This window comes from Microbacterium sp. cf332 (genome assembly GCF_900102175.1).
Taxonomy (GTDB): Bacteria; Actinomycetota; Actinomycetes; order Actinomycetales; family Microbacteriaceae; genus Microbacterium.
In genome coordinates, this window is sequence record NZ_FNKN01000002.1 from 448141 (window position 1) to 504885 (window position 56745).

Annotated in this window: 52 protein-coding genes and 1 tRNA gene (2 of these 53 cut by a window edge); 32 read left to right on the forward strand and 21 right to left on the reverse strand. The window is 70.9% G+C overall.

Annotated features, from left to right (window positions below; genetic code table 11):
• Together BLT21_RS09220 and BLT21_RS09225 are read right to left on the reverse strand one after the other, a co-directional pair.
• Positions 1-428, reverse strand: the 5' portion of a protein-coding gene (locus tag BLT21_RS09220) for an FHA domain-containing protein FhaB/FipA (RefSeq protein WP_091501294.1). Its footprint begins 130 nt before the window's first position; only the first 428 of its 558 coding nucleotides appear in the window; the start codon lies at positions 426-428; its stop codon lies beyond the left edge, outside the window.
• Positions 425-1165 (reverse strand): FhaA domain-containing protein, encoded by a 741-nt coding sequence (locus tag BLT21_RS09225; RefSeq protein WP_091501296.1) that lies wholly within the window; start codon positions 1163-1165, stop codon positions 425-427. The genes BLT21_RS09220 and BLT21_RS09225 overlap by 4 nt, the downstream gene beginning before the upstream one ends.
• A gap of 141 nt (positions 1166-1306) precedes the next feature.
• Here BLT21_RS09225 and BLT21_RS09230 point away from each other — a divergent pair.
• From BLT21_RS09230 to BLT21_RS15850, 5 genes are all read left to right on the forward strand, one after another.
• A tRNA-Leu gene (locus BLT21_RS09230) sits at positions 1307-1390 on the forward strand.
• A 61-nt stretch (positions 1391-1451) separates the two neighbouring features.
• Positions 1452-2738 (forward strand): sensor histidine kinase, encoded by a 1287-nt coding sequence (locus tag BLT21_RS09235; RefSeq protein ID WP_176786859.1) that lies wholly within the window; start codon positions 1452-1454, stop codon positions 2736-2738.
• 65 nt (positions 2739-2803) lie between these two features.
• Entirely contained in the window at positions 2804-3550 is a 747-nt protein-coding gene (locus tag BLT21_RS09240; protein ID WP_091501301.1) for a response regulator transcription factor, read from the forward strand.
• A 120-nt stretch (positions 3551-3670) separates the two neighbouring features.
• Positions 3671-6268, forward strand: a complete 2598-nt coding sequence (lanKC, locus tag BLT21_RS09245) for a class III lanthionine synthetase LanKC (protein ID WP_176786860.1) — start codon at positions 3671-3673, stop codon at positions 6266-6268.
• Between the two features lies 1 nt (position 6269).
• The gene (locus tag BLT21_RS15850) at positions 6270-6392 is read left to right on the forward strand and encodes a hypothetical protein (protein WP_256336007.1); all 123 of its coding nucleotides are present in this window, start codon (positions 6270-6272) and stop codon (positions 6390-6392) included.
• A gap of 61 nt (positions 6393-6453) precedes the next feature.
• Here BLT21_RS15850 and BLT21_RS09250 read toward each other — a convergent pair whose 3' ends face one another.
• Positions 6454-6945, reverse strand: coding sequence for a GNAT family N-acetyltransferase (locus BLT21_RS09250; protein WP_091501305.1), 492 nt, complete (start codon positions 6943-6945; stop codon positions 6454-6456).
• Positions 6946-7118: 173 nt separating this feature from the next.
• Positions 7119-7790: an HAD hydrolase-like protein gene (locus tag BLT21_RS09255; protein WP_091501308.1), complete on the reverse strand. Its 672-nt coding sequence runs from the start codon at positions 7788-7790 to the stop codon at positions 7119-7121.
• 63 nt (positions 7791-7853) lie between these two features.
• Between BLT21_RS09255 and BLT21_RS09260 the strand changes: the two genes are divergently transcribed.
• Positions 7854-8726: an aldo/keto reductase gene (locus BLT21_RS09260; RefSeq protein ID WP_091501310.1), complete on the forward strand. Its 873-nt coding sequence runs from the start codon at positions 7854-7856 to the stop codon at positions 8724-8726.
• A 19-nt stretch (positions 8727-8745) separates the two neighbouring features.
• On the opposite strand, the gene nucS is transcribed toward BLT21_RS09260, so the two are convergent.
• The 3 genes from nucS to BLT21_RS09275 are packed head-to-tail and all read right to left on the reverse strand — an operon-like array spanning position 8746 to position 10708.
• On the reverse strand, positions 8746-9444 hold the full coding sequence (gene nucS / locus BLT21_RS09265; RefSeq protein ID WP_091501312.1) for an endonuclease NucS: 699 nt from the start codon (positions 9442-9444) through the stop codon (positions 8746-8748).
• A 9-nt stretch (positions 9445-9453) separates the two neighbouring features.
• Complete coding sequence (locus BLT21_RS09270; RefSeq protein WP_091501314.1) at positions 9454-10053, reverse strand: GNAT family N-acetyltransferase; 600 nt, start codon at positions 10051-10053, stop codon at positions 9454-9456.
• 40 nt (positions 10054-10093) lie between these two features.
• Positions 10094-10708 (reverse strand): CPBP family intramembrane glutamic endopeptidase, encoded by a 615-nt coding sequence (locus tag BLT21_RS09275; RefSeq protein ID WP_091501317.1) that lies wholly within the window; start codon positions 10706-10708, stop codon positions 10094-10096.
• A gap of 246 nt (positions 10709-10954) precedes the next feature.
• Between BLT21_RS09275 and BLT21_RS15530 the strand changes: the two genes are divergently transcribed.
• Positions 10955-11539 (forward strand): TetR/AcrR family transcriptional regulator, encoded by a 585-nt coding sequence (locus BLT21_RS15530; RefSeq protein ID WP_143024964.1) that lies wholly within the window; start codon positions 10955-10957, stop codon positions 11537-11539.
• Between the two features lie 632 nt (positions 11540-12171).
• On the opposite strand, the gene BLT21_RS09285 is transcribed toward BLT21_RS15530, so the two are convergent.
• On the reverse strand, positions 12172-13452 hold the full coding sequence (locus BLT21_RS09285; RefSeq protein ID WP_091501319.1) for an MFS transporter: 1281 nt from the start codon (positions 13450-13452) through the stop codon (positions 12172-12174).
• Between the two features lie 56 nt (positions 13453-13508).
• Here BLT21_RS09285 and BLT21_RS09290 point away from each other — a divergent pair, with 56 nt between their 5' ends.
• From BLT21_RS09290 to mnhG, 7 genes are all read left to right on the forward strand, one after another.
• Positions 13509-14567 carry a LacI family DNA-binding transcriptional regulator gene (locus tag BLT21_RS09290; RefSeq protein WP_091501321.1) on the forward strand — a complete coding sequence of 353 codons (1059 nt, stop codon included), beginning with the start codon at positions 13509-13511 and terminating at the stop codon, positions 14565-14567.
• Between the two features lie 71 nt (positions 14568-14638).
• Positions 14639-17551: a Na+/H+ antiporter subunit A gene (locus tag BLT21_RS09295; protein WP_091501323.1), complete on the forward strand. Its 2913-nt coding sequence runs from the start codon at positions 14639-14641 to the stop codon at positions 17549-17551.
• Complete coding sequence (locus tag BLT21_RS09300) at positions 17548-18069, forward strand: Na(+)/H(+) antiporter subunit C (RefSeq protein ID WP_091501324.1); 522 nt, start codon at positions 17548-17550, stop codon at positions 18067-18069. The genes BLT21_RS09295 and BLT21_RS09300 overlap by 4 nt, the downstream gene beginning before the upstream one ends.
• Positions 18066-19634: a Na+/H+ antiporter subunit D gene (locus BLT21_RS09305; protein WP_091501326.1), complete on the forward strand. Its 1569-nt coding sequence runs from the start codon at positions 18066-18068 to the stop codon at positions 19632-19634. Before BLT21_RS09300 ends, BLT21_RS09305 begins: the two co-directional genes overlap by 4 nt.
• Positions 19631-20197, forward strand: coding sequence for a Na+/H+ antiporter subunit E (locus BLT21_RS09310; RefSeq protein ID WP_091501328.1), 567 nt, complete (start codon positions 19631-19633; stop codon positions 20195-20197). Before BLT21_RS09305 ends, BLT21_RS09310 begins: the two co-directional genes overlap by 4 nt.
• Complete coding sequence (locus tag BLT21_RS09315) at positions 20194-20463, forward strand: MrpF/PhaF family protein (RefSeq protein WP_091501330.1); 270 nt, start codon at positions 20194-20196, stop codon at positions 20461-20463. Before BLT21_RS09310 ends, BLT21_RS09315 begins: the two co-directional genes overlap by 4 nt.
• On the forward strand, positions 20460-20819 hold the full coding sequence (gene mnhG / locus BLT21_RS09320) for a monovalent cation/H(+) antiporter subunit G (RefSeq protein ID WP_091501332.1): 360 nt from the start codon (positions 20460-20462) through the stop codon (positions 20817-20819). Before BLT21_RS09315 ends, mnhG begins: the two co-directional genes overlap by 4 nt.
• Before the next feature lie 16 nt (positions 20820-20835).
• Here the strand turns inward: mnhG and BLT21_RS09325 are convergent, their stop codons facing one another.
• Together BLT21_RS09325 and BLT21_RS09330 are read right to left on the reverse strand one after the other, a co-directional pair.
• A complete protein-coding gene (locus BLT21_RS09325; protein ID WP_091501334.1) occupies positions 20836-21420 on the reverse strand; it encodes a TetR/AcrR family transcriptional regulator in 585 nt (194 codons plus the stop codon).
• Between the two features lie 4 nt (positions 21421-21424).
• Positions 21425-21967, reverse strand: coding sequence for a hypothetical protein (locus tag BLT21_RS09330; protein ID WP_091501337.1), 543 nt, complete (start codon positions 21965-21967; stop codon positions 21425-21427).
• A gap of 108 nt (positions 21968-22075) precedes the next feature.
• On the opposite strand from BLT21_RS09330, the gene BLT21_RS09335 reads away from it, so the two are divergent.
• Positions 22076-23374 (forward strand): PP2C family protein-serine/threonine phosphatase, encoded by a 1299-nt coding sequence (locus tag BLT21_RS09335; protein ID WP_091501339.1) that lies wholly within the window; start codon positions 22076-22078, stop codon positions 23372-23374.
• A gap of 15 nt (positions 23375-23389) precedes the next feature.
• On the opposite strand, the gene BLT21_RS09340 is transcribed toward BLT21_RS09335, so the two are convergent.
• The 3 genes from BLT21_RS09340 to BLT21_RS09350 form a co-directional block, all read right to left on the reverse strand.
• Positions 23390-24406, reverse strand: coding sequence for a glycoside hydrolase family 6 protein (locus BLT21_RS09340; protein ID WP_091501342.1), 1017 nt, complete (start codon positions 24404-24406; stop codon positions 23390-23392).
• Between the two features lie 114 nt (positions 24407-24520).
• The gene (locus BLT21_RS09345; RefSeq protein ID WP_091501344.1) at positions 24521-24871 is read right to left on the reverse strand and encodes a VOC family protein; all 351 of its coding nucleotides are present in this window, start codon (positions 24869-24871) and stop codon (positions 24521-24523) included.
• Between the two features lie 27 nt (positions 24872-24898).
• Complete coding sequence (locus tag BLT21_RS09350) at positions 24899-25315, reverse strand: DUF2000 domain-containing protein (RefSeq protein WP_176786861.1); 417 nt, start codon at positions 25313-25315, stop codon at positions 24899-24901.
• A gap of 48 nt (positions 25316-25363) precedes the next feature.
• Between BLT21_RS09350 and BLT21_RS09355 the strand changes: the two genes are divergently transcribed.
• Positions 25364-26158 carry a helix-turn-helix domain-containing protein gene (locus tag BLT21_RS09355; protein WP_091501349.1) on the forward strand — a complete coding sequence of 265 codons (795 nt, stop codon included), beginning with the start codon at positions 25364-25366 and terminating at the stop codon, positions 26156-26158.
• Positions 26159-26186: 28 nt separating this feature from the next.
• Entirely contained in the window at positions 26187-26492 is a 306-nt protein-coding gene (locus BLT21_RS09360) for a hypothetical protein (RefSeq protein ID WP_091501351.1), read from the forward strand.
• On the opposite strand, the gene BLT21_RS09365 is transcribed toward BLT21_RS09360, so the two are convergent.
• The 3 genes from BLT21_RS09365 to BLT21_RS09375 are packed head-to-tail and all read right to left on the reverse strand — an operon-like array spanning position 26489 to position 29729.
• Entirely contained in the window at positions 26489-28432 is a 1944-nt protein-coding gene (locus BLT21_RS09365) for a YhgE/Pip domain-containing protein (protein WP_091501353.1), read from the reverse strand. The two genes, BLT21_RS09360 and BLT21_RS09365, sit on opposite strands and share 4 nt — an antisense overlap.
• Positions 28429-29094 carry a hypothetical protein gene (locus BLT21_RS09370; RefSeq protein WP_091501355.1) on the reverse strand — a complete coding sequence of 222 codons (666 nt, stop codon included), beginning with the start codon at positions 29092-29094 and terminating at the stop codon, positions 28429-28431. The genes BLT21_RS09365 and BLT21_RS09370 overlap by 4 nt, the downstream gene beginning before the upstream one ends.
• Positions 29094-29729, reverse strand: coding sequence for a TetR/AcrR family transcriptional regulator (locus tag BLT21_RS09375; protein ID WP_091501357.1), 636 nt, complete (start codon positions 29727-29729; stop codon positions 29094-29096). The genes BLT21_RS09370 and BLT21_RS09375 overlap by 1 nt, the downstream gene beginning before the upstream one ends.
• Before the next feature lie 186 nt (positions 29730-29915).
• Between BLT21_RS09375 and iolC the strand changes: the two genes are divergently transcribed.
• Genes iolC through iolD form a run of 5 tightly spaced genes read left to right on the forward strand, consistent with a single transcriptional unit; the run spans position 29916 to position 36167 of the window.
• The gene (gene iolC, locus BLT21_RS09380; RefSeq protein WP_091502199.1) at positions 29916-30887 is read left to right on the forward strand and encodes a 5-dehydro-2-deoxygluconokinase; all 972 of its coding nucleotides are present in this window, start codon (positions 29916-29918) and stop codon (positions 30885-30887) included.
• Positions 30865-31773: a Cgl0159 family (beta/alpha)8-fold protein gene (locus BLT21_RS09385; protein ID WP_091501359.1), complete on the forward strand. Its 909-nt coding sequence runs from the start codon at positions 30865-30867 to the stop codon at positions 31771-31773. The genes iolC and BLT21_RS09385 overlap by 23 nt, the downstream gene beginning before the upstream one ends.
• A 19-nt stretch (positions 31774-31792) precedes the next feature.
• Complete coding sequence (locus BLT21_RS09390; protein ID WP_091501361.1) at positions 31793-33328, forward strand: CoA-acylating methylmalonate-semialdehyde dehydrogenase; 1536 nt, start codon at positions 31793-31795, stop codon at positions 33326-33328.
• Between the two features lie 20 nt (positions 33329-33348).
• The gene (gene iolB / locus BLT21_RS09395) at positions 33349-34236 is read left to right on the forward strand and encodes a 5-deoxy-glucuronate isomerase (protein WP_091501363.1); all 888 of its coding nucleotides are present in this window, start codon (positions 33349-33351) and stop codon (positions 34234-34236) included.
• Positions 34233-36167, forward strand: coding sequence for a 3D-(3,5/4)-trihydroxycyclohexane-1,2-dione acylhydrolase (decyclizing) (gene iolD, locus BLT21_RS09400; protein WP_256336008.1), 1935 nt, complete (start codon positions 34233-34235; stop codon positions 36165-36167). Before iolB ends, iolD begins: the two co-directional genes overlap by 4 nt.
• A 49-nt stretch (positions 36168-36216) precedes the next feature.
• Here iolD and BLT21_RS09405 read toward each other — a convergent pair whose 3' ends face one another.
• From BLT21_RS09405 to BLT21_RS09415, 3 genes are read right to left on the reverse strand one after another with little or no spacing between them, the layout of a single operon-like run.
• Complete coding sequence (locus BLT21_RS09405) at positions 36217-38034, reverse strand: glycoside hydrolase family 2 protein (RefSeq protein ID WP_091501368.1); 1818 nt, start codon at positions 38032-38034, stop codon at positions 36217-36219.
• Positions 38035-38071: 37 nt separating this feature from the next.
• The gene (locus BLT21_RS09410; RefSeq protein WP_091501370.1) at positions 38072-39076 is read right to left on the reverse strand and encodes a LacI family DNA-binding transcriptional regulator; all 1005 of its coding nucleotides are present in this window, start codon (positions 39074-39076) and stop codon (positions 38072-38074) included.
• A gap of 8 nt (positions 39077-39084) precedes the next feature.
• Positions 39085-39849: a GntR family transcriptional regulator gene (locus tag BLT21_RS09415; protein ID WP_091501373.1), complete on the reverse strand. Its 765-nt coding sequence runs from the start codon at positions 39847-39849 to the stop codon at positions 39085-39087.
• Between the two features lie 164 nt (positions 39850-40013).
• On the opposite strand from BLT21_RS09415, the gene BLT21_RS09420 reads away from it, so the two are divergent.
• From BLT21_RS09420 to BLT21_RS09465, 10 genes are all read left to right on the forward strand, one after another.
• The gene (locus tag BLT21_RS09420; RefSeq protein ID WP_091501375.1) at positions 40014-41369 is read left to right on the forward strand and encodes an ABC transporter substrate-binding protein; all 1356 of its coding nucleotides are present in this window, start codon (positions 40014-40016) and stop codon (positions 41367-41369) included.
• Positions 41366-42307 (forward strand): carbohydrate ABC transporter permease, encoded by a 942-nt coding sequence (locus BLT21_RS09425; RefSeq protein ID WP_091501378.1) that lies wholly within the window; start codon positions 41366-41368, stop codon positions 42305-42307. The genes BLT21_RS09420 and BLT21_RS09425 overlap by 4 nt, the downstream gene beginning before the upstream one ends.
• A gap of 1 nt (position 42308) precedes the next feature.
• Positions 42309-43196: a carbohydrate ABC transporter permease gene (locus BLT21_RS09430; protein WP_091501380.1), complete on the forward strand. Its 888-nt coding sequence runs from the start codon at positions 42309-42311 to the stop codon at positions 43194-43196.
• A gap of 5 nt (positions 43197-43201) precedes the next feature.
• Positions 43202-44338, forward strand: a complete 1137-nt coding sequence (locus tag BLT21_RS09435; protein ID WP_256336010.1) for a Gfo/Idh/MocA family protein — start codon at positions 43202-43204, stop codon at positions 44336-44338.
• Positions 44335-45168: a ThuA domain-containing protein gene (locus tag BLT21_RS09440; RefSeq protein ID WP_091501383.1), complete on the forward strand. Its 834-nt coding sequence runs from the start codon at positions 44335-44337 to the stop codon at positions 45166-45168. The genes BLT21_RS09435 and BLT21_RS09440 overlap by 4 nt, the downstream gene beginning before the upstream one ends.
• Positions 45165-48191: an alpha-mannosidase gene (locus BLT21_RS09445; RefSeq protein ID WP_091501384.1), complete on the forward strand. Its 3027-nt coding sequence runs from the start codon at positions 45165-45167 to the stop codon at positions 48189-48191. Before BLT21_RS09440 ends, BLT21_RS09445 begins: the two co-directional genes overlap by 4 nt.
• A 44-nt stretch (positions 48192-48235) precedes the next feature.
• Complete coding sequence (locus BLT21_RS09450) at positions 48236-50452, forward strand: alpha-galactosidase (RefSeq protein WP_091501386.1); 2217 nt, start codon at positions 48236-48238, stop codon at positions 50450-50452.
• Positions 50453-50601: 149 nt separating this feature from the next.
• Entirely contained in the window at positions 50602-51426 is an 825-nt protein-coding gene (locus BLT21_RS09455; RefSeq protein WP_091501388.1) for a PRD domain-containing protein, read from the forward strand.
• Between the two features lie 67 nt (positions 51427-51493).
• Positions 51494-53398 carry a glucose PTS transporter subunit IIA gene (locus BLT21_RS09460; RefSeq protein ID WP_091501390.1) on the forward strand — a complete coding sequence of 635 codons (1905 nt, stop codon included), beginning with the start codon at positions 51494-51496 and terminating at the stop codon, positions 53396-53398.
• On the forward strand, positions 53395-54861 hold the full coding sequence (locus BLT21_RS09465) for a glycoside hydrolase family 1 protein (RefSeq protein WP_091501392.1): 1467 nt from the start codon (positions 53395-53397) through the stop codon (positions 54859-54861). The genes BLT21_RS09460 and BLT21_RS09465 overlap by 4 nt, the downstream gene beginning before the upstream one ends.
• Positions 54862-54965: 104 nt before the next feature.
• On the opposite strand, the gene argG is transcribed toward BLT21_RS09465, so the two are convergent.
• Both argG and BLT21_RS09475 read right to left on the reverse strand, forming a co-directional pair.
• Entirely contained in the window at positions 54966-56399 is a 1434-nt protein-coding gene (gene argG, locus BLT21_RS09470) for an argininosuccinate synthase (RefSeq protein ID WP_091501395.1), read from the reverse strand.
• A 168-nt stretch (positions 56400-56567) separates the two neighbouring features.
• Positions 56568-56745 carry the final stretch of a MetQ/NlpA family ABC transporter substrate-binding protein gene (locus BLT21_RS09475; protein WP_091501397.1) on the reverse strand. It continues 656 nt past the right edge of the window, so the window shows 178 of its 834 coding nt (coding positions 657-834); the start codon falls outside the window, past its right edge; the stop codon is at positions 56568-56570.

Sequence of the window (56745 nt, forward strand, 5' to 3'; positions counted from 1 at the left end):
TGGTTGCCCCACAGGACGAGCCGGGCGTGATGGCTCGACGTGTAGTCGTCGCGGATGACGAGGCCGGACTCGCTGGAGCGGCCGATCGTGAGCGGCTCCGAACCCAGCGGAAGCTCGAGTCCCGCCTTCGGCCCGCTCGTGATGACGATGCGCGCGACGGCGTCGGTCGTCGCCTTGCCGCCCTTCCCGGGTGAAGCGGGAACGCCGACCGCGCCCACGGCAGCGGTCGCGGCATCCGGGGATGCCGTCGGCGGACGGGTCACGGCGGGGGCTGCCACGGGTGCCGCGCCGGCGGCGGCCGGCTCGGGGAGCTTCCGCACCTTGACGCCGAACAGGTCGGCGCGCAGCGAGTAGACGACGGCGAAGACGAAGAACCAGAGCAGGACCAGGAAGCCGATCTGCAGCAGCAGGAGGGTGAGCGGACTCATCGGGCGTCACCTCGGGTGTCGTACATACGGGTCGCGTCGGCCGCGGACATACGCGGGCGCACGGGAGCCTGAGCCTGGGGCACCACGCGGAAGACGATGTCGGTGCGTCCGATCCGCACCACGCCGTCGACGGGCAGGGCGGCCTCGCTGACGCGCGAGCCGTTGAGCTGGGTGCCGTTGGTCGAGCCGAGATCGCGCACCATCGCGCGCTCGCCGTCCCAGAGGATCTCGACGTGCTTCCGGCTCGTGCCGGCGTCGGGGATCGTGATGTCGGCGTCGCTGCCGCGCCCGATGACGGTGCGGGCGGCGACGACGGGATGCCGCGTGCCGTCGATGTCGAGGACCGCCTGCCACGAGACACGCGCACCGGCCTCGGAGTTCGAGTCGACCCGGACGGTGCCCGTCGACAGCTGCGGGTCGGCGTGGAGAGCGACGGTCACGGCGCCCGAGAACGAGTAGCCCTGAGCGCGCGCGTGCTTCTCGACCAGGCCGCGCAGCTCGTCGAGCAGTGCGGGTCCGATCGCCTGCATCCGCTCGGCGTCGTTGTCGGAGAGGCGCACGATGAACGAGTTCGGAACGAGGATGCGGTCGCGGCTCACGACGGCGGCCTTCTTGTCGAGCTCGCTGCGGAGCGCGGACGCGATCTCGACGGGCTGGACGCCGCTGCGGAAGGTCTTCGCGAAGGCGCCGTTGACGGCACGCTCGAGACCCTTCTCGAAGCTGTCAAGTAGTCCCACGGGGCTCCTCAGGCAGGCGGATGGTTGCTTCATCGTAGTCAGGCAGGCTGAACGGAGGATGCATTGGGGGCCGGATCCCGGCTGGGGAGCGGTCTCCGGCGTGATATCCTCGGGAAGTTGAGTTCGTGGAAACACTTTCTCGCGCGAGTGGCGGAATAGGTAGACGCGCTGGCTTCAGGTGCCAGTGCCCGCAAGGGCGTGGGGGTTCAAGTCCCCCCTCGCGCACAGCGAGATGAAGGCCTCCGAACGGGAAACCGTTCGGAGGCCTTCGCCGTATCCGGGGGAGATGAATGTGTACGAGAAGTCCAAGTCGGCGGGGCCGACACTGAAGCGCGACCCCGGCGAGCGGCTGCTCGGCTCCACGCGGAGCGGTGCCGTGTTCGTGATCACCGTGTTCCTCGTGACGGTGGTCCAGACGCTGATGGTCCCGCTCGTCGATCTCGCCACGGCCCAGCTCCCGTGGCCGCTCGTGGTGCCTGCGGTGGTCGGCATCCCGCTCCTACTGGCGGGATGCGCCGTCCAGGCGATGGTCTTCCTGCTCCTCGACCGTCGGCCCGAAATTCCTGTCGTCGTGACGACCGCCGTCTACCTCGCGCTCGTGGTCGGCCTCGAGGTGCCGAGCTGGCTGTCGGGCATGAAGCTCGTGATCGCGCTCAGCCTCTTCTTCCTGGCGACGCGGCGCCGGGCGTACGTCTCGCTGCTCTGGCTGGTGGGCGTCTCGCTCGTGACGGTCGCGACGGTGACCCTCTGGGTGCTGTCGGTCGCCGAGGACGTGCAGTTCTCGATCGCTTTCGCCCTGGGAGAGGCGATGACGTTCATCGCCCCCGCGGCGGGTGCGGTCGCCCTCGGCATCTGGTGGGGCGCACAGAAGCGTCGGACGGAGATCGCCCGTGAGCGCGCCGAGAGCGCCGAGCGCGAGCACGAGCACCGCGTCGAGCAGGCGCGCGACCGCGAACGGACCCGCATCGCCCAGGAGTTGCACGACGTCGCCGGTCAGCACATCGCCGGTCTCATCACCTTGACCGACGCCGCGCTGCAGCTGGCCGCCAGTCGCCCCGACGACGCGCGGGAGCTCATGGCCGATGTGCGCAGCGAGGGCCGCTTCGCTGCGGCGAGCCTCGCCGGGGCGCTCTCCGACCTCCGGGCGGTGGGCGCCGAGCTGCCCGAGGTGACCGCAGACCTGCGCCGCCTCGACGAGCTCATCTCTTACTGGCGCAAGCGGGGCGTGGAGATCGACCTGGTGACCGCGGGTGACTTCGCCGACCTGCCGGCCGTCGTGTCCACCTCCGTCTACCGGTGCGTTCAGGAGGCGCTGACCAACGCGGCGAAGCACGCGCCCGGTGCTCCGGTGACCGTGACGGTGCGTCATTCGTTCGATCGACTGTCGCTGGTCGTCGAGAACGGCCGTGCCGACGACGGCCGCGTCCCGGTGGCCGGCCTCGGCCTCGGCTGGGGTCTCGCCGGAGTCACCGAGCGTATCGAGCTCCTGCGCGGTTCGCTTCGGACGGGGCCCACGCCGGAGGGCGGATGGCGCCTCGACCTGAATGTGCCGGTTCCGCCCATCACCGACTGACGAGCGGTGCGAGCATGCGGGACCCGCACCCCATGCCCCCGGATCCCGGGTGAGCGGCGGCGCGGGTGGCGTCGCACAGGCAGCGCATCCGGGTCCTCATCGCCGACGACAACCGGCTCGTCCGCAAGGGACTGCGCGCGCAGCTCGAGGCGAGCGCCGGCATCCACGTCGTCGGTGAGGTCGCCAACGGCATCGACGCGGTGCGCGTGGCACTGGCCGAGCGGGTCGACGTGGTCCTCATGGATCTGCAGATGCCCGGCCAGACCGGCCTCGCGGCCACCCGCGAGTTGACGCGAGCGCGCTCCTCGCCCGCCGTAGCGGTCGTCGTCATGACGGCGTTCGCCCGCGACCAGTACGTCACGGAGGCGCTGGATGCGGGTGCCGCGGGCTACCTGCTCAAGAGCCATGACTCGGATCAGCTGCTCGCCGCCGTGCGCGGCGCCGCTCGTGGCGATGCGATGGTCTCGCCCCGGATGACCCGCCCTCTCGTCCGGGAGTTCGTCCGTCGCGGTGCGGCGCCCGTGACGGACGACCTCATCGGCAGCCTCACTCCGGCCGAGCGGCGGGTCACGGCGCTCCTCTCGTCGGGAGTCACCCGGAGCGCCGACATCGCACGGCGCCTGCACGTGTCGGTGACGACGGTGCGTTCGCACCTGCAGTCGGCGCTGCGCAAGACCGGGCTCCACGACCGGACGCAGCTCGCCCTCTGGGGAGTCCGCAACGGTCTGCACCGTCCGCCCCGTCTCATGCGTTTTGATGAACTTCTGATCGACGACGCCGAGCCGGGCGAACAGCCGACATCCCCGGAATGACGCGGATGTCGCCGGTCGGCGATGCCTTCCCGCGTGCGGCGACGCCCTGCGCCGGCGCACTCTCCCGCGCCGCCTCCCGAAACACACTGTCGACCGCAGACACGACCCGGGGGGCACGACTTGGACGACATCCACCTGCGCTACACGACAGCAGACCCGCTGTTCTACGACGAGCCGCACGTCGACAGCGGCGCTCCGACCTTCGCGGTCGCCGACGCAGCCGGCTGGTCGCGTTCCGACGACGCGGTGTGGATCCACCACCATCGCGCGGGCACGTCGCTGCCGGAACAGGGGTGGAAGATCCACGTCAGCACGATCCCCGCCGAGGCGCAGGCGGTGCTCGACGCGGTCGCCCACTTCTGCCGGGTGACGGGAACCGCGTTCAAGCATCTGCGAGACGCCAGCCAGCTCGACCGCGTTCTGAGCAAGGAGGCGGAGCGCGCTTCGTCGGGAAAGTTCATCACGATCTATCCGCCGAACGACGAGGCCGCCCATTCCGCCCTCCTCGCCCTGGACGCCGAGATCGGCGGACGGCCGGGCCCGTACATCCTGTCGGACCTCCGGTGGCGCCGAGGACCGCTCTATGTCCGCTACGGAGCCTTCCGTCGGCAGCTGATCTCGCACGAGGGCGTCGACACGCTCGCCGTCCGCGACCTCGCCACCGGCCGACTCGTGCCCGACGTCAGGACGCACGCGTTCCGTGTGCCCGCGTGGGTCACGATCCCCCCGTACCTCGTCGCGGAGCACGAGGCACTCACGCTGCCAGCACCGGCGGGCTTCCCGGCGGTGACGCGCGCCCTCCATCACTCCAATGCCGGCGGCGTCTACGAGGCCGTGATGGACGGGCGCCCGGTCGTGCTCAAAGAGGCGCGGCCGCACGCGGGGTTCACCGCCGACGGACGGGACGCCGTCGCCCGCCTCCGCGACGAGGCATCCGTGCTCCGGAAGCTCAGCGGACTGCCGGTGCCGCGTGTGCTGGCGACCTTCTCGGGCTTCGGGCACGAGTTCGTCGCGCTGGAGCGGGTCGACGGCATTCCGCTGTCGGAGGCGTTGGTGGCTCGGCATCCACTCATCCGCGACGGCGGTCGCGCGGCGCGGGAGGAGTACCGGACCTGGGCGCTCGGCGTGGGCCGGGCGGTGCGGGCGGCGCTCGACGCGCTGCACGCGCGCGGCCGCACGCACGGCGACCTGCATCCCCGTAACGTCCTCGTCGACGACGGCGGCGCCGTCACGCTCATCGACTTCGAGGCGTCGGCGACCGTCGGCGACGACGCACCGGCGTGGATCGGCGCACCGGGCTTCGTCCCGCGGACGCACCGAGACGCCGTTGCCCGCGACCGGTACGCGCTCGCGTGCATCGAGCTCTTTCTCTTCGTTCCCCTGACGACGCTGATCGGACTCGGCCCGGACAAGGCCCGCGACCTGCTCGATGCGGCGCGTACGGACTTCGACCTCGATGGACCGTGGGTCGCCGACCGGCTCGCGGTGATCTCGCACACGACGCCCGAGGATGGCGCGGGCGAGGCGGCGAAAAGGGCCCGGCACGGGGCCGCGGGGGAGGGGAGGCGCATCGACGCGACCGCCGTCGTCGCGGCGCTGCGCGTCGACGCGACGCCTCAGCGCGAGGACCGCCTGTGGCCGGGCGATCCTCGGCAGTTCGCCCAGCCCGCCTACGGGCTGGCGCACGGAGCCCTCGGCGTGCTCGCGGCGATGGGCGAGGCGGGCGAGCGGCCGAACGGCGACCATCGGCGCTGGGTGGCCGGTGCACTGCGGCGCGCGTCATTCCGCCCCGGCCTCATGGACGGAGTCGCGGGCGCCGTATGGGGGCTGCGCCGGCTCGGCGAGGACGCGGCAGCCGATCTGTTCCTGTCGCAGCTGCGCCGCACCGAGAAGGAGCACCTCCCGTCCGACCTCGCGACGGGTCTCGCCGGGATCGGCATCGGCCTGGTGAGCGAGATGGACCGCGCCCCCTCGGTCATCGACGACGCCGCCTCGATCGCCCGCATCCTCGCCGCGCGGCTCATGGCCGACGAACCCCGCACCTCGGTGCCCACCGGTCGCGGCGGACTGCTCGCGGGCGCCACCGGCACCGCCCTCTTCGCGCTGCGCCTCTACGAGCGCACGGGCGACGCCGCGCATCTCGCGCTCGCCCGACGTGCGATCGATCACGACATCGTCTCGCTCACCGACACGGGCGACGGCGCCCTCCAGATCGATGAGGGCTGGCGTTCGATGCCGTACCTCGCGCACGGGTCGGCGGGGATCGGCGCCGTGCTCGTCCAGCTCGCCCGCCATCTGCCCGGAGACGATCGGCACGGGGCCACGCTCGACGGCATCGCACGGGCCGCCGCCGTCCCCTTCGTCGTGCAGGGCGGGCTCTATGCCGGGAGGTCCGGGCTCATCGCCTTCCTCGCACTGCTCGAGGCCGCGGGACACGGATCGCCGGAGCTGCGCGCTGCTCGTGACGCGCACGTGCGCGCGCTCCGGCTGCACGCGATCCACCGGGACGACGGCACCCGGTTCGCGGGCGACGGCAACCTCCGGGCATCGTGCGACCTCGCGACGGGATCCGCCGGCGTGCTCGTCGCCCTCGAAAGCCACCGGGCCGCCTCGGCCGGAGAGCCGGTGGGTTTCGCCGGCATCCCGCTGCTGACGGCGCCCGGTTCCGACGCCGTGTCGATCCCGGCACGGCCGCCATCCGCGAGAGGAGGTGAATGAAATGGGCTACATCCTGTCACTGCAGGAGCTCGAACGTCGCGACGGTCAGCTCCGCGACGCGGAGCTCGTGAGCTACGCCAGCGCGTCGATCTGCCGCAGCAGCGCGTCGAGCACGGTCTGCTGAGCTCGGGCGGGATGGCGGGAGCACCCCGTCATCCCGTCTCGCTCGACCGTCGGATGCCGATTCAGATGCCGTCGAGGGTGGGCGGCAGGGCGAACACCAGCTCGTCGATCTCCTCGCCGCGGGCGGGCGCGTACGAGCGCTGCCGCCGGATCTCGCTGAATCCGTTCTTGCGGAGCACCGCGACGGATGCCGCGTTGTCGGCCGCCACACGCGCATACAGAGGACGCTCGCCCTCGCGCGTGACCAGCAGGCGCAAGGCGGCGGAGGCGACGCCCCGCCCCCGCGCGTGGCGGGCGATCCAGTACGTCACTTCGCGGTCGCCGTCGACCGTGAAGGCCGCCGCGGTTCCCGAGAAGCCGCCGTCCTCCGTCACCACCAGCATCGTGACGCGATCGTCGGAGCGATGGCGTTCCAGCCAGGCGTCGAAGGCCGAGCGGTCGGACGGGTCGTCCGCCGTGAACGCGGCCTGTCGCACGGCGTCGGGGTCTCGCATCATCTCGAACACGGCGTCCGCGTCGTCGTCATCGAAGGGTCGCAGGTCAACGTGAGCCACAGCGGCACGTTACGCGGATGAAACGCGTCTCATCTGCGGGTATCGGAGCGACGCGAAGATCAGTACAGTGGTCCCCGTCACGCACTGCGTGACGTATCCGGGGGGATCCGTCGACGCCCGGGCGCTGCATTCTGGCACGCAGCCCGGGCGTCGAATGGGGGAGGCCTCGACGTTCAGCCGGCGGGCAGCAGCAGTGCGCGGAGCGCGTCGATGTCGTCGGCGATCCCGATGGCGCCGCGGGCCTCGTCGGGGGTGCTGAAGCCCCACGAGACGAAGACCACGGGCACGCCGTGCTCGGCTGCGCCCTCGACATCGTGGTGACGGTCGCCGATGAGCACGGGACGCGACACGTCGACGCCGTCGGCGGTCAGGCGCCGCAGCGCCTCGCCCACGACATCCGCCTTCGAGCTCAACGTCTTCTCGTCACTCGTCGCGCCGACGATCTCACGCAGCCGCGGGGCGAGCCCGAAGTGCTCCATGAGCGCCCGTACCTGGACCTCGGGCTTCGAGCTCGCGGTGGACTGGGGGACATCCGCCTCGTCGAGCTCGACCATCAGGTCGGCGACGCCGGGGTAGAGGCGAGCACCGGTGGTGTAGCCGTCGGCCTTGCCGAGCACCCGGTAGAACGACACCGCCTCGGTGGCCTTCTCCGGCGTCATCCCGAGATTGTTCTGGAACGACTCGTGCATCGGGGGGCCGATCCAGTCGATCAGCTGGTCGCGCGTCGGGGCCGGGTGGCCGAAGTGCGCGAGCGTGATCGTCAGACGGCGCAGGATGCCGTCGGAGGCATCGACGACCGTGCCGTCGATGTCCCACAGCACGCAGGAGAACGGCGAACGGGTCATGTCTCCACCCTACGTTCCGCGCCGTGCGGGAATGTCTCGGCCGCTTCGCGCGCTGACCTCTCCATGACGACATCCAGCACGTCCTCAGCCCACGCTTCCGGCACCTTCCGCATCGGCGGCGACCTCGAGGTCAACCGCCTCGGCTACGGCACGATGCAGCTCACCGGCCCCGGCGTCTGGGGCCCGCCGAAGGACCACGACGAGGCGATCCGCGTGCTCAAGCGCGCCGTCGAGCTCGGCGTGAACTTCTTCGACACCGCCGACTCCTACGGCCCGTACGTCGCGGAGGAGCTCCTGAAGGAGGCCCTGCACCCCTACGGCGACGACGTCGTGATCGCGACAAAGGCGGGACTCACCCGCACGGGCCCGAACGAATGGCCGCCCGTCGGGCGCCCCGAGTACCTGCGTCAGGAGGCCGAGATGAGCCTGCGCCGCCTCGGTCTCGAGCGCATCGACCTGTTTCAGCTGCACCGCATCGACCCGCAGGTGCCCCTCGAAGACCAGGTCGGCGAGCTGAAGAAGCTGCAGGACGAAGGCAAGATCCGTCACATCGGTCTCTCGGAGGTCACAGTCGACGAGGTCCAGGCCGCGCAGCAGATCGCGACGATCGTCTCGGTGCAGAACCTCTACAACCTGCAGAAGCGGGATGCCGAAGAGCTGCTCGACTGGTCGACCGAGCAGGGCATCGCCTTCATCCCGTGGTTCCCGCTCGCGACCGGCGGCCTGACCGGATCGGACTCGCCGCTCAGCGAGCTCGCCGAACGCAAGGACGCCACGCCCGCGCAGATCGCGCTCGCCTGGCTGCTCAAGCGCTCGCCGGTGATGCTGCCGATCCCCGGCACCTCGAGCGTCGACCACCTCGAGGACAACCTGCGCGGCGCCGAGATCGAGCTCACCGACGACGAGTTCGCGGAGCTCTCGAAGCTCGGATCCTGACTGTCGCGGGCGCGCCGCGTCAGAACAGGCGCGGCGCGCCCGACTCGATGCCCTTCATGGCGTCGTAGTCGAGGGTGACGCAGCGGATACCGCGGTCGGTAGCGAGCACCTTGGCCTGAGGCTTGATCTCCTGCGCAGCGAAGACGCCCGTCACGGGCGCGAGGTGCGGGTCGCGCCCGAGCAGCTCGAGATAGCGGGTCAGCTGCTCGACGCCGTCGATGTCACCCCGGCGCTTGACCTCGACCGCGATCGTGCCGCCGGCGGGATCGCGCAGCAGCAGGTCGACCGGACCGATCGCGGTGGGGAACTCCCGACGGACGAGCGTGAGATCCTCACCGATCACCTCGACCTGCTCGGCGAGCAGGCGCTGGAGGTCGGCCTCGACGCCGTCCTTGATGAGACCGGGGTCGACGCCGAGCTCGTGCGACGAGTCATGGATCATCTCGTAGATGCGCACGACGAGGGTGTCGCCCGACTTCGCGTGGGTCACCCGCCACTGCTCGACGACCTGCTCCTCGACATCCGGATCGTCCTCCGGCGTCTCGACGGTGAGCGTGCAGGGCGGGCTCATCCAGTTCAGCGGTTTGTACGACCCGCCGTCGGAGTGCACGAGCAGGCTGCCGTCGCCCTTGTGCACCAGCAGCCGGGTAGCCAGCGGAAGGTGAGCATTGAGGCGCCCCGTGTACTGGACGGAGCAGCGGGCGATGACCAGACGCACCCGTCGAGCCTAAGCGTTCTCGCCCTCGGTGCGCGTCCGGGCACCGCCCGCGTGGGGTTCGACCTCGTCCGAGACGGGAAGTTCATAGATGATCTCGAGGCCGTCTTCCTCATCCCACTGCTCGCCCCGCTCGACGAAGCCGTAGCCGTCGATAAGCGCGCGAGACGCCGCGTTGTCCGGGCTGATGGTCGCTCGTACGGTGCTGACGCCGGGCTGGATGCGCGCGACGTGCAGGAGGATCTCGAGCGCCCGCCGCGCATAACCGCGGCGACGCAGCGCGGGATCGACGCGGTAGCCGACCTCGACCATGCCGGTCGCGTCCGGCGGCCCGTGGAAGCCGGCCACCCCGACGGGCGCGTCGAGATGGGTGTCGACGATCAGTCGGGTGATCCACGGGGCATCGCCGGGGGCATCTCCCACCTGAGCGCTGCGATGCCGCCAGAGCCCGGCGCAGTCCGGACCGGTGAGGAACGGAGTCGCGTAGCGGGCGGCGAGCTGCCGGCTGCGGCCGGACGCGAGCGCATGGAGCGCCTGTTCCGGGATCATCTCGAGGCGGACGGTCGAGATGCCGGGATCCGGATGATGCCAGGGCTGCGCGGAGATCGTCATCGCGGACGATCCTGGCAGAGCATCGGCCCCGCGAGCGCGTTCATCGCAGTTGCGCCGCGACGGTGGGGATGAGGATCGGCGCATTCACCGCCGCGTGGAGGAGCATGCAGGCGACGAGGTTGCGTCGCCAGAGATAGAGGACGTAGATCGCGACCGTGCCGCTCGCGTGGTACAGCAGCCATTCCGGGCCGAAGGTGACCAGGTGGGGCAGCACGAAGAACGGAAGCGTCGTGGCGACCGCGACCCAGCGTCGCCCGGTCAGCTCGATCAGTCGTTCGAGCGGGTAGCCGCGGAACAGGATCTCCTCGAAGATCGCGGCGCTCAGGATCATCGCGACGACCGTCAGGACCGGAAGTGCGGCGATGGTCGCGGAACCGGAGTCCGTCACCTCCTGCGGGCGGATCAGCTGCGCCAGCCAACTCCAGGTCATGGCGGCCCCGAAGAAGATGAGTGCCCATTCGAGGTCCTTGCCCGTCGGCCTCACGATGCGCAGCGACGACAGCCGGCGCCGCTCGACACCGAAGACCCACGCGAGGATCAGCGCCGCGGCGAGGGCGTTCCAGAACACGGCCGCCGCAGGCCCGTCCAGGCCGATCGCTGCGAGCGCGGGACGTGGGTCGACGCCGGCCCCGCGAAGGATCTGTGGCAGCCACATTGGCGACCACGCCAGAGCGATGCCGACGAGCGCGGTCGCCCACGCGGTCGCCCGGCGGCGGGGCTGGTGCGGTTGGTGCGGTTGATGCGTTCGGTGCGGCCGTTCGCCCGGTCGTCGCCGGGGCGCTCCTCGTCCCGACTGGGACACCGCCGGCTCCGGGGAGGGGTGCGCTTCTGACTCCACGGAATCAGAGTAGCGGCTCTAGAGTAAACGCTCTAGTAATCAGTAGCGGGCTATCGTGTTCCCGTGCCACGCCGTCGCGATCCCGAGCGCTTCGAGGAGCGACGCGCGGTGATCCTGGATGCCGCGGCGGCGGAGTTCGCGGCATCCGGCTACGTTGCTGCCACCACGGCATCGATCTACCGTCGCGCGGGGGTGTCATCGGGGACGCTGTTCCACTACTTCCCCACCAAACTCGACCTGGTTCTCGGAGTGCTGGAGTCGGGGCGCTCCGAGACGGCCCGGGTGCTCAGCCAGATCGGGGAAGCGACCGCGGGCGAGGATGCCGTCCTGGCCTACGCCGCCCACGTCGAAGCCGAGCTCGCCGATGAGCTGTACCCCGGTCTCGTCCGGGCGGTCGGCGACGTCGAGCGGCTCGAGCCGGTGCGCGCGGTGCTCGCGGCTGAGACGGCGGTGATCGACGAGTTCCTCGCGCATCACCTCGCCCGGCACCTCGAGGTCGATCCGTCGGCGTGCCGCTCCGATGCACGCGCCGTTCGCTGGCTGCTCGACGGAGCGTCGGGCGATGCCCTCGCCGAGCCGATCCCTCCGGGATCCCTCGTCGACGCCGTGCGGACTCTGCTGACCGGGATGTCCCGCCCTCCGCTGTAGACCCCGCCTCCGTTCCGGTGACCGGGTACCTGTGCCACGTGGCCGGCGCGAGGTCTCCGTGACCGGTGCGAGGTGTCCGTGGGCGATGTCTGCAGCCGGTGACCTGCCGTCGTTCGGAGGCGTGGCGGCGCGGCGAGTCGTGCCGTCCGCAGGCTCACTGCCGCTTCAGCAGCTTGAGCCGACACCAGGACCGAGCTCAGCCTGTCGACGGAACCCGCGGGCGCGGGACCACGTCCGGTCGCGGTCGGGCTCACGCGGAGATCCGGCGGGACCCCAAGCACGCCCGCGGTGCTGCGTGCGGCTCGGCCCCCGTGCCGCCGACAGGCTCAGCGATGTCGACGTCGCTAAAGCCGGGCGGAGGGCCGGGTTGAGCCTGTCGACGGGACGAGATCCGTCGGGTCGCGGGTTCGGTGCGCGCGCGGCGAGGTCGGTTGCGGAGGCCGGGTCGGGATGAACGGCCAGGCGCGGGGACCTGGCCGCGGTTGTGCCGTCGACAGGCCCCCTGCCCTCGGGGGAGCCGAGAACGGGTGGGCGGTGGGGTTGGGCCTGTGGACGGGACGGCTTCGGGTGGGACGATGGGCTGGGACGGCGGGCCGGGGCCGACCGGGACGGAAGGCGACCGCGGCCGGGGGTCAGTGGCGGCCGGCGCCGACCTTGGCTCCGGGCAGGGGTTTGGCGGCCGACGAGGCGAGGCCCGACGCCGCGACGAGCACGACCAGGATGAACAGCGTCGGCAGCAGGCCGATGTGGTCGCTGATGAAGCCGAGGATGGGCGGGCCGCACAGGAACGCGACGTAGCCGATCGTCGCCGCGGCGCTCACTCGCGCGGCGGCGTGGGCGGGGTCGTCGGCGGCGGCCGACATCCCGAGCGGGAACCCGAGCGACGCGCCGATGCCCCACAGGGCCGCGCCGACGAATACGAGCGGCAGGTTCGGAGCGAGGATGAACAGCAGGATGCCGGCGGTTGCGGCCACCGCGAGCACACGCAGCGTCGCGACCCGGCCGAACCGGTCGACGAGCGGACCGCCGAAGGTACGCACGACCGTCATCGAGACGCTGAACACGGTGAGGGCTGCAGCGCCCAGGGCCGCGGAACCGCCCTCGTGCTCAACGACGCCGAGGGCCAGCCAGTCGTTCGCGCCGCCCTCGGCGAACGCCATGCCGAGCATGATGATGCCGAGCGTGTACGTCCGCGGCTCGCGCCAGGCCGACAGCGACACCGCGAGACGCTCGCGCCAGCCCGGGCCGCGGCCGGACCCGGCCCCGGCCGCGGCGCCCGTCTCGTCGCCTGCGGCGGATGCACCATCGGCTGCTGCGGCATCCGTGACGGCGCGTCGGGGGACGCTCGCGATCGCGACGACCGCGAGCACGACGATGAGCGCCGCCATCGTGACGGCATGGATCGCGACGCTGATCCGCAGTCCGGCGGCGATCGCGCCCAGGCCCGCGCCGATGACGGTCCCGAAACTGAAGAAGGCGTGGAACAGCGGCAGGATGGTCTTGCCCGAGTGCGTCTCGATCGCGGCTCCGTCGACGTTCATCATCACGTCGAGACACCCGTTGCCGAACCCGAACAGGGCCAGCCCGACGACGAGCATCGCGTAGGAGTGGAAGAAGCCCGCCCCCAACCCGAGCACGGCCAGACCCACCGAGAGCGTCATCAGCATGCCGAACATCCCGGTTCGGGTGCCCAGGCGCGCGATGACGACCGAGCTCGCCGACAGCCCGAGGATCGACGCGATCCCCATCGCGAGCAGCGCCAGGCCGATCTCGCGGTTCTCGATGCCGAGGTCCGCCTTGATCGAGGGGACGCGTGCCGCCCACGTCGCGATGCTCAGGCCGCTCGCGGCGAAGATCGCGAAGACGGCGTTGCGCCAGCGCAGGTAGACGGAGCGGGAGAGCACATCGGTCACCGGGCCAGCGTACCGAATCGATTCGATTCATCGCGAGGGGCGGGTACGATCGGGGCGTGAACGCACGCCGGCCCACCATCTCGGACGTCGCGCACGCGGCCGGGGTGTCGCCCTCGACGGCGTCGGTCGTCTTCAGCGGCAAGACGCCGGTCAGCGAGGCGACCCGCGCGAAGGTCCTGGCGGCCGCCGCTGATCTCGGATACCTCGGCCCCGATCCGCGGGCGGCCTCGCTGCGCCGCGGACGCAGCGGCATCATCGGCGTCGTCAGCGGGGGGCGACTCGGCAGCGTGTTCGGCGACCCCGTGATGCGCACGACGATGGACGCGCTCGCCGACGCGGTCGCTCCGATCGGCGCGGGGCTGCTGCTGCTCCGTGAGGGCAGCGTCGTCGCGGGCGAGCCGACGCTCATGACCGCGCCGATCGACGCCGCGGTGCTGATCGGATGCAGCGCGCTGCTGCGCGATCATCTCGCGAGCGTCCGTGCCCGCGGCATCCCCGTCGTCGTGATCGAGGGCGACGGGGGAGAGGGCGTGCCCCGCATCGCGCTCGACAACCGCGAGGCGCAGCGCGTCGCGGCCGAGCACGTGCGCGATCTCGGCCACACGGACGTCGTGGCCGTCACGATGCCGGTGCGATGGGGCTCGGAGTCGGGCTGGCTGTCGCGGGACGACGAGAGCTCGACCTCGGTGGACGTGGTCGCCGACCGGCTCGCCGGTTTCCGCGACGTGTTCCCGGATGCCGCCGCCTACGCCGCCGTCGACAGCTCGATCGACTCGGGCGCCGCGGTCGGGCGAGCCCTGTTCTCCAGCGAGGGTCCGCGGCCGACCGCCGTGGTCGCGCAGAGCGACCTGCTCGCCGTCGGGGTGCTGCGCGCGGCCGAGGAGGCGGGACTGCGGGTGCCCGACGACGTCAGCATCACGGGCTTCGACGGCATCGTCGTCGATGGCCTCGCGCCGTACGAGCTGACGACCCTCGTGCAGCCCGCATGGGAGAAGGGTCGGGCGGCGGGTGAAGCGGTCGCTGCGCTGCTGCGGGACGACACGCCCGACTCGCGCTGGTTCACGAGTACGTTCCGTCTCGGGAACACGACGGGCCGAGTGCCAGCCGGGTCCTGATTCCGGGCCCAGAGCACGTCATCCTGTCGGTAGGATGGGTGACACGACCCCCCACGCCCAGAGGAGGCCTGTTGCTTATCTTCCTCGGTGCGTTCGCGGTTCTCCCGCTCGGCCTCCCGTGGTTGATCAAGCGGATCGGCGCCCGTGCGTTCCTCGTTGCGGCCCTGCTGCCGATCGCAGCATTCATCGATGCCGCGCGCCGCGGGCCGGAAGTGCTCGGCGGAGGCATTCCGTTCGAGTCATACGCCTGGATCCCCCAGCTCGACATCACCCTGTCGATGCGGATGGACACTCTCGCGTGGATCATGACCCTGATCGTCACGGGCGTCGGTGCGCTCGTGCTGATCTACTGCCGCTGGTACTTCGACGGCAAGAAGGTCGGAGTCGGGCAGTTCGCCGCGGTGCTGCTGGCGTTCGCGGGGGCGATGTACGGGCTCGTGCTGACCGACGACATCGTCGTCCTGGTCATGTTCTGGGAGATCACGAGCGTGCTCTCCTACCTGCTGATCGGGTTCTACAACGGCCGCGGAGCCAGCCGCCGCGCAGCCCTGCAGGCGCTGCTGGTCACGACCCTCGGCGGCCTCGTCATGCTCATCGGCGTCGTCATGCTCGTCGTGCTCTACGGCACGACGAGCCTCAGCGCGATCGTCGCCGCCCCGGCCCCCGAAGGCGCGCTGCTGAACGTCGCCATCGTGCTCGTTCTGGTCGGCGCACTGAGCAAGTCCGCCATCTTCCCCTTCCACTTCTGGCTTCCGGGTGCCATGGCCGCCCCGACCCCGGTGAGCGCCTACCTGCACGCCGCCGCGATGGTGAAGGCCGGCATCTACCTGATCGCGCGTCTCGCGCCGGCCTTCGCCCACGAGGACCCGTGGCGACCCCTGGTCATCGGACTCGGCGTCTTCACGATGCTGCTCGGCGGGCTGCAGGCTCTGCGCGAGTCCGACCTCAAGCGCATCCTCGCCTTCGGCACCGTCAGCCAGCTCGGCATGCTCACGGTCGTGCTCGGGTACGGGGAGCGCAACTCGGCCCTCGCCGGACTCGCCCTGCTCGTGGGCCACGCCCTGTTCAAGTCGTCGCTCTTCCTCGTCGTCGGCGTCATCGACCGACAGCTCTCGACGCGCGACATCCGCGAGCTGTCGGGTGTCGGCCGGCAGGCTCCGACCCTCGCGGTCTTCTCGATCATCGCCATCAGCTCGATGGTGGGCCTCGCGCCCACCGTGGGCTTCGTCGCGAAAGAGGCGGCGCTGTCGTCGCTGCTCGAGGGCGGTACGGCACCCGAGGCCCTCGCGCCGCTGATCGGCATCGTGCTGGGTTCGCTGCTGACCACGGCCTATGGGGCACGTTTCGTCTGGGGGGCGTTCTTCACGAAGAAGGATGCCGCAGGCGAGAACCTGCCGCGCACGGAGTGGCCCGACCCGCCCATCGGCTTCCTCGCGGCGCCCGTGCTGCTGAGCGGCCTGACGATCGTCGGCGGCGTCGCGGCACCGCTGCTCGACGCGGCGTTCTCGGGGTACGCCGACACGATGCCCGAGGTCGCCGGCTCCGACGGCTACGAGTACCACCTGGCGCTCTGGCACGGCCTCGAGCCCGCACTCTTCCTGTCGATCGGCAGCATCCTCGCGGGGCTCGTCCTGTTCTGGTTCGTCGGGCGCCGGGCCGGCACGCAGCGCCGCTGGCTGCCGTTCACCGCCGTCGACGCTTACAACGGCACCGTGCGCGCCGTCGTGAAGACCTCGGTCTGGACGACGTCGCTCACGCAGCGCGGATCGCTGCCCGTGTACGTCGGCACGATCTTCGTCGTGTTCGTCGCCGCCGAGGGAACAGCTCTCATCGCCCACGGCGGCTGGCAGGCCGACCTCGCCGCGTGGCACTCGCCGGTGCAGATCTTCGTCGCCCCGGTCATGATCATCGCCGGCATCATCGCCGTGCGCGCCCGCAAGCGCTACACCGGAGTCGTGCTGGTGTCCGTCACGGGCCTCGGGATGGTGGCCCTCTTCGCCTCGGCCGGCGCCCCCGATCTCGCGCTGACGCAGATCCTCGTCGAGACCGTCACGCTGATCGCGTTCGCGCTCGTGCTGCGCCGCATCCCGTCGCGGATGGGCGACCACAACGCGTCGGTCTGGCCCATCGGCCGGGCCCTGCTCGGCATCGGCGTCGGAGTCACCATGGCGCTCGTGGCCGTCGTCGCGACGAGCGCGCGGGTCGCCGAGCCCATCTCGACGGCCTTCCCTGAGCTCGCCTACGAGATCGGACACGGCAGGAACGTCGTGAATGTGACCCTCGTCGACCTGCGCGGCTGGGACACGATGGGCGAGCTGTCGGTGCTGATCCTCGCGGCGACGGGCGTCGCCTCGCTCGTCTTCGTCACCCACCGCTCCGACACGCTCTCGCGGGCGATCTCGTCGTTGCCGACGGGGGCGCTCCGCACCCGCCGGCCGCTGGTCGAGACCGCCGAGGGACCGCGTCCCCGCGCCGGATCGGGGTCGTCGCGTCAGGCGTGGCTCGTGGGCGGGCAGAAGCTGCGGCCCGAGACACGCTCGATCATGCTCGAGGTGATCGTCCGCATCCTGTTCCACACGATCATCGTCGTGTCGCTCTACCTGCTCTTCGCGGGCCACAATCTGCCGGGCGGTGGCTTCGCGGGAGGTCTCGTCGCGGGCATGGCGCTCGTCATGCGGTACGTCGCCGGCGGACCCTACGAGCTGGGCGCGGCGGCTCCGACCGACGCCGGTCGCCTGCTGGGCGTCGGGATGACGCTCGCCGTCGGCACCGCCATCGTGCCGCTCTTCTTCGGCGCCCCGGCGCTGACCAGCACATTCTGGGAGGCCGAGCTGCCGGTGCTCGGCCACGTCGAGTTCGTCACCTCGACGATCTTCGACGTCGGCGTCTACCTCGTGGTGATCGGGCTCGTGCTCGACGTGCTGCGATCTCTGGGCGCGGAAGTCGACCGTCAGCGCAAGGCAGGAGAGGAGCTCGCCCGATGAACGTCTCGCTGGTCCTCATCATCATCATGGGCGTGCTCTTCGCCGCCGGCGTCTACGCGATGCTCGAGCGCAGCCTGACGCGCGTGCTCATCGGGTTCCTGCTGCTCGGCAACGCGGCGAACCTGTTCCTGCTCGTCGTCATGGGCGTTCCCGGGGTCGCTCCCTTCTACGGCTCGGCGGACGACCCCGCCGACTACAGCGACCCGCTGCCGCAGGCGCTCACCTTGACGGCCATCGTCATCACCTTCGCCGTCTCGGCGTTCCTCCTCGCCCTCATCTACCGTTCGTGGCAGCTCGGCCAGGCCGACACCGTCGTGGACGACGAGGCCGACCTCGCCGTGCGCGACCGCGTCGCGGAGGACGACGAGGCGATGGAGCAGGAGATCACCGACGAGGACGACGACGCCACGACCGACTTCGTCGGCGTCCTGACCTCGCCCATCACCGTCCTGCACTCGCGCGACTTCGACGCGCTGCGCGATGACGCGCCCACCGATCGCCCCGGAGGAGACCGATGAGCGCCCTGGTTCCCCTCCTCGTGACACTGCCCCTGCTCGGGGCCGCGGTCGCGCTGATCTTCGGTCGTCGCCGCCGCATCCAGGTCGGCGTCTCGATCGTCACGCTGACCGCGACGCTCGTCATCGCGGCCGTGCTCCTGAACGCCATCAACGCGACCGGTGTACCGGTCGCCGTCTCGGTGGGCGGATGGCCGATCCCCTTCGGCATCGTCCTCTACGTCGACCGGCTCGCCGCACTGCTCGTCGTGGTGTCGAGCGTCGTGCTGCTCGCTGTCCTGCTGTTCTCCGTGGGCCAGGGCGCGGCCGACGGCGACGACGAGACGCCGGTGTCGATCTTCCACCCGTCGTACCTGATCCTGTCGGCGGGAATCTTCAACGCCTTCATCGCGGGCGACCTGTTCAACCTGTACGTCGGTTTCGAGATCCTGCTCGTGGCCTCGTACGTGCTGATCACCCTCGGCTCGACCGAGTCGCGCATCCGCACGGGCGTCGTCTACATCGTGGTGTCGCTGGTGTCGTCCATCCTGTTCCTCGCGGCCATCGCGGCGATCTACGGCGCCCTCGGCACGGTCAACATGGTGCAGCTGTCGCAGCGCATGACGGAACTGCCGCAGGAGACGCAGCTCGTGCTCCATCTGATGCTGCTGCTCGCGTTCAGCATCAAGGCCGCTGTCTTCCCGCTGTCGTTCTGGCTGCCCGACTCGTACCCCACCGCGCCGGCCCCCGTCACGGCCGTCTTCGCGGGCCTCCTGACCAAGGTCGGCGTCTACGCGATCATCCGAACCGAGACCGAGATCTTCCAGGACAACGACGTCAACACGCTGCTGTTGATCGTCGCCCTCGCGACGATGATCGTCGGGGTCCTGGGCGCGGTCGCGCAGGCCGAGCTCAAACGCATCCTGTCGTTCACCCTCGTGAGCCACATCGGATACATGATCTTCGGGCTCGCGATAGCGACGCCGGCGGCGGTGGGGGCGACGATCTACTACATCGTCCACCACATCGTCGTGCAGACGACCCTGTTCCTCGCCGTCGGTCTCGTGGAACGTCGGGCCGGGTCGACGTCGATCCTCAAGGTGAAGGGCCTCATGCGGGCCGCCCCGCTGCTCGCGGTGCTCTACTTCATCCCGGCGATCAACCTCGGCGGTCTGCCGCCCTTCTCGGGCTTCATCGGCAAGTACGCGCTCTTCGACGCCGCCGCGAACGAGGGCACGCCGCTCATGTACGTGCTCATCGTCGCGGGCATCATCACGTCGCTCCTCACGCTGTACGCGCTCATGCGCGCCTGGAACCTGTCGTTCTGGCGCGAGAAGGACGAGTCGGCCGAGGGTGAGAGCGAGACCGACTCGCGCATCGCCTACCTCGGCGACGCCGAGGGTGCCGACGTGCAGACCGAGAAGCGCGTCATCCCGCGCATCATGACGACCGCGACGGCGGGCATGGTCGCGGTCACGGTGGCGCTGACGGTGTTCGCCGGTCCCCTGTACGACCTGTGCAGCGCTATCGGAGAATCGCTCCTGCAGCCGGTGACGATCAGCCAGCTCGAGCAGGAGGTGCAGGGATGAGGGGTGAGGCCAAGCGCAACGCCGCGACCGCACTGTGGCGACAGCTGCCGTTCTTCGTGTGGCTCGTGGCCCTGTGGATGCTGCTGTGGGGACAGTTCACCGTGCTCGCCGCGCTGACCGGCATCGTCATCGCCCTGTTCGTGACGCGGATCTTCCGCCTGCCGCCGGTCGAGCTCTCGGGGAGGGTGAACCTCTGGTGGGGCGTGGTGTTCTTCCTCGAGTTCCTGCTCTCGCTCGTGAAGGGCTCGCTGCTGGTGGCCTGGCAGGTCGTCGACCCGCGGCGTCAGCCCGGTGCCGCGATCATCGCGGTGCCGCTGCGCACCGACGACGACCTGATCATGACGCACGTCGCAGTGACGGCGTCCCTCATCCCCGGCTCGCTCATCATCGACATCGACCGGGACCGCCGCATCCTCTACCTGCACGCGATCGGGGTGCGCAATCAGGAGCAGCTCGAAGAGCAGCGGCGTGAGATCCAGCACTGGGAGGAGCGCATCGTGCGCGCGGTCGGATCGAAGGAGCAGGCTCACCAGCTGTCGGACCTGCGGAGGGCGCGCTCGTGACCTGGCTCATCGTCGTCATCTCGGTGATCTTCGCCGTCTCGGCGCTGCTCACGCTGTGGCGGATCATCGTCGGCCCCTCCATCCTCGACCGCGCCGTCGCCTCCGACGTGCTGCTGACCCTCGTGATCTGCGCGCTCGGGGCCGAGATGGCGATCAACCACCACACGCGCACCCTGCCGGTCCTCCTGATCGTCGCGGCGGTCGGTGTGTTCGGGTCGATCTCGATCGCCCGCTTCGTCGCACGGAAGGACAACACGGACGTATGAGCATCACCGACGTCATCGCCCTCGTGCTCGTCCTCGTCGGCGCACTGCTGTGCCTCACGGCGGCGATCGGGCTGCTTCGGTTCCGCGATGTGCCGACCCGGCTGCACGCCGCCACGAAGCCGCAGGTGCTCGGCTTCATCCTCATCTGCATCGCCGTCGGGGTGTCGCTGCACTCATGGCCGGTGGTCGCCTTCCTCGTGCCCGTGGCGCTCATCCAGCTCGCGACGGCCCCGCTGTCGGCGCACATGGTCGGTCGGCAGGCCTACCGCAACAAGACGCTCGACCGCGACTCGCTCTTCGTCGACGAGTTCGCCGACGCGCCCGCGCCGAGCGACACCCGCGACACCCGCGACTGACCAGCGTACGCGCGCACTACCCCGCGAGCGTGTCGAGGTGGTGGGTGAGAAGACGGTCGGCGTCACGGGTCGGGTCGTCCGACGGAGTCCACAGCAGGTGCAGCGCGAGTCCGTCGAGGAGGGCGTGCAGCCGCACGGTCTCGAGCGACAGGTCGAGGTCGTCCGCCAGCAGCCGCGCCGCCGCCAGCTCGTGCAGCACCGCCGTGCATACGCGTCGAACGCCCTCGTGGAGTTCACGCGCGTTGTCGGAGAGCCCGACGTCGGTCAGAGCGAGCCGGCTGAGCTGGAGCTGAACGGTGAGCTCCGCGCGTCGGGTCGCATCGAGGGGCAGGAGTTCGCGCATCCACTGCATGGCACGCTCGCGGCCCGCCCCCGCCACGGCGCGGATGCGGTTCGCGACGGTGGTCTGCAGGCGCTCGAAGCAGAACCGACGCAGCGAGTCCTGCGTGGGGAACGCGCGACGCAGCGAGGCGGTCGCGATGCCGGCTTCGTCGGCCACTCTCCGGACCGACAGGGCGGCGAGGCCGTCGCGCGCGAGCACGCGGAAGGCGGCGGCCGCGATCTCGTCGTTCCGATCGTCGTGGTCGATGAGGCGGGGCATGACCTCATCCTGCCGCAGCGGCGGGCGGGCGTTTCGGCCACATCGTGTAGCTGACGGCCCAGAGCAGGTCGATACCGACGATCACCGCGAGAATGGGGAGGAAACCGACCAGCTCGCTCGTCCGGTCCGCGTCGTCGACGAGCAGGATGAGCCCGCCGAGGACGGCTGCGGCGATCGACGCCGCCGCTATGGTTCGGGGCACGTCCTTCCAGCACGCGACGGCGTACGCGGCTCCGTACAGCGGGGGGCGTGGCGCGGCCCCGCGGAAGCGGGCCGCGAACTTCGCGTCGGCCCAGGCGATCATGCGGTGTCCGTATGCGACCGACACGCCGATGTACAGCGCGGCGAGACCGTGGTGCCACGAGGCCGTGCCCCCGTGCAGCAGGTCGACGGCGACGAGGACGAGCAGCACGACGTCGATCAGCGGTGCTGCGAGGAGCAGCACCGCGCCCAGTCGGGGACGGCCGAAGATGTAACGCGTGGTGAGGCCGCCGATGATCGCGACCCAGAAGCCCAGCTCGCACGCGATGATCGCAGCCAGGATCATGCGGAACTCCTTCCCGATGTGGATGCCGCGATGTTAGCACGCGTGTGCTAATTAGCCGTTTCGCGCTTCGATGCCCCCGCTCCGCCCATCGTCCGATTGACTGGAGTCATGACATCCGCCCCTCCTGACACCCGGGCCGCGGTTCACGACACCGCACCGGTGATCCTGGCGTCGGCGCGCAAGTCGTGGGAGCCGTTCGCGCGGCAGGCGATCATCGCCGCCTTCGTGGTCGGCGCAGCCATCGCGAGTGCCGCGATGCCCTGGCTCGCCGTGACCGATGCGTCTCGGATGTGGCAGGGCGCTGCGCTCGCGGTCGCGCTGCTGCTCGTGGCCGGGCTCATGGTGAGGTCGCCGGGGCTCCGGCGCGCCGAGATCGTCATCCCGATCGGCGACTTCATCGCCGTCGGACTCCTGCGATTCGGCACGGGCGACACCCAGTCCGTGTTCCTCGCGATCATCGTGCTGCCCGTCATCTGGATCGCCGCCGGTCCCGGGCGGTGGCGGATCCTGGTCCCCCTCGCCGGAACGTGCGTGACGCTACTGCTGCCGATGGTGCTCGTCGCCGGGCACGGCATCACGGTGAGCGAGACGGTGCGACTGGTCATCGCCGTGCTGGTCTACGCTGCGGCGGGCGCGGTCGTGAACGAGCTCTCGCGGCGTTCGCTGCAGAAGCTGACGACGTCGCAGTGGCACCGGCGCCTCGCCGAGGCGGAGGTGTCGCAGGCGGCCGTCGTACAGCGTTCGCTGCAACCCGTCGACGGCTCGTCGCTGCCGGCCCGTTTCCGGGTGGCCGGTGCCTGCGTGCCCGCGCGAACGGTGGGCGGAGACTTCTACGACTGGTACGCCACGCCCGACGGCGGCACGGCGTTCACCCTCGGCGACGTCATGGGCAAGGGCGTCGGACCCGGGATGATCGCCGCGGCCGTCCGCACCGTCATCCGCAGCAGCGTCGACGAGCCCGACCCCGCCACCGCCCTGCGTCGCGCTGCCGTCGGCCTCGACACCGGTCCCACCGCCGCGATCGGAGCGCAGTTCACCACCTGCTTCCACGCCCGCATCAGCCTCGACGGCACATTGCGGTGGGTCGATGCCGGCCACGGGCTCACGGTCGTCCGCAGCACCGACGGCACGAGCGTCTTCCTCCGATCAGGACACCTCCCGATCGGAGTGGGCAGCAACTGGACGAGCTCCGAGGTCGCGCTCCAGCCGGGAGACAGCGTCATCAGCGTCAGCGACGGCGTGCTCGATCTGTTCGGCGGCTCACTCGACTCGATCGACCGCTACCGCGAGTTCATCGACGGCCAGGACGACATCGAGACCATCGTCGCCGAGCTCGTCGCGCGCGCCACCCGCACCGAGCAGGAGGATGATGTCACCGTCATCGCCATCACCTGGGGCGCCGCGTGAGGCACCCCGGCCCGCTCAACGGACGCGGTTGCGCACCAGCTCGAGCGCGGCTTTCTCGTACCAGCTGCCCGCGGCCGGCCCGCCGTTGCACACGCCGTCGCTCTCGCCGGGACGCTTGATCCACAGCAGCGCGTCGAGTGCCGAGCCCGATGCTCCGGCCCGCGGTGTCGTGCCGAGACCGACGCCGGAGGGGTTGCACCAGTCGCCCTGCCACCCGCGGCCGTTGCGCGAAGTGTCGATGACGTAGCGGGGCGTGCCGCCGAGGAGGGTGCGCAGCCGCTCGGCGTACTGCTGCTCCGTCGCGGTGCGCGAGAAGTTGGAGACGTTCGTCGCGAATCCGCGGCCGTTCAGCACGCCGGCGTCGCGCAGGCGCTGGGCCATCGTCTCGGGCGGCACCCAGTTGGCGTTCCCGGCGTCGATGTATGCGGCGACACCGGATGCGGTCAGCGCCGATACGGCATCCCGGATGAGTGTCGTGCGCGGGCCCTGGCCCGTGCAGTCGCCGAGCATCGCGAGCGCGTCGGGCTCGACGATCACGGCCGAGCCGGTGCCGCGCAGGGTGTCGGCGATGAGCTTCGTCCACGCTCGGTACCGCGTCGGGGTGAGGCCGCCCTGCGAATGGGCGGCGCAGTCGCGAGCCGGGATGGCGTACATGACGAAGGTCGCGACCTTCTTCTGCTTCTTCGCCGCGGCGGTCTCGGCCTTGAGCACGCGAACGAGCTCGGCGTCGCTGTACCACTCGCCGAGCCAGGTGGCGGTGGGCGTGCGCGCGATGACGTCGATGGCGTCGGCGACCGCGGCGCGACCCTTCGCGCGGGCATCCGCCGCTGCGACGGCCGCCGCCGAGTACGTCGGCAGGGCGGCGCCGCGGGCGAGCGGGTTCGGGCCGGGCGTCGGTGCGGCCGCGGACGCCGCAGCGCCTCGCGGCTCGGCGGCATGGGCGCTGCCGGTCACCGAGACGACCGCCCCGAGGGCGACCGCCATCGCGAGAAGAGCGGCCGCGGCGGGCGGCATCCGGAGATGGGTTCGCATGGGGTCCTCGTTCGAAACGTCAACCGAGGATAACCGTCCGGCCGGCCATATGGGCCCCCTGGCCAGGCTTTTCCTTCGCGATCAGGATCGGATGCGCGCGACATCGACCGCGCGTCAGGAGAGTTCGGTGACGAATCCGAGCTTGTTGCCGTCGGGATCGGTCAACTCGAAGAACTCCACGACGCCCTCGAAACGCTGGATGTCGGAGACGTCGAGACCGAGGCCGGCGAACCGGGCGTGCTCGGCCGCGGCGTCGGTGACGCTGAGGTTGACCGACACCCCGGCGCTGCCGGCGTGCTCGGGATCGCGGGCGAGCTGCAGCCAGACGCGGCCGAGGTCGAACTCGACGAGACCCTCCAGGGGCTCCAGGTCGGGTTCGTCGAGGTCGAGCGCCGCTCGGTACCAGGCTGTGGCGGCGATCAGGTCACGCACGGGGATGCCGACGGTGACGGCTGTGATGTCCATGCGGCGAATCTAGCGCTCGCTCGGCCGTCACCGGTGCCGCGGGATGCCTTTGAGGATGCGGTCCACGGCGTTCTTCGGGCCGTGGACGGCGACGCCGACGAGGTCGAGGTCGGCGCCGGTCGACGCCGCGACGACCTGCCGATTCGACGCATCGTCCCCGGTCGTGAACATCCCGCGGTCGTACACGGCCACCCGCAGTTCGCGTTCGACGGCTCGGCGCCGCACCTCGCCCAGCGTCGGCCGATCGCCCTGCAGCACGATGATCGGCTGGCCGAGCAGGGGCAGGTACTCGACCCCGTCTGCATCGGCGTAGGGCTCGCCCATGAGCTCGCGTGCCGCGATGCCGCTCGCGAGGAAGGCGGAGACGTTGCTCACCTGCCAGGGCTCCAGGTCCTCGCGCAGGACGAGGACGATACGGGTCGGGAAGCGCACGGGCTCGGTCATCACCCCAGCGTCGCGTCCGGCCGCCGCGGCGTCTTGTACGTTTCTTGCATGTCGAGCGCTCGCCCCGTCGCGGACCTCCGCGCGTGGCACCCCGTGGTTCCGGGGGTACGCGAGGTGCTTCACGCGCGGATGACCGATCACGCCTACCCCCCGCACGCGCACGGCGAGTGGGCGCTGATGCTCGTCGACGCGGGGGCCGTGGCATACGGTCTGGGGGGCCGGCCCCGTATCGCCGACGCCGCCGCCGTGACCCTGTTGCCGCCGGGAATCGCCCACGACGGCCGAGCGGCTCCGCGCAGTCCCGGGTTCCGCAAGCGCGTCGCCTATCTCGACGCCGGGTGGCTCGCCGGAGGGACGGCGGGTGCCGTCGTCGATCAGCCGACCCGACCCGACCTGTTGCGCATCACCCGCGCCGCCCACCGTGCGCTCGCGACCCCGGGCGATGAGCTCGCGGCCGAGTCGGCGCTGGTCGCCATCGCGCGCCTCGTGTCGTCACCCGGCGATGTCGGGTCGGTGCGGGACGGTCCGCTCGCGCACCGCCTCCGTGACCTGCTCGAGGCGCGCCTGGTCGAGGGCGTGACCCTGGCCGAGGCGGGTCGTCTGCTGAATGCGCATCCGAGCCACCTCTCTCGCGCCTTCGCCTCGTCCTACGGCATCCCTCCGCATCGGTACGCGGTCGCACGCCGGGTCGACGTCGCGCGTCGCCTGCTCGTCGACGGCTCCAGCGCCGCGACCGCGGCCGCCGCAGCGGGTTTCCACGACCAGGCGCATCTCACGCGGCACTTCCGACGCGTGCTCGGGACGACCCCGGCGCAGTTCGCCCGGCCCGGCAGATCGGCATAGGCCCGATGGGCGGAGCTAGGGTGGCGGCGTGGATGAGCTGAAGAACGCACTCGATCGCCGCGAGATCCTCGCCGCCTATGTCATCGTCCTCGGCCGTCTGCACGACCTGATCGACCTCTGCGAGGCGTCGTCGGGCGAATCGACCGATCTTCGGGTCGCGGTGCAGGAGGCGTTCGACCTGGGCCCGGTCGCCGCCGATGCCGTCCTCTCCCTGCAGGTGCGTCGCTTCAGCCCGGGCGAGCGACGCCGCGTCGAGGACGAGCTCGACGAACTCGACGCCCGCATCGCCCGACTCCGCACCCGACCCGGCGGCGGGACGGACGCGGCAGGCTAGCCGATGAGGCTCGGCTGCAGGTCGCGCAGGGTGCGGCGGTGGGTCATGCGGGCCACGCCGATCGCGGCGAGGATGAGCGCGCCGGCCATCCAGGTGAACAGCACGGCGAGGTCGAGGGTGACGCGGCTGAGGTCGCCGCCGTACATCCATTGGCGCATGCCGTCGACGACGTAGCCCATCGGCAGCACGTGATGGAGGGCCGCCAGCGGTGCCGGCAGCGTCTGCCACGGGAATGTGCCGCCCGCGGTCACGAGCTGCAGCACCATCAGCACGAGTCCGACGAACTGGCCGACCGATCCCAGCCACACGTTGAGCGCGAGGATGATCGCGGCGTAGGTGAACGACGCGGTGAGCAGCATCCCGAGCGTGCCGACGGGACTCGAGAAGTCGAACCCGAGCGCGAACGAGAGCACGCCGAACAGGACCACCATGCCGACGCTGCCGAGCATGGCCGGGGTCAGCCAGCCGGCGAGCGTCACCCGCACGGGCGATCGCAGCGCCGTGACCGCGCGGCGCGAGATCGGCTTGACGATGAGGAACAGCGCGTAGATGCCGATCCACCCCGCGAGGGCGGCGAAGAAAGGAGCGAGACCGGCTCCGTAGTCTCCGGCCTTGGCGAGATTGCCCGAGTCGACCGAGACCGGGTCGGCGATCGTCTGCGCCTGCTGATCGCGCAGCTCGGGCGTCGAATCGGGCAGCTGCGCGACTCCGGAGCTGAGCCCGTCGCGCAGCGTCACAAGTCCGCCGTCGAGGGTGCCGAGACCGGACGCGAGCTGATGGGCTCCGTCGTCGAGCTGTGCGGCGCCGTCGGCGGCATCACGGGTCGCCGTGGCGAGCTGCCCAGCGCCCGCCGACACGGATGCCGCGCCGTCGGCCGCCTGCGCCGCGCCCGTGGCGAGCTGCGCGGCGCCCGAACTGACCTGCGCCGCGCCCGCGGCGAGGCGATCGATCTGCCCCACGGCGTCGTCGACGCGCGTCGCGCCCGACTGCAGGCGATCGCCGATGGGATCGAGGCGTGCGAGCACGTCGTCGATCTCCGTCTGGTCGAGTCCGCGGTCGGCGAGCAAGGCGGCGATGTCCGAACGCACCTGGGGCAGCTGGCCTGCGGCCTCGTCGACGGCGGTGCGGGCGCGATCGGCGTATCCGGCGATCTCGGCGGTGCCGCCTGAGACCTGCGCCGCCCCCGCGGCGAGGTCCGACGACCCCTGTGCGAGGGTTCGCGTGCCGTCGGCGAGCTGCGACGCGCCGGAGGCGAGACTGCCGGCGCCGTCACGCAGCTGCGCCGCGCCGCTCGAGAGCCGACCGGTGCCGTCGGCCAGCTGGTTCGCGCCGTCGAGGGCCTGACCCGCGCCGTCGACGAGCTGGTTCGCGCCGTCGGTCGCGTCCTGCAGTTGCACGCGGATGTCGGCGATGCCGGTGAGCAGGCGCGACGCCGCCTCGCGACCGACGAGCTCGGCCACCGAGCTGCGGATGCGCTCCACGGCCTGCGTGCCGATCGAGGAGGCGAGGTAGTTGTTTGCGTCGTTCGTCGCGAGCACCAGCGTCGCCTGCCGGGGGTCGTCTCCGGCGGCACTGGTCAGCGCGAGGGAGAAGTCCTCGGGCAGCGTGACGGAGAAGTCGACGTCGCCCGTGCGCAGCGCCTCGCGTGCCTGTGCGGCATCCATCCGCTGCCAGCCGAAGGCTCCGCCGTCGGTCAGCTGATCGGCCACCTGCGAGCCGTAGTCGACGGTGCCCTCGCCGTCGCTCGCGGGCGCGCCCTGGTCGAGGTCGACGAGGGCCACCGGGATGTCGGCGAACTTGCCGTACGGGTCCTGGTTGGCCCACAGATAGAGGCCGCCGTAGAGCACGGGGACGAGCATGAGCGCGATGAGCGCGATCACCGACATGCGGGTGGCGGTCAGGCGGCGCAGCTCGGCGCTGATCAGGGCGGGGATCTTCATCGGGCGGCTTTCGAGCGGGTGCCCCGCAGCCGGATGCCGCTGGGCAGCGGCCGACGGTGCGGCGCGGAGGGGTCGGATTCGGTGAGGAGGTTCGCGGCCGCTTGGCCGGCGATCACGAGCACGGCGTAGCCGCGACCGGCGAACTCCTGGGCGAGCCCCCACCAGGCACGGGGGTCGCCGCCGTGCCGGTCGGGGGAGACGAGGACGAGACCGTCGACGCCGGGTCGCAGGACCGCGAGCTCGAGCAGCATCCGGATGCGGTCGGTCGCGGGCACGTCGCCGATCGGCACGCGCGAGAAGGCGCGGAGGTCGTGCTCGTCGAGCCAGCGTCGGGCGGAGATCGGATCGGCGGGGCGGCCGGCGAACATCAGCTCCTCACCGACGATCCCGACGGTCGAGATGTTCGGAGGCGCATCGCTGACGTCCGGCGCGTCGATGAGCGCGGCCCTGCGACGCAGGCTGCGGGTGGCGCGGGCGCCGTCGAGGGTCACGGTGCCGGCGTCGGGCCGCATCCGCCCGCTCGCGATGAGACCGAGCACCGTCGGGCGCTGCTCGGTCTCGGCGATGGCGAGGGTGGCCCGACCCGACCGGAACGCGAGCGTCGTGGGCGGCAGCGCGAGGTCGCGCCGGCCCTTCGCGACCGCGCGCAGTTCGACCCGCATCACGACGCCGCCACGACGTCGGGGTGGGCGGCGATGAGTGCGTCGGCCTCGCGCCACGAGAGTCCCGCGATCGAGAGCACGGCGCGGACGACGAGCGACCGCGCCTCGGGCGACGAGGCGTCGAGGCGCACGATGACCGTGCGCGCCGTCTCTTCGACGAGCCGGGCGAGCGTCGGCGCGGCGACGTCGGTGCGCAGGCTCTCCTCGTCCTGGCCGCGCCGGACGAGGTCCATGAGTGCCCGACGGAGGGGCGCGAGCGCCGCCGCGGAGTCTTCGACGTGGCGCTCGTCGAGCGCCACGGCCGCGGCGACCTGCACGTGGGATGCCTCGCCCCAGAGGCGCCCGGTGAGGCGGGCGAGGACGACGGGCGCCGGCTCGATCTCGAGCCGCAGGCCGGGATCGGTCGCGATGGCGTTGAATCGCTGCGCGCCGGACGCGACGAGTTCGCGGACCAGCGCGTCACGATCGTCGAAGTGTCCGTACAGTGCGCGGCGGCTGAGGCCGGCGGCGCGGGCGATGGTGTCGACGGACGCGCTCGGGTCGAGGGCGAGCGTGCGCGCCGCGGCGGAGAGCAGTCCGGCGCGGTTGGCGGCGGCATCCTTCCGGGGACGACGGGGGGAGACGGTGTCGGTCACCCGTCGATGATACAAAGCTGCACACTGGTGTGCAAGTTAGTTCGACCGATCTGAGCCGGGGCTGAGACGAATGATTGGAAAACAGACCGCCACCCCCTAGGCTGTCCATTTGTAAGTACAAAGTATGGAGCCGGGCCCGTGCTCGTCGCCCGCTCCGTCCTTCCGATCGAAGAGGATCGCCCTGACATGAGCTCCCCCGCAGTCACCGCACCGCTCGACGTCCTCGCCATCGGCCGAGCGGGTGTCGATCTGTATCCGCTTCAGGACGCGACGGCCTTGGAGGACGTCGCCACATTCGGTAAATACCTCGGCGGGTCCGCGGCCAACGTCGCCGTCGCCGCGGCGCGGTACGGCCGGAGCGCCGCTCTGATCACCCGCACCGGCGCCGACCCCTTCGGCCGCTATGTGCGTCGCGAGCTGCTGCGACTCGGCGTGTCCGATCGCTTCGTCGACGTCGTCCCGCAGCTGAACACCCCGGTGACGTTCTGCGAGATCTTCCCGCCCGACCACTTCCCCCTCTACTTCTACCGTGAGCCGATCGCGCCCGATCTCGTGGTCGAGCCCGGCGATGTCGACCTCGACGCGGTGCGCGACGCGCGCCTCTTCTGGTCCACCGTCACCGGCCTCAGCCGCGAGCCGAGTCGCGCCGCCCACTTCGCCGCCTGGCGGGCTCGCGAGCGGAGCCCGCTGACGGTCCTCGACCTCGACTACCGGCCCATGTTCTGGGAGGGAGCCGAGGCGGCCCGAGCCCAGGTCGCGCTCGCGCTCGAACACGTGACGGTCGCGGTCGGCAACCGCGAGGAGTGCGAGATCGCCGTCGGCGAGACCGACCCCGACCGCGCGGCCGACGCTCTTCTCGAGCGCGGCGTCCAGGTGGCGATCGTGAAGCAGGGACCCCGCGGTGTCATCGCCAAGACCCGCGACCAGCGGGTCGAGGTCGCGCCGTTCGCCGTCGACGTCGTCAACGGGCTCGGTGCCGGCGACGCGTTCGGCGGCGCCCTCTGCCACGGTCTGCTCGCGGGCTGGGATCTGGAGCAGACCATGAGATGGGCGAATGCGGCCGGCGCGATCGTCGCCGGCAAGCGGGAGTGCTCGACGGCGATGCCCGACGCGGCCGAGGTCGAGCGGCTCATGGATGAGGCGGCGGCGCGTGTTTGATCTCGACGAACTGCGCCGCATCCGCGCCGAGGAACCCGATCGCGTCGCCCAGGCGATGCGCACGCGTTCGCGGCGCTCGCTGCTCGACGGCGACGGGCGGCTGTTCATCGTCGCCGCGGACCACCCCGCGCGCGGTGCGCTCGGTGTCGGAGCGCGGAAGACGGCGATGGCGAGCCGGGTCGAGCTGCTCGAACGTCTCGTCGTCGCACTGCGGCGCCCCGGCGTCGACGGCGTGCTCGGCACTCCCGACATCATCGAGGACCTGGCCCTGCTCGGGGCGCTCGACGACAAGGTCGTCGTCGGGTCGATGAACCGGGGTGGGCTGCAGGGCGCCGCCTTCGAGATGGACGACCGCTTCACGGCCTACGACGTGCCGGGACTCGCGCGCGACGGCATCGATCTCGGCAAGCTCCTCGTTCGCATCAACCTCGACGACCCGGGCACGGCGCCGACGCTCGAGGCGAGCGCCGCCGCGGTGACCGCGTCCGCGCAGGCGCGGATCCCGATCATGCTCGAGCCGTTCATGAGCTTCCGCGATGGCGGCCGGGTCTGCAGCGATCTGACGGCCGACGCGGTCATCAAATCGGTCGCCATCGCCACCGGCCTGGGGAACACCTCGGCTTACAGCTGGCTCAAGCTGCCCGTCGTCGCCGAGATGGAACGGGTCGCCGAGGCATCCACTCTGCCGACCCTCCTGCTGGGGGGCGACCCGTCCACGGGTCCGGACGAGACGTTCGCCTCGTGGCAGGACGCCCTCGCCCTGCCCGGGATGCGGGGGCTCGTGGTCGGACGCACGCTGCTCTACCCCGACGACGACGACGTCTCCGCAGCCGTCGACATCGCCGCCGGCCTCGTCCACGCGGGCGCCATCGCCCGGCACCCGTGAAAGACCCCCAGGAGAGACCATGACGACCACGACCGAGCCGGCGGGCACCGCCACCGAGGCCGACACCCTGCCCGTCATCCCGCATTGGATCGCCGGGGCTGCCGTCACCGGGTCGTCGACGCGGTTCGGCGACGTCTTCGATCCCGCGCGCGGCATCGTCACGAAGAAGGTCGTGCTGGCCGACGACGCCGACGTCGAGGCGGCGGTCGCAGCGGCGAAGGCCGCCTATCCAGCGTGGCGCGACCTGTCGCTGGCCCGCAGGCAGGCGATCATGTTCCGCTTCCGCGACCTGCTCGACTCCCGCAAGGGCGAGCTCGCCGAGATCATCACCGCCGAGCACGGCAAGGTGCTGTCGGACGCGCTGGGCGAGATCAGCCGCGGCCAGGAGGTCGTCGAGTTCGCCACCGGTCTCGCGCACCACCTCAAGGGGGAGTTCTCGGAGAACGTGTCGACGGGCGTCGACGTCTACTCGCTGCGCCAGCCGCTCGGCGTCGTCGGCATCATCTCGCCGTTCAACTTCCCGGCGATGGTGCCGATGTGGTTCTTCCCGATCGCCATCGCAGCCGGGAACACCGTCGTCCTCAAGCCGAGCGAGAAGGATCCGTCGGCGGCGGTGTGGATCGCCGAGCTCTTCGCGGAGGCCGGACTGCCGGACGGGGTATTCACCGTGCTGCACGGCGATAAGGTCGCGGTCGACGGCCTGCTCGAGCACCCCGACGTGCGCTCCATCTCGTTCGTCGGCTCGACGCCGATCGCGCAGTACATCTACGAGACCGCGGCGAAGCACGGCAAGCGGGTGCAGGCCCTCGGCGGTGCGAAGAATCACATGCTCGTGCTGCCCGACGCCGATCTCGACCTCGTCGCGGACTCGGCCGTCAACGCCGGCTTCGGGTCGGCCGGGGAGCGGTGCATGGCGATCTCGGTCGTGGTCGCCGTGGAGCCCGTCGCCGACGCCCTCATCGCCCGGGTGGCGCAGCGCATCGCCGGACTCACCGTCGGCGACGGCCGCCGCTCGTGCGACATGGGGCCGCTGGTGACGAAGCAGCACCGCGACAAGGTCGCGTCGTACATCGACGTCGCCGTCGCCGACGGCGCGGATGTCGTGGTCGACGGCCGCGACGTGCGGCCCGACGGCGATGCGAACGGGTTCTGGCTCGGCCCGACTCTGATCGACCGGGTGCCGACCTCGTCGCGCGTCTACACCGAGGAGATCTTCGGTCCCGTGCTCTCGGTCGTGCGCGTCGCGTCGTACGACGAGGGGGTCGCCCTCATCAACGGGGGCGAGTTCGGCAACGGCACCGCGATCTTCACCAACGACGGCGGCGCGGCGCGGCGGTTCCAGAACGAGGTGCAGGTCGGCATGATCGGTATCAACGTGCCGATCCCGGTGCCGGTCGCGACCTTCTCGTTCGGCGGTTGGGGTCAGTCGCTGTTCGGCGACACGAAGGCGCACGGAGCCGAGGGCGTGAAGTTCTTCACGCAGCAGAAGGCCGTCACCGCGCGCTGGCTCGACCCCAGCCACGGCGGCGTCGACCTGGGCTTCCCCCAGAACTGACCGACGAGGACCCCGGCGACATGACCACGAACACCTGGCTGTTCCCCCGCGGCACGCTCGCCGACGGGCCGTGGCTGAGCGTCGTCGACGATGCCCTCCCCGGATGGACGCACACCGGGCTCCGGGTCGCGGAGCTCGACGGCGACGTCGTCCTGCCGGCCGGCGCGGTCGAGCGGATGGTGGTGCCGCTGGCGGGATCGTTCACCGTCAGCGCGGGGGCCGACCGGTGGGAGCTGTCGGGACGGGCCTCGGTCTTCGACGGTCCCACCGACGCCTGCTACGTCGGTGTCGACACGGCGGTCCGCATCGAGGGGATCGGGCGCGTGGCGGTCGCCGAGGCTCCCGCCACCGCATCCCTGCCGGGCGCGTACCTGGGCCGCGACGAGGTGCCCGTCGAGATCCGCGGCGCCGGCCGCTCGACGCGTCAGGTGCACAACTTCGGCGTGCCGGGGGCCCTCGCCGCGCAGAAGCTCATCGTCTGCGAGGTCATCACGCCCGCCGAGAACTGGTCGTCGTACCCGCCGCACAAGCACGACGCGCAGACGCCGCATGAGAGCGAGCTCGAGGAGATCTACTACTTCGAGTCCGCCGCAGCACGGGGTGCCGACGCCCCGCGCGGGGTGCGTCCGTTCGGGATGTTCGCGGCCTACGCGTCGGACGACCGGCCGATCGACACGGCGGCGCGCGTGCAGACGGGCGACATCGCCCTCGTGCCGTACGGCTACCACGGCCCGGCCGTGGCCGCCCCCGGCTACGACCTCTACTACCTCAACGTCATGGCGGGTCCGGGGGTCGAACGCGCCTGGCGCATCACCGACGACCCCGCGCACGGTTGGGTCCGCTCGTCGTGGGACGACCAGCGCCCCGACAGCCGCCTGCCCTTCTCGGCCCAGGAGACCCACGCATGATCCCCGACACCCCGACCCCCGCGTCCGACGCGTCGCGTACCCGCACGATGACGGTCGCGCAGGCGCTCATGACCTTCCTCGCGAACCAGTGGACTGTCGACGGCGACATCCGGGAGCGCACCATCGCGGGCACCTTCGGCATCTTCGGCCACGGCAACGTGGCCGGGATCGGGCAGGCGCTGCTGCAGCTGCACACGGACCAGCCGGGTCTGATGCCGTACCACCAGGCGCGCAACGAGCAGGCGATGGTGCACCAGGCCGTCGGCTACGCCCGGATGCACCGCCGGCGCGCCACCTACGCCGCCGCCGCGTCGGTCGGGCCCGGGGCCGCGAACATGCTGACGGGCGCCGCCCTCGCGACCGCGAACCGGTTGCCCGTCCTGCTCCTGCCGTCCGACACCTTCGCGACACGCGTCGCCGATCCGGTCCTGCAGCAGCTCGAGCACCCGCACGACACCGGCCTGCAGGTCACCGACGCCTTCCGGCCGGTGTCGCGCTTCTTCGATCGCGTGCAGCGGCCCGAGCAGCTCTTCTCGATCGCACTCGCCGCCCTCCGGGTGCTGACCGACCCGGCCGAGACGGGGGCCGTGACGATCGCGCTGCCGGAGGACGTGCAGGCCGAGACGATCGACGTGCCCGTCGAGTTCCTGCAGCCGCGCGAGTGGCACGTGCGCCGGCCGCTGCCCGAACCCGAGGAGCTGGCGCGCGCGGTGGCGGTGATCCGCGGTGCGCGGTCGCCGTTCATCGTGGCCGGCGGAGGAGTGCTCTACTCGGGCGCCGAGGACGCGCTCCGCACGCTCGTCGAGCAGACCGGCATCCCGGTGGGCGCGACGCAGGCGGGAGTCGGCTCCCTCGTGTCGGACCACCCTCGATACCTCGGCGGTGTGGGCGCGACCGGATCGACCGCGTCGAACCGTATCGCGGCAGATGCCGATGTCGTCATCGGCGTCGGCACCCGGTACAGCGACTTCACCACCGCCAGCCGCAGCGCCTTCCGACGGGCGGGCGTGCGCTTCGTCAACATCAACGTCGCCGCCTTCGACGCATACAAGCACGGCACGCAGCTGCCGATCGTCGCCGATGCGCGCCGCACGCTCGACGCGCTCTCCGACGCGCTCGCGGGGCACTCGGTCGACCCGGCGTACGCGCAGCGCATCGCGGCGGAGAAGGCCGAATGGGTGTCCGTGGTCGAGAGCGCGGTCGCCCCGACCGGCGCTCCCCTGCTCGCCCAGGCCGAGATCATCGGTGCGGTGAACGCCGCGAGCGACCCCACCGACGTGCTCGTCCAGGCGGCGGGATCGCTGCCGGGCGACCTCCACAAGCTGTGGCGGGTGCGTGACCCGCTCGGCTATCACGTCGAGTACGCGTTCTCGACGATGGGCTACGAGATCGCCGGCGGCCTCGGCGTCCGTCGGGGCGCCCCCGACCGCGACGTGCTGGTGATGGTCGGCGACGGCTCGTACCTGATGCTGCACACCGAGCTCGTCACCGCGGTGGCGGAGGGGCTCAAGATCATCGTCGTCCTGGTGCAGAACCACGGGTACGCCTCGATCGGGCACCTCTCCGAGACGGTGGGTTCCGACAGGTTCGGTACCGCCTACCGCATGGCCGACGGTGCACCGGAGGGCGCCGCGGCAGCTCGTCACGTGCCGATCGATCTCGCCGCGAACGCCCGCTCCTACGGCGTCGACGTCATCGAGGTGCCGCCGGGCCCCGACGCCGCCGACGCGCTCCGTGCGGCCGTTCGCGCGGCCAAGGCGTCGCCGACGACGACTCTGATCCACGTCGACGCCGACCCGCTGCGGTACGCGCCGGACGGCGAGGGCTGGTGGGACGTGCCGGTCGCCGCGCACGCGACGCTCGAGTCGACCGTGCGCGCCCGCGCCGAGTACGAGCTCGAGCGGCGCCGTCAGCGACCGCTCCTCGGCTGAGCCGGGCGGCAGAGCCGGACCCTCGCGGGGGGCCCGGCTCTGTGCGGGCTCAGGGCTTCGAGCGCGACTCGCCGGAGATGATCGACCGGAGCACCTCGATGGGGAGCTTCGGCACCCGGTTCTCGAAGGCGAGGCCGTTCGCCTCCTGCATCGTGTCGGTGATCTGGGTGTAGCAGAAGCCGGCGAGCACGGTGCTGTCGAGCAGGGCGCCGAAGAGTCCCCGCAGGTGGGTCTCGAGCTCCTCCGTCGTCGCACTCGTCGAGTAGCCCCACGCCGGCTCCGAGGTCGTCGACTCGTATTTGATGCCGCCGAACTCGCTCACCATGACGGGGACCTCCGCCGTGTCGGCCTCGCCTTCGGCCATCATCATCCGGTGCGAGGGGCCGTAGCCCGAGAAGAGCGCCGCGAGCGCCGCCCGGTCGGCGTAGCGCCGAGCGAAGGTCTCGGGGTCGCCGTCGTAGTCGTGGACGGTGAGGATGTCGGACCGCGTGTGCTCCCACCCGTCGTTCGAGACCACGGGGCGCGACGGGTCGAGCGCCCGGGTGAGGTCGGCGATCCCGCGGGAGAATGCGCGCTGGGGGGCGTCCGTCAGGATGTCGCGCACGCCCCAGCTCTCGTTGAGGGGCACCCACGTCACGATCGACGGATGCGAGCGGTCGCGTCGCACGAGCTCGACCCACTCGCGCGTGAGGTCGGTCATCGCGCTGACCGTGAACTCGTAGGCGGCCGGGGCCTCGCCCCACAGCAGCAGACCCAGTCGGTCGGCCCAGTACAGGAAGCGGGGATCCTCCGCCTTCTGGTGGATGCGGGCCGCGTTGAAGCCCATGTCCTTGATGAGCTGCACCTCCGCGCGCAGCGCGTCGGCGCTGGGCGCGGCCAGGTGAGACTCGGGCCAGAAGCCCTGCTCGAGCACCGACCGGACGAAGTACGGGCGGTCGTTCAGCAGGAATCGACCGGCGGCCGTGCCGACGGTGCGGAGGCCGAGGTACGACGCGACGGTGTCCACCGAGGCCCCGTCGGTCACGGTCACGACGGCGTCGAGCAGGCGGGGGTTCTCGGGGGTCCAGGTCAGGTTCTCGTAGTGCTGCCCGTTGCGCTGGTCACGCAGGGGGATGTCGATGATGGGCGCGCCCGATGCGGGCCACACCGCGGACACCTGCCCGAGCGGCGTGCCCGCGTAGCTCACCCGGACGTCGATGCGGGCGTCGTCGCCGAGCGGCCGATTGCACAGGAGCTCGAGCACGACGCTGTCGGTGCCGCGCGTCGTGCGCCATGCGAGCTCGGTGATGTGGGTCGCGGGCACCTGCTCGATCCAGACCGGCTGCCAGATGCCGGTCGTGCGGTGGTACCAGATCGAGTGCGGTTCGCGGAGCCACTCCTGCTTGCCGCGCGGCTGGCCGATGTCGAGAGGGCGGTCGATCGCGCGGACCACGACGAGGTCGCCGCCGCCGTCCGCGAGGTGGTCGGTGATGTCGGCGGTGAAGGGCGAGTGGCCGCCGGCATGGCTGGCGACCGCGCTGCCGTTGACCCACACGGTCGCCTCGTAGTCGACGGCCCCGAAGTGGAGGAGGACGCGCGCGTCGGCCTCGTCGCGTGCGACCTCGGCGGCGGACAGCTCACGCGCGTACCAGACCACGGGGTGGTACGACGTGTCGCCGATGCCGGACAGCGGCGACTCGGGCGGATAGGGCACGACGATGCGCCGCACGAAGTCGCCGGTGCGGAACCATCCCTCGCGGCCGCCCACCTCGTCGTCGTCGTAGGCGAAGCGCCATTCCCCGTCGAGACTGCGCCAGTCCTCGCGGCGCAGCTGCGGACGGGGATACGTGCCCGCGAGGTCGGATGCGGGCGCTGTCAGTGATTCCATGCGGAACACTGTGGCCTAGTTTTTCCAGCGCTGCAAATTAGCTTGCGGTGCTGCCGCGGACCACGAGGTCGAATCCGACGACCTCGTGGCGACCGGGCTCGTCGGCGCCCTCCATGCGCTCGCGCAGCATGCGGAACGCCGTGCGCGTCAGCGCCGACTTGTCGGGCCTCACGGTCGTCAGGCCCGGGCTCGTGAACTGCGACATGAGGATGTCGTCCCAGCCGACCACGCCGACGTCGTCGGGCACCCGGCGCCCCGTCCGCGCCAGCGCCTTCATCGCACCGATCGCCGCGAGGTCGTCGAAGCATACGAGCCCGTCGAACCGGAGCCCGGCCTCGAGCGCGTCGACGACGGCCGCCTCCGCGGCGAAGGCGCCGAACCCGGCCATGGGGATGAGCAGATCATCGCTGCGATCGACCCCGTGCTCGTCGAGCGCCGAGAGGTAGCCGCGCGCGCGCAGGCCGGCCGTGGCGTGGCCTCCAGCCGGCGCATGACCCAGGAAGGCGATGCGGCTCCGACCCGAGTGCAGCAGGTGGAAGGTCGCCGCACGCGCGGCGGCGATGTTGTCGACCATGACGTGGTCGACGGTCGGCGGGGGAGCGATCTCCCCCAGCAGCACCAGGGGAGTCGACCCGCGCAGCTGCTCGATGGCGTCGGCGTCGAGCGCCGTGGGCTGGAAGACGAGGCCGTCGATCAGCCCCTGCTCGCGGCCGCGCAGCACGGCGCGCTCGTCGTCGAGGCCGCCCGCGGTCTGCTCGATCAGCAGGCGATAGTCGAAGCCTCCGATCTCGGTCGAGACGAGAGCGGCCAGTTCGGCGAAGTACGGGGTCTCGATCGCCGGGAGGGCGAACGCGATCATGCCCGTCCTGCCGGTCGCGAGACGCCGCGCGATGCTGTGCGGCACGTATCCGAGCTCGTCGATCGCCGCCTGCACCCGCGCGCGCGTCGAGGGCCGGACGTGCTGGTAGTCGCGCACGACGTTCGAGACCGTCTTGATCGAGACGCCGGCGAGTGCCGCCACGTCCTGGAGAGTCGCCGACACGGGGGGCCTCACCGGTCGACGAGGGTCATCTCGAACCCGTAGAGATCGGGCCGATAGCAGTGGTGGCCGTATTCGACCGCGGCGCCGTCGGCGTCGTAGGCGGTGCGGTCCATGGTGAGCACGGGCGCGCCGCGCCCGATGTCGAGCAGCAGCCCCTCGTCGACGCTCGCCCGCCGCGCGCCGATGCGCTGCCGGGCGACGCGCAGCGTCACGCCTCGATCCCGCAGCTCGTGGTAGAGCCCGACGTCCGCGAGTCTCTCGGCGGTGATGTCGGCGAACGCCTCGGGCAGGTAGTTCTCGAGCACCGCGATCGGCACGGCGTCGGCGAACCGGACACGCCGGATCTTGAGCACGCGCGCGGCCGGGTCGAGGCCCAGCTGCTCGGTGACCTCGGAGCCGACGCGGGCGAAGGTGACGTCGAGAACGCGCGTGGACGGGACGCGTCCCGAGCGTGCGAGGTCGTCGTGCAGGCTCGTCAGATCGATCTGGCGGGCGACGGAGCCGTGGACGACCTGCGTCCCGACGCCGCGGCGACGGACGAGCAGGCCCTTGTCGACGAGCTCCTGGATCGCGCGGCGGACGGTGGGGCGCGAGAGCGACAGTCTCTCGCTCATCGACACCTCGTTCTCGAGGCGGGCCCCGGGTGTCAGCGCCCCCGAGCCGATCGCGCCCTCCAGGCCACGGGAAAGCCTTATCCACAACGGGGAGCCTTCGGTCGTAGGCTGAAGCAGCTGCTCGGCCGGCAGGACGACCGGCCGTTCTCCTTCGATCATGCGTCGCACTCCTCGCAGACCTGACAAATCTCGCCTATGTCATGTTAATACAAAATCTCGCCGAATGATTGACGAGCTCGTTTTGAATGTCCTAACATTCATGACGGATGGGCCCGACAGATCGGCAAAGCAGCCGACGGGGTGAGTCCAGGAGAGGCATCGCAATGAAGCGCAAGTATGTCGTCGCTGCGTTCACGGCCACCGTGGTCACCGCGGCGGGACTCACCGGCTGCTCCGCCGGGGAAGGCAATGGCGGTGACGGTACCGACGGCCCCGTGACGATCACCATTCTGGAGAGCAAGCAGACCAACATCGACGCGATCTCGAAGGAGATCCCGGGCTTCGAGGCCGCGATGAAGGAGCAGGGCAAGGACATCACGGTCGAGCTGATCCCCGACCTCCTGACCGACGAGCAGCTGAAGACCAAGCTGACGCAGCAGCTTATCGCGGGCCAGGCCCCCGACGTCCTCGACATCGGCGAGAACATGGCCATCGCATGGTCGTCCGCCGGGTACCTCGCCCCCCTCGACCCCTTCCTCGACGACTGGGACGGCTGGAGCCACTACTACCCGGCCGTCAAGGAGGCCATGACGCGCCAGGACGGCCAGATCTACAGCCTGCCGTCCGGGGCCGGCGTGCTGAACCTCTTCTACCGCAAGGACATCCTCGAGCAGATCGGCGTCGACACGTCGCAGCCCGAGACGTGGGATGAGCTCATCGATCGCCTCGTCGAGGTCAAGGACGCGACGGGCGACACGCCCATCGTCATCCCGGCGGGGACCGCCTGGGGCGGAGGCACGTGGGGAGAGGGCTTCCAGCCCCTGCTGGGCGGCACCGACACCGGCTACTACGACAGCGAGACGGCCACCTGGGACCTCGAGAGCCCCGGCTGGCTGGCCGTCTTCGAGCTGTACGCCGATCTCGTCAGCGAAGGGCTGATGCCGGTCCAGGACCTGCAGAACCCCAACCCGTGGGAGCCGACGAAGTACGTCAAGTTCCCCGAGGGCGACATCCAGGTGGCTGCGCAGGGCACGTGGGGCTGGAAGTTCGACTGGGGCCCCGAGGGCGCCACGCCGATCGACGGTCTCACCGAGAAGGTCTCGACCTGGCAGTGGCCGGGCCTGCGCGACGGCGACGAGCCCTACGGCTGGAGCAGCACCGGTGGCGGCTACGCCATCTCGCAGGACTCCGAGCACAAGGAAGCCGCGTTCGAGTTCATCAAGTACCTCTCGAGCGGCAAGCCCCTCGCCGAGCAGCTCGTCGCCTCGGGCGCCGCAGCCGCTCGTGACGACCTCGACGACGTGGCGCCGTACTCGCAGGAGCCGCAGCTGCTCCAGGCCGGCGAGGACCTGTCGAACAGCGTGTACGTCGTGACGGGCGACGGCGCCGACCAGATCGGTCAGGCGGTCGCCACGGCGACGGAGCTGATCCTCAGCGGTTCGGCGGACGGCCAGCAGGCATACGACGCCTTCGTGAAAGATGCGACGGAGCTGCTCGGACCCTCCTTGGTGAAGGAATGACGTCGATCGCCGACGTTCCCGCCGCGGTGCAGACGGCCATCCGGCCGCCTGCGCCGCGGCGCCGGCGCGCCCGCACCGGCCCCCTCGTCCTGCTTCTGCTCGGCCCCTCGGCCGTGCTCATCGTCCTGTTCATCGTGCTGCCGGCCGTGTACGGCATCTGGTTGAGCCTGACGAACACGCAGCTCACGGGGTTCGCGGCGCGAGACCCGAAGTTCGTCGGCATCGACAACTACACGTACCTCCTCGCGAGCACCGACTTCCTCAGTTCCCTCGGGCAGACGGGCACGTTCCTGTTCTGGTCGGCGATCGTGGGCCAGACCGTGCTCGGCATGGTGGCGGCGGTCCTGCTCAGCCGGCCGTGGATCCGCGGCAAGGGCTTCTTCGGCGCCGCCCTGCTCATGCCGATGGTGGTGCCCGAGGTCGTCGCGTCGCTCACCTGGGCGAGCGTGCTGGCCACGAGCACCGAGGGCACCTTGAATCGGCTGACCGGCCTGTTCGGCGCCGAGCCGACCGCCTGGCTCCAGACGGCGCCGATGCTCGCCATCATCCTCGTGAACATCTGGCGCGGGCTCGCCTTCGCGATGATCATGTTCCAGGCTGCACTCGAAGACGTCCCCGCCGAGCTGATCGAGGCCGCGCGGGTCGACGGGGCGAGCGCCCTGCAGGTGTTCCGGCACGTCACACTGCCGCTCATCCGCGGTCCGGTGTTCCTCTATCTGCTCCTGACGACCATCAGCACCGTCGGTGTCTTCGGGCTCGTGTACTTCCTCACCCGCGGCGGCCCCGGCGGCCAGACGCGCCTGGCCGCCATCTACATCTACGAGCGGGCGCTGCAGTTCTCGCAGATCGGCATCGGCAGCGCCGCGTCGATCATCCTGCTCGTCATCGTGGTCGTGCTGGGCTTCACCTACGTCCGCCTGGCGAAGATCGAGGTTTGACATGACCGTCATCCAGAGCCGCCCCGCGGCGACCATTCCCCCCGTCCTGACCGCGCGGCGCCGGCGTCTGCGACCCGTCGACCTCGCCCAGCGCGTCATCGGTTACGCGCTGATCGTCCTCCTCGCCCTCTTCTGCCTCGTCCCCTTCGCCTGGGTCGTGTTCAGCTCGGTCGACGCGGACGCCGGGGCGACCGTCCAGCTGCCCGCCTTCTCGTTCGAGAACTTCGTGCGCTTCTTCACGGCGTCGGGTACGCCGCTGCTGCTGGTGAACAGCCTCGTCATCGCGATCTCGTCGACCGCGCTCAACCTCGCACTGGGGATCGCGGGCGGGTACGCGCTCTCGCGCTTCTCATTCCCAGGCCGGCGCTTCTTCATGTTCAGCATCCTGCTGATCCGTGTGATCCCGGCGCCGGCGACGATCGTCGCCCTGTACCTCATCATGGTGAACCTCGGGCTCGCCAACACCCTGCACGGCCTCATCATCGTCCAGGCGGTGAGTGGCCTCCCCGTCACGCTCTGGCTGATGAAGGGCACCATCGATGCGGTGCCGATCGAGCTCGAAGAGGCCGCCTGGACCGACGGGAACACCCGCCTGCAGGCGGCGCGCCGCATCGTGCTGCCGCTGATCGGCCCGGGTCTCGGAGCCGCGGCGATGCTGATGTTCATGGGATCGTGGGGCGACTTCCTCACGCCGCTCGTGCTGCTGCAGAACCAGGACCTCTACCCGCTCGCGATCGGACTGTTCCGGGCGTTCAGCGAGCGCAACCTGGTCGACTGGGGACTGCTCGCCGCGAGTGCGGTCGTCTACGTCCTTCCTCCCGCCGTGCTCTACATGCTCGTGCGCAAGAACCTGTTGAAGTCGAGCCTGGGTGGAGCGCTGAAGGGATGACGCGAGTGTCAGAGAAAGAGCGGGTGCCGGTGGTGGTCGTCGGCGCCGGGGCGATGGGCGGCGAGTGGCTGCGGATGCTGGCGCGCTCGCCCCACGCCGAGACGGTCGGCGTCGTCGACCTCGACGTCGAGCTCGCGCGGACGACCGTCGCGGGCATCGGCCTGGACGTCGTCGTCGGGTCGTCGCTCAGCGACGTCGCGGAGGCATCGGGCGCACGGGCGGTGGTCAACGTCACCGTGCCCCAGGCGCACCGCGTGGTCAACGAAGAGGCGATGCGTGCCGGATACCCGGTGCTCTGCGAGAAGCCGCTGGCACCGACCGTCGCCGAGGCGCTGCGACAGGTGGCGCTGGCCGACCTGACCGGACAGCTGCTCATGGTGAGTCAGTCCCGTCGCTACTTCGACCACCTGGCCGCATTCCGCGGCGTGGTCGGGGGCCTCGGCCCGCTGGGAGCCGTGCACGCGCAGTTCTTCCACGAGGACCACGAGCCGGGATTCCGCGAGCTGATGGCCCACCCGCTGCTGGTCGACATGTCGGTGCACCACTTCGACATGCTGCGCTACCTCACCGCCGACGAGCCGGTCAGCGTGCGCTGCGACTCGTGGAACCCCGCGTGGAGCTGGTTCGCCGGCCACGCTGCGGCCACGGCGACGTTCGAGCTGACGTCGGGAGCACGGTTCGTCTATCAGGGCAGCCGGGCGACCCCGGGGCTGCAGACCTCGTGGAACGGGGACTGGCACGTCTACGCCGAGCGGGGTGCGGCCCACTGGGACGGCGACCACTTCGTGGAGTCCGACGCCCCGGGCGCCTCGAGCGCCGTGGTGCAGCGGAGCGAGGGCATCGAGGGCTCCCTCGAGGAGTTCGTCGCGTCGCTGCGCTCCGGCGCCACGCCGCAGAACGAGGTGCGGACGAACGTGCTCACGCTCGCCATGGTCGAAGGTGCGATCCGCAGCAGCGACCGCGGTGGCGAGAAGGTCGTCCTCGCGGAGCTGCTCGAGGAGTCGCTCGCGCAGGCGATCGCGGACGAGAAGCGCGACGACATCCGCGAGCTGCTGCGTTCGTGGTCCAGCGCCGCCGACGGCATCACCACACCGGCCTGGGGCTCGTCCCGGGCAGCGATCGCGTCAGGAGGCGCCCGATGACCACGCCCGCCACACCGAAGAAGCCCATCCGCGTCGTCGTCTGGGGTGAGAACCGGCACGAGCAGATCAACGAGGTCGTGCGGGGCATCTACCCCGAGGGGATGCACAGCACCATCGCGGGCGGGATCACGCGGCTGCTCGGCGACGAGGTCACCGTGACGACCCGTGTGCTCGACGACCCCGAGCACGGCATGACCGAGGAGCTGCTCGCCGAGACCGACGTGCTGCTGTGGTGGGGGCACACGGCCCACGAAGAAGTGGACGACGCCGTCGTCGACCGCATCCAGAAGCACGTCCTCGAGGGCATGGGCATCATCGTGCTGCACTCGGGCCACCACTCGAAGATCTTCCGCCGGCTGATGGGCACGACCTGCAGCCTGCGGTGGCGCAACGACACCGACAGCGAGCTCGTGTGGACCGTCTCGCCGCGCCATCCCATCGCCGCGGGCGTGCCCCAGCCACTCGTGATCCCGGGGCAGGAGATGTACGGCGAGTTCTTCGACATCCCGGAGCCCGACGAGCTGATCTTCATCAGCAGCTTCTCGGGCGGCGAGGTGTTCCGCAGCGGCATCACCTACCGTCGCGGGTACGGCAAGGTGTTCTACTTCAGCCCGGGCGACGAGATCTACCCCGTCTACCACCACCCCGACGTGCAGCGCGTCATCGCGAACGGTGTGACCTGGGCCTACTCCGAGCGCGAGCGCGAGTCGTACCTCGTCACACCGATGTACCTGCCCGGCCAGTTCGACCGCCCGGTGCTGGGCTCGCCCGACGGCCTCGTCGACTACTACACGCGCGAGCTCATCGAGCCGCGAGAGAACGCGGAATGACCCAGGAGCAGAACCCGAACGGCCGTGTGCGGCTCGACGCCGAGACTCTCGCGATGCAGCGGGTGCGTCGATTCACCCGTTTCCGCATCGCGCCCGCGGTGCACCGCGAGTCGCGACCGGTCGACATCGGTGCGTGGCAGGTCGACGGCGAGCCCGTGCCGTTCGCCACGGCGATCGAGCAGGATTTCGCACCGGTCTCCCTCGGCACGCCGTGGGGGCGCCCGTGGGACACCGTGTGGTTCGACGTGCGCGGCGAGGTGCCTGCGGAATGGCCGATCGACGAGGTCGAGCTGCTCGTCGACCTCGGCTTCGTCGACGAGCAGCCGGGCTTCCAGGCCGAGGCGACGGCCTACCGTCCGGACGGCACGATCGTGAAGGCGATCGAACCTCGGAACGCCTGGGTCCCGCTGGCGCAGCCCGGACCCTTCCGGCTCCTGCTCGAAGCGGCGGCGAACCCGACGATCCAGGTGCCGTACGAGTACGAGCCGACGACGCTCGGCGATCGGGCGACCGCCGGGACGGAACCGCACTACCGCCTGGTCCGGCTCGAGATCGCCCGCCGCGACCTCGTCGTGTGGGAGCTGCTGCAGGATGTCGTCGCCCTCGACGGGCTCGTCGCGACGCTCCCCGTCGACACCGCGCGCCGGGCCGACATCGTCCACGCCCTCGAGCGCATGGTCGACGTCATGGACCCCGACGACATCACGGGCACGGCCCAGCAGGGCCGCGATGCACTCGCACCCGCTCTCGCGATGACGGCGCCCGGCAGCGCCCTGCGGGTCACCGCGGTCGGCCACGCCCACATCGACTCGGCCTGGCTCTGGCCGACGCGCGAGACCGTGCGCAAGGTCGCCCGCACCTTCGCGAACGTCGTCGACCTGATCGAACGCGACCCCGAGTTCGTGTTCGCGGCGTCCTCCGCTCAGCAGTACCTCTGGCTCAAGGAGAGCCAGCCCGAGCTGTTCGAGCGGGTGCGCGCGGCGGTGGCGACCGGTCGATTCCGCCCGGTCGGCGGCATGTGGGTCGAGTCCGACACGAACATGCCGAGCGGTGAGGCGCTCGTGCGCCAGTTCGTGCAGGGCAAGGCGTTCTTCATCGACGAGTTCGGAGTAGACAGCGACGAGGTGTGGCTGCCCGACTCGTTCGGATACAGCGCGGCGCTTCCGCAGATCGCCCGCGCCGCGGGCGCCCGCTACTTCGTCACCCAGAAGCCGTCGTGGAACGAGACGAACCGCATCCCGTATTCGACCTTCCACTGGGAGGGCATCGACGGATCGCGCCTGTTCACACACCTTCCCCCGGCCGAGACCTACAACTCCGATCTCGGCGCCGACGACCTCGCGCGCACCGAGCGCGTCTTCAGCGAGAAGGGCTCGGCCCGCGAAGTGCTCGGGCTCTTCGGCTGGGGCGACGGCGGGGGCGGACCCACGCGCGAGATGCTCGCGCAGGCCGCGCGCAAGCGCGACCTCGAGGGGTCGCCGCGCGTCACGCTCGGCGATCCGCATTCGTTCTTCGCGGCGGCCGAGGCCGAGCTGACGGCGCCGCCCGTCTGGGTCGGCGAGATGTATCTCGAGCTGCACCGAGGCACGCTCGTATCGCAGCACAAGACGAAACGGGGTAACCGTCGGAGCGAATCCCTGCTGCGTGAGGCCGAGCTGTGGGCGGCGACCGCCGCCGTGCTGCGGGGCGCCGATTATCCGGCGGCCCGGCTGCGCGATGCGTGGCGCACGGTGCTGTTGCTGCAGTTCCACGACATCCTGCCGGGCACGTCCATCGCGTGGGTGCACCAGGAGGCCGAGGCGTCGTACGGCCGGGTCGCGGCGGTCCTCGAGGACATCATCGCGTCGTCGCTCGCGGTGCTGGCGGGCGAGGGTGACACCCTGCTGAGCGCGAACGCCGGTCCGTACACGCAGGACGGTGTCGCCGCGATGTCGATCGGCCCCGCCGTCGAGCCCAGCGTCGCCGTGCCCGCCGTCGATGGCGACCTCTTCGTCGTGGCGGACGACGCGCTGCGCGTGGTCGTCGACCGTCGCGGCGCGTTCGTCTCCATCCGCGACCTCGTCGCCGGCCGCGAGGTGCTTCCCGACGGGATGGCGGGCGGTGTGCTGCATCTGCTGCGCGACACCCCGCGCGAATGGGACGCCTGGGACATCAACGAGGAGGATCAGCGCTCGGGTCGCGCGCTGCTCGAGCCCGTCTCGGTGCGGGTGGAGGGCGACGCCGTCGCGATCCGGCACGAGTTCGGGGCCTCGGCGATCGACGTGCGGGTGCGCGTGCGCGACGGGCGGATCGACCTCGGGTTCGAGATCGACTGGCACGAGTCGCAGAAGCTGCTGAAGCTCGTCTTCCCCCTCGACCTGCGGGCCGATCGTGCGGCGTCAGAGATCCAGTTCGGTCACCTGCACCGGGCCATCCACCGCAACACGTCGTGGGATTCGGCGCGCTTCGAGACCGTCGCCCACCGCTGGATCCAGATCGGCGAGCCCTCGTGGGGCGTCGCCATCGCGAACGACGTCGTCTACGGCCACGACATGCGCACCCTTCACGCACCCTCCGGGACCCCGATGGTGGTCGCGCGCCTCTCGCTGCTGCGCGCCCCGAAGTACCCCGATCCCGGCGCCGACCAGGGACATCACACGTTCACCGTGAGCCTCCGGCCCGGCGGCATCCCGGAGGCCGTCGTGGACGGCTACCGTCAGAGCCTGCCGCCGCGGACGGCACATGGCACCGCGGTGCCGTCGATGATCGCGGTATCGGACCCCGCCGTCGTCGTCGAGGCGATCAAGCTCGCCGAGGACGGGAGCGGCGACCTGGTGGTGCGTCTGTACGAGGCCCACGGCGATCGGGCCGCCGCTACGCTGAGCACGACGATCGCCTGGGACGGGGTCGAGACCACCGACCTGCTCGAGCGCCCGATGCCGGGAACGGCCGTGTCATCGGTGTCCGACCGTGCCGTGGATCTCGTCCTCCGACCGTTCGAGCTCGTGACGCTGCGCTTCCGCTCGCCGCGGCCCGCCGCGTGACCGGCGGCTTCCGCCTGACGACCCGACCCGACCAAGGAGAACTCATGGCCGAGAGCGCGCCGACCCCGGTCCCCGTTCCGACCGATGCCTACCTGCACCTGACCGCGGCCGGCGTCAGCGTCGTCATCGATGCGACGCACGGGCGGCTGCCCGCCATCCTGCACTGGGGAGTCGGGCTCGGCCCGCTGAGCGAAGAGGACGCCGCGGCGCTCGCGCTCGCCGCCGTCGAGCCGACGCCGGGCAACGTCGTCGACGTGCCGGTGCGCGTCGCCATCCTCCCCGAGCATCACGCCGGGTGGGAGGGCAAGCCGGGCATCGTCGGCCACCGCGAAGGAGCCGCCTGGTCGCCCCGGTTCGCGGCGGACGCCATCGCCGTCGCGGGCGTGGAGCCGGCGCAGACGCGGACCGACGGACGGCTCGTCGAGACGGGCGCGGCCGTCGTCACCGTCGACGCGACCGACGAGGTCGCCGGGTTGGGGCTGCAGCTCGAGATCGAGCTGCTCGCGAGCGGCCTCCTGCGCGCGCGAGCGACCCTGCGCAACACGGCGGCGGGCACCTACTCCGTCGGCGACGTCACGCTCGCGCTGCCGATCCCGGTGCGGGCCCGCGAGATCCTCGACTTCTCCGGCCGGTGGAGCCGGGAGCGTGTTCCGCAGCGCCGCGACCTCGTCGTCGGCATCCACGAGCGCGAGGGCCGCAAGGGTCGCACCGGACCCGACGCGGCGACGGTGCTGAGCGTCGGCACGCCGGGGTTCGGCTTCCGGTCGGGCGACGTGTGGGGCATCCACGTCGGCTTCAGCGGCAACCATCGCCACTACGCCGAGCGGCTGTCGGCCGGCGCGCAGGTGATCGGCGGTGGCGAGCTGCTGCTTCCCGGCGAGGTGCGACTCGGCGAGGGTGAGAGCTACCGGTCGCCCTGGCTCTACGGTGCGTTCGGCGAGGGTCTCGACGACCAGGCGCACCGCTTCCACCGGTTCCTGCGCAGCCGCGAGACCCACCCCGCGTCCTCGCGCCCGGTCACGCTGAACGTCTGGGAGGCCGTCTACTTCGATCACGACGCCGACCGCCTCATCGATCTGGCCGAACGAGCCGCGGCCCTGGGCGTCGAGCGCTACGTCCTCGACGACGGCTGGTTCACGGGACGCCGCAACGACCACCGCGGACTCGGGGACTGGACCGTCGACCCGGACGTCTGGCCTCGCGGTCTCCATCCGCTCGTCGACCGGGTGACGTCGCTCGGGATGCAGTTCGGCCTGTGGTTCGAGCCCGAGATGATCAACGAGGACAGCGAGCTCGCGCGGGCGCATCCCGAGTGGATGATGCAGACGGGCGAACGAGTGCCGGTGCCGGGCCGCGACCAGCAGGTGCTCAATCTCGGCATCCCGGACGCGTACCGATACGTGCTCGACGCCATGACCGCGATCCTCACCGAGTACAACATCTCCTACATCAAATGGGACCACAACCGCGACCTCGTGGATGCGGGAACGGCGCCCGACGGGCGGGCGGGCGTGCACGAGCAGACCCTCGCGGCATACCGGCTGATGGACGAACTCAAGCGGCGGTTCCGGGGCCTCGAGATCGAATCGTGCTCGTCGGGCGGAGCCCGGGTCGACCTCGGCGTGATCGAGCGCACCGACCGCGTGTGGGTGAGCGACTGCATCGACCCGCTCGAGCGTCAGCAGATGATGCGCTGGACGATGCAGCTCATGCCGGCGGAGCTGCTTGGCTCGCACATCGGTTCCGGTGTCAACCACACCACCGGTCGGGCGCACGCCCTGTCGTTCCGCGCGGGTACGGCACTGTACGGGCACTTCGGCATCGAGTGGGACCTCGCGAAGGCCACGGCGGAGGAGAACGCCGACCTCACCGAGTGGATCCGGTTCTACAAGGAGCACCGTGCCCTCCTCCACCGCGGCGAGATGATGCGCGCGGATGAGATCGATCCCGCCTTCCAGGTCTACGGCGCCGTGGCCGCGGACCGCTCGGAGGCGCTCGTCTTCCTCGCCTTCCTCACACGGTCGGTCGTCTCGCCGCGGGGCCGGTTCACGATCCCGGGTCTCGATCCCGACAGGCGGTACCGGGTCTCGCCGGTGACCGTCGGCACCGCCGACCCCGGACGGGCCGACCCGCCCTGGTACTCCGATGGCGCGGGCGTCGTGATGAGCGGACGAGCACTCGCCACGTCGGGGCTGCACCTGCCGGGGTCGTTCCCCGAGCGGGTGGTGCTCCTGCGGGTCACGGAGCATCCGCACGGCTGAGAGGCTGCGGCCGGGCCCGTCGGCGACGATCGGCGGGCTCGTTTGCGGGGCGCGCTGCCCTCGCCTACGCTGAACGTGGCTTGTTACCGGTTCCCGGGCAATACCGATCCGTCGGAGTAGACGGATTCACCGTCCCAGAGGTATCGCCCATGATCGTCCGCCGTGTGCTCAACAACAGCGTCGTCGACGCCCTCGACGACGCGATGCGCGAGGTCATCGTGCTCGGTCGCGGGATCGGCTTCCGCGCTCAGCCGGGCGACACGATCGACGCGACGGCGATCGAGAAAGTCTTCCGGCTCGACGACAGCGCTCAGGGCAGCCGACTGGCGCAGGTCGCGGCCGACGTGCCGGCCGAGATCCTCGCCGTGACCGACGAGATCGTGACGCTCGCACGCGAGCAGCTCACCGAGAAGCTCAGCGATTCGGTCTACGCCGCGCTCGCCGACCACATCGCCTTCGCGGTGCACCGCGTACGCGAGAACATCGACCTCGCGTCGGCGCTCGAGGCCGATGTGCGCCGCTTCTACCCGAAGGAATACGCGGTCGCCAGCAACGCGCTGCCGCTCGTCGAGGCCGCCACCGGGGTCGCGATGCCGGTGGCGGAGGCCGCGAACATCGCACTGCACCTCATCACCGCCGAGGTGGGCGGCGGTGACGGATCGGCGGCGGCCCTGACGAGCTTCACGCAGGACGTCCTCGACATCGTCCGGCTGCACTTCGGCATCGTCTACGCCGACGACGACCCCGCGTACGCCCGGTTCGCCACGCACGTCCGCTACTTCGCGCAGCGCGTGCTCGCCGGCACCGTGATCGAGCGCGACGACGATGAGCTGATGGCCCTGCTGCGCCGCCAGCTGCCCCACGTCTTCGCGGCGATCGACCGTATCGAGGCCTACGTCCGCGAAGCCCACCACCACACGATGACCTCGACCGAGAAGGTCTACATCGCCATGCACGTCAGTCGCTTCGTCTGAACCGACTGTTCTCGGCGCGCTCAGGGACCTCCGCGTCAGCCGCTCAACACCATCGAGAAAGATCCTCATGTCCTACGACAAGGATGCTCGCGCCATCATCGACGGCGTGGGCGGTGCCGACAACATCGTGTCGGCCTACCACTGCATCACCCGACTGCGCTTCACGCTGCGCGACAACACCCTCGCCGACGCGACGGCCCTGACCGCCGTGCCGAGCGTCGTCGGCGTCAACGACACCGGCGGCCAGTACCAGGTCATCGTCGGCGACAAGGTGCCCGACGTCTTCGCCGCCGTCGCCGCCGCCGAACCCCGCCTGTCCGGCGAGAGCACGGCGCCCGCGCCGCGCCAGAAGCTCAGCCAGCGCTTCTTCGACTTCATCGGCGGCGTCTTCGCCCCGCTGCTGCCCGCGATCGCGGGCGCCGGTCTGCTGAAGGGCATCCTGGCGCTGCTCGGATTCGCGGGGTGGATCGACGCCACGTCCGACACGGCGCTCGTCCTCAGCGCGATCGGCGACGCGGTGTTCTTCCTGCTGCCGGTCCTCGTCGCGATGACCGCGGCCCGCAAGCTCGGCGCCAACCAGTACGTGGCCGTCGCCATCGCCGGCGTGCTCATCTACCCCGCGCTCGTGACGGCGCTCGCTTCGGGCGAAGCCGTCGACTTCCTCGGGATGCCGGTCACGGCGACGACCTACTCGTACACCGTGATCCCCAGCCTGTTGGCGATCTACCTGATGTCGTGGGTCGAGCGCGGCCTCAACCGCATCATCCCCCGCGTGGTGCGGATGATGGTCGTCCCGCTCATCACGCTCGTCGTGGTGGCCCCCGTGACGCTCATCGTCTTGGGACCCCTGGGCTCGTTCGTCGGCAACGGCGTCTCGGGCGGGATCAACTGGGCCCTCGAGAACGGCGGCCCGCTCGCCGGCGTGGTCATCGGCGCGCTCCTGCCGCTCATCATCATGACCGGCATGCACTACGCCCTCGTGCCGTTCATCCTCACCAACCTCGCGCAGGTCGGTGCCGACAAGTTCCTGCCGCTCACCTACATGCAGAGCTTCGCGACCACGGGCGCCGCACTCGGCGTGGCGATCCGCGCGAAGTCGAAGACCCTGAAGTCGCTCGCCTTCTCGACGACCTTCACGGGGCTCATGGGCGTGACCGAGCCCGCCCTGTACGGCCTCATCGTCCCGCTGCGCCGCCCGCTCATCGCCACCATGATCGGAAGCGCCGCCGGTGGCGCGGTGAGCCTCGGCCTCGGCGTCAACGCATACGTGCTCGCGGGCAACAGCGGCATCCCCGGCCTGCCCGGACTCGTCGGGGCGACGTTCGGCTGGGCGATCGTCGGCATCGTGCTCTCGTTCGTCGTGGCCGCCGTGCTGACCCTCGTGCTCGGCTTCGACGAGTCGGCATACGCGGCAGCGGCCACCAACGCACCCGTCGCCGCGGCCGGCGGATCGGCCGCATCCGGCGTCGTGTCGCCCGCCGCATCCGGCGGCGTCGCGGGTGCTGCCGTGCCGGTCATCGCCCCCGTGGCCGGCGAGATCGTCCCCCTCGCATCCGTTCCCGACCGCGTCTTCGCCGACGGCGTCATGGGCCCCGGTGCCGCGATCGCGCCCGCGGCACCCGACGTCGTCGCCCCCGTCGCCGGCACCGTCGTCGCGCTGTTCCCGACGAATCACGCCTTCGGCATCCGCGGCGACGACGGCGTCGAGGTGCTCGTGCACGTCGGCATCGACACCGTTGCCCTCGAAGGGCGCGGCTTCACCGCACACATCGCGCAGGGCGACCGCGTCGAGGCCGGGCAGCGTGTCCTGACCGTCGACTTCGACGAGGTCGGACGCACGAAGGACACGTCGGTCATCGTCGTCGTCACCGAGGCTGCCGGCACCGACCTGCGCGACCTCCGGACGGGTGCGGTCGCCGCGGGCGACCCGCTCTTCGCGATGCAGCCCGTCACCGCGGAGGCGACGCGATGAGCACCGTGTTCCCCGACGACTTCCTCTGGGGTGTCGCCTTCGCCGCGAACCAGGCCGAGGGCGCCTACGACGCCGACGGCAAGGGGCTCTCACAGGCCGACGTCGTGCCGTTCGGGAAGGACCTCGACTACGTCGACCTGCACGAGGCGATGAGCCCGTCGCCCGACCGCATCCGCACGGCGGCCGCGACGGCGGGCACCTCGGGGTACCCCAAGCGCAACGGATCGCTCTTCTACGACAACTGGGAGGGCGACGTCGAGCGCTTCGCCGAGCTCGGCATCCGGGCGCTGCGCATGTCGATCGCGTGGACCCGGATCTTCCCGAACGGGGTCGAGTCCGAGCCGAACGAGGCGGGTCTCGCCTTCTACGAGCGACTCTTCACGCGCCTGCGCGACCGGGGGATCGAGCCCGTCGTCACGATGTCGCACTACGAGATGCCGCTGCACCTCGTGACCGAGTACGACGGCTGGGCGGGGCGCGAGGTGATCGGCCACTTCGAGCGCTACGCGCGCACGATCGTCACGCGCTACCGCGGCCTCGTGAAGTACTGGCTGACGTTCAACGAGATCAACACCACGACGATCGAGCCGTACACCGGTGGCGGCGTGGTCGACGACCCCGCTCGCGGCGATCGCACCCGGCGCGCGCATCAGGCGCTGCACCATCAGTACGTCGCGAGCGCGCTCGCCGTGCGGCTGGTGCGCGAGATCGACCCGGAGGCGCAGGTCGGGTGCATGCTCGCCCGGATGCTGCACTACCCCGCCTCGTCCGATCCGCGCGACATCCAGCAGGCCCAGCACGACAACGACATGAACCTGTCGCACACCGACGTCCAGGTGCGCGGCGCGTACCCGGGCATCGTGCGACGGTTCTGGCGCGAGAACGGCATCGAGGTGCGCATGGAGCCGGACGACGAGCAGGTGCTCGCCGACGGAACGGTCGACTTCCTGTCGTTCAGCTATTACATGACCCTGGTGTCCGCGGTCGAGCCCGAGAAGTACGGGGCGACCGGCGGCAACCTCTTCTCGACGATCAAGAACCCGCACCTCGAGACGTCGGAGTGGGGGTGGCACCTCGATCCCATCGGCATTCGCGTCGCCCTGACCGATCTGTGGACGCGCTATCAGGTGCCGCTGTTCGTCGTCGAGAACGGGCTGGGCGCGAGCGACACCGTCTCGGCCGACGGCTCCGTCGACGATCCCTATCGCATCGACTACCTGCGTCAGCACCTGCGCCAGGTCGGCGAGGCGGTCGCCGACGGCGTCGAGCTGATGGGCTACACGAGCTGGGGCGGCATCGACATCGTGAGCGCGTCGACCTCGCAGATGACGAAGCGGTACGGGCTCGTGCACGTCGACCTCGACGACCACGGCAACGGCACCGGGCGCCGCACGCCGAAGGCGAGCTTCGCCTGGTACCGCGAGCTCATCGCCACGCGCGGGGCGCTGCTCGATCGCGACTGAGTCGCGACGCGGCGTCGGCCGTCACCCGTCGCACATGACGCGACCCGCCGCATCCGGATCGATCGGATGCGGCGGGTCGCGTCGTACGGGGGCGGTTCGCCGGGTCAGTCGGCGCCGAAGTCGAACGAGGCGGACTCGCCCGCGGCATCCACCTTGTCGGCGAGATCCTGATCGGTCGGCTCGACGTTGCCGGTGATCTCCGCCGCGCCGCCGCGCTCGAGGTCGCCGACGAGCTCGGCCGTCGGACCGCCGATGAGGCCGATGCCGGCGTAGTGCTCGAGACGGGCGCGCGAGTCGGCGATGTCGAGGTTGCGCATCGTGAGCTGGCCGATGCGGTCGGTCGGGCCGAAGGCCGAATCGCCGACGCGCTCCATCGAGAGCTTCTCGGGCGAGTACGACAGGTTGCGGCTCTCGGTGTCGAGGATCGTGTAGTCCTCGCCGCGGCGCAGACGCAGCGTGACCGTGCCGCTGATCGCCGAACCCACCCAGCGCTGGATCGACTCGCGCAGCATGAACGACTGCGGCTCGAGCCACCGGCCCTCGTACATCAGGCGTCCGAGGCGGCGCCCCTGCTCGTGGTAGGTCGCAAGGGTGTCCTCGTTCAGGATGCCGTTGACGAGACGCTCGTAGGCGATGAACAGCAGCGCCATGCCCGGGGCCTCGTAGATGCCGCGGCTCTTGGCCTCGATGATGCGGTTCTCGATCTGGTCGCTCATGCCCAGGCCATGGCGGCCGCCGATCTCGTTCGCCGCCATGACGAGCTCGACGATGTCGGAGTACTCGACGCCGTTGACCGCGACGGGCCGGCCGGCCTCGAACGTGACCGAGACGTCCTCGGTCTCGATCTCGACGGTCGGGTCCCAGAACCGCACGCCCATGATCGGCTCGACGATCTCGAGCGAGACGTCGAGGTGCTCGAGCGTCTTGGCCTCGTGCGTGGCGCCCCAGATGTTCGCGTCGGTCGAGTAGGCCTTCTCGACGGAGTCGCGGTACGGGAAGCCGTGTGCGACGAGCCACTCGCTCATCTCGGTGCGGCCGCCCAGCTCGGTCACGAAGTCGGCATCGAGCCACGGCTTGTAGATGCGCAGCGCGGGGTTGGCGAGCAGGCCGTAGCGGTAGAACCGCTCGATGTCGTTGCCCTTGTAGGTGGAGCCGTCGCCCCAGATGTCGACCCCGTCCTCCTTCATGGCGCGGACCAGCATCGTGCCGGTGACGGCGCGGCCGATCGGCGTCGTGTTGAAGTAGGTGCGGCCGCCCGAGCGGATGTGGAAGGCGCCGCAGGCGAGGGCGACGAGACCCTCCTCGACCATCATCGGCTTGCAGTCGATGAGGCGCGAGCCCTCGGCGCCGTACTGCAGCGCGCGGCCGGGGATCGAGGCGATGTCGTCCTCGTCGTACTGGCCGAGGTCGCCGGTGTAGGTGAAGGGGACGGCGCCCTTGTCGCGCATCCACGCGACCGCGACGGAGGTGTCGAGACCCCCCGAGAAGGCGATGCCGACGCGTTCGCCGACGGGCAGGGACTGGAGGACCTTCGACATGGCAACAATCCTACTGAGCGGGGGCGCGGCCGTTGTGCGGGCCGGCGCGGCGGGAGGGCGATGGGCACGCGCCAACTCCTCAGATCCAGGCGCGACCGGCCGGTGTCGGGCCGGTGGGGGGAGCAGGGGCCCGGATCTGAGGAGTTGCTGCAGGTGAAGCGGGGCGGGTCAGCCCTTCGTGACGGGGACGACCAGGCCGCCCCAGGTCTCGTTCTCGAAGTCGGCGACCTCCGACGAGGTCAGCAGGTCGTAGAGCGCGACGATGCGGGGGTCGTCCTTCAGGTCGGGACGGGTCGCGAGCACGTTGTAGTAGGGGCTGCCCTCGCCCTCGGTGAGGATCGCCTGG

Bases quoted from the DNA above. Each gene is read 5' to 3' on its own strand.
- BLT21_RS09445 (WP_091501384.1), top strand. From the start codon at position 45,165: ATGACCCAGGAGCAGAACCCGAACGGCCGTGTGCGGCTCGACGCCGAG.
- iolC (WP_091502199.1), top strand. From the start codon at position 29,916: ATGAGCTCCCCCGCAGTCACCGCACCGCTCGACGTCCTCGCCATCGGC.
- BLT21_RS09300 (WP_091501324.1), top strand. From the start codon at position 17,548: ATGAACGTCTCGCTGGTCCTCATCATCATCATGGGCGTGCTCTTCGCC.
- BLT21_RS09455 (WP_091501388.1), top strand. From the start codon at position 50,602: ATGATCGTCCGCCGTGTGCTCAACAACAGCGTCGTCGACGCCCTCGAC.
- BLT21_RS09450 (WP_091501386.1), top strand. From the start codon at position 48,236: ATGGCCGAGAGCGCGCCGACCCCGGTCCCCGTTCCGACCGATGCCTAC.
- BLT21_RS09350 (WP_176786861.1), bottom strand. From the start codon at position 25,315: ATGACCGAGCCCGTGCGCTTCCCGACCCGTATCGTCCTCGTCCTGCGC.
- BLT21_RS09425 (WP_091501378.1), top strand. From the start codon at position 41,366: ATGACGTCGATCGCCGACGTTCCCGCCGCGGTGCAGACGGCCATCCGG.
- BLT21_RS09340 (WP_091501342.1), bottom strand. From the start codon at position 24,406: ATGCGAACCCATCTCCGGATGCCGCCCGCCGCGGCCGCTCTTCTCGCG.
- argG (WP_091501395.1), bottom strand. From the start codon at position 56,399: ATGTCGAAGGTCCTCCAGTCCCTGCCCGTCGGCGAACGCGTCGGCATC.
- BLT21_RS09260 (WP_091501310.1), top strand. From the start codon at position 7,854: ATGACGACATCCAGCACGTCCTCAGCCCACGCTTCCGGCACCTTCCGC.
- BLT21_RS09255 (WP_091501308.1), bottom strand. From the start codon at position 7,790: ATGACCCGTTCGCCGTTCTCCTGCGTGCTGTGGGACATCGACGGCACG.
- BLT21_RS09465 (WP_091501392.1), top strand. From the start codon at position 53,395: ATGAGCACCGTGTTCCCCGACGACTTCCTCTGGGGTGTCGCCTTCGCC.
- BLT21_RS09420 (WP_091501375.1), top strand. From the start codon at position 40,014: ATGAAGCGCAAGTATGTCGTCGCTGCGTTCACGGCCACCGTGGTCACC.
- BLT21_RS09355 (WP_091501349.1), top strand. From the start codon at position 25,364: ATGTCGAGCGCTCGCCCCGTCGCGGACCTCCGCGCGTGGCACCCCGTG.
- BLT21_RS09330 (WP_091501337.1), bottom strand. From the start codon at position 21,967: ATGATCCTGGCTGCGATCATCGCGTGCGAGCTGGGCTTCTGGGTCGCG.
- BLT21_RS09345 (WP_091501344.1), bottom strand. From the start codon at position 24,871: ATGGACATCACAGCCGTCACCGTCGGCATCCCCGTGCGTGACCTGATC.
- BLT21_RS15850 (WP_256336007.1), top strand. From the start codon at position 6,270: ATGGGCTACATCCTGTCACTGCAGGAGCTCGAACGTCGCGACGGTCAG.
- BLT21_RS09440 (WP_091501383.1), top strand. From the start codon at position 44,335: ATGACCACGCCCGCCACACCGAAGAAGCCCATCCGCGTCGTCGTCTGG.
- BLT21_RS09370 (WP_091501355.1), bottom strand. From the start codon at position 29,094: ATGCGGGTCGAACTGCGCGCGGTCGCGAAGGGCCGGCGCGACCTCGCG.
- BLT21_RS09270 (WP_091501314.1), bottom strand. From the start codon at position 10,053: ATGACGATCTCCGCGCAGCCCTGGCATCATCCGGATCCCGGCATCTCG.
- BLT21_RS09275 (WP_091501317.1), bottom strand. From the start codon at position 10,708: ATGTGGCTGCCACAGATCCTTCGCGGGGCCGGCGTCGACCCACGTCCC.
- BLT21_RS09415 (WP_091501373.1), bottom strand. From the start codon at position 39,849: ATGATCGAAGGAGAACGGCCGGTCGTCCTGCCGGCCGAGCAGCTGCTT.
- BLT21_RS09365 (WP_091501353.1), bottom strand. From the start codon at position 28,432: ATGAAGATCCCCGCCCTGATCAGCGCCGAGCTGCGCCGCCTGACCGCC.
- BLT21_RS09430 (WP_091501380.1), top strand. From the start codon at position 42,309: ATGACCGTCATCCAGAGCCGCCCCGCGGCGACCATTCCCCCCGTCCTG.
- BLT21_RS09310 (WP_091501328.1), top strand. From the start codon at position 19,631: ATGAGGGGTGAGGCCAAGCGCAACGCCGCGACCGCACTGTGGCGACAG.
- BLT21_RS09335 (WP_091501339.1), top strand. From the start codon at position 22,076: ATGACATCCGCCCCTCCTGACACCCGGGCCGCGGTTCACGACACCGCA.
- BLT21_RS09460 (WP_091501390.1), top strand. From the start codon at position 51,494: ATGTCCTACGACAAGGATGCTCGCGCCATCATCGACGGCGTGGGCGGT.
- BLT21_RS09405 (WP_091501368.1), bottom strand. From the start codon at position 38,034: ATGGAATCACTGACAGCGCCCGCATCCGACCTCGCGGGCACGTATCCC.
- BLT21_RS09385 (WP_091501359.1), top strand. From the start codon at position 30,865: ATGAGGCGGCGGCGCGTGTTTGATCTCGACGAACTGCGCCGCATCCGC.
- iolD (WP_256336008.1), top strand. From the start codon at position 34,233: ATGATCCCCGACACCCCGACCCCCGCGTCCGACGCGTCGCGTACCCGC.
- mnhG (WP_091501332.1), top strand. From the start codon at position 20,460: ATGAGCATCACCGACGTCATCGCCCTCGTGCTCGTCCTCGTCGGCGCA.
- BLT21_RS09325 (WP_091501334.1), bottom strand. From the start codon at position 21,420: ATGCCCCGCCTCATCGACCACGACGATCGGAACGACGAGATCGCGGCC.
- BLT21_RS09235 (WP_176786859.1), top strand. From the start codon at position 1,452: ATGAATGTGTACGAGAAGTCCAAGTCGGCGGGGCCGACACTGAAGCGC.
- BLT21_RS09390 (WP_091501361.1), top strand. From the start codon at position 31,793: ATGACGACCACGACCGAGCCGGCGGGCACCGCCACCGAGGCCGACACC.
- iolB (WP_091501363.1), top strand. From the start codon at position 33,349: ATGACCACGAACACCTGGCTGTTCCCCCGCGGCACGCTCGCCGACGGG.
- BLT21_RS09305 (WP_091501326.1), top strand. From the start codon at position 18,066: ATGAGCGCCCTGGTTCCCCTCCTCGTGACACTGCCCCTGCTCGGGGCC.